This window comes from Leptolyngbya sp. UWPOB_LEPTO1 (assembly GCF_017302695.1).
In the GTDB taxonomy this organism is placed as follows: domain Bacteria; phylum Cyanobacteriota; class Cyanobacteriia; order Leptolyngbyales; family Leptolyngbyaceae; genus Leptolyngbya; species Leptolyngbya boryana.
Genome location: NZ_JAFLCJ010000012.1, coordinates 1 through 57,671, shown reverse-complemented (window position 1 = coordinate 57,671; position 57,671 = coordinate 1). Strand labels below are relative to the sequence as shown.

Here is a 57,671-nt window from a genome sequence, read left to right as displayed (position 1 = left end):
CGGTCTAAGCTCATCCAAATTGGCTGAGATGCTTATGAATACTGGGTTTGATGCTGGCGGTCTGAAAGGTTTCCTGAATGACGGCATTCCCGATCGTGCGCTTGCAAGCAGTGCCGACCTAACCAATTTCGCTCAAGATGGCATTCCAGATACAGCGATCGCCATCATTGCTGAGTACTACGCATTTGAAGCTTCCCGATGCCGGGGAATTGGAAATTCTCGGTTTTTGCGAGAACTTCAAACTTTGATCGTTTTCCTCGATCGTTCTGTAATCGAATTCTCCCAAACCCATCGACTCTGCCGCTCCAGCTTCACCAGCATCCAAGAACATTTAGAGAGATTCCGATCGTTCACCAAAAGTACTTCCTGCTTTGGATCGTAGGTCGAAATTGCTTGACCAAACTGTGCAGGAATCCTGGGCAAATCTGCGATCGCAAAATACTTAATCTCGGAGCCGTCGATCAATGTGAAGCCTTTACCGTGTTGGGCAGCGAGACGAGGGACGATCGTCAACTTGTGCAGCATATCGGCAGAGACGATCAATGCTGGCGGACGCTCTCTACCCATTGCTCTCACCTTCTCGAACCGTGAGTCTTGCAAGCGTTGAATCGCTCGGAGCCACTATTTTCAGCCCAACTCGCTCAATTGCAGCAGCAGCCCGATTCAAATCTTGATATTCCATGCTTAGCACCATGCGTTCACCCTTGATGCAGGTGTCGATCACGCGAGTGCATACCGAAATATCATCAATACTGATTTGGTCTAACGCCACTGCCTGTTCAGACTCAATTTCATCAGCGGACTGCCCCAACGATCGGCGCATTTCCTTTTCAACTTGGAGCGCTTCTAGTTTGTTGTGAATCAGTTTTGCCTTTGCCTCAGCAAGCTTTCGCAGAATCTGGAAGGATTGAAGATGCTCGATCGTCAGCTTTGACCACTGCTCAGCCAAAACATCACTGCTTTTATCGATCGTCTTGGTTTGGGTCTGTTGGCTCAACTCAGCCCGAAATTGCTTGCGCTTCTCAACCCACTTGCCGACTGTACACCATCGCTTCAAAGTGCCGTAGGGAGTGTTACTCAGTTGGGCAAGTTCAGTCAGTTTCCCAGATCCCTGAACAAACCATCGTTGGCACTCAGCTTCAGACCATTTTCGTTTTTCCATTTTTTTGGATCGATTGAGAATAAGTTACGCATCAGAAATTTCAGAAAAAGCGATCGAAGTACGCAAATCGATCGTCCTCCAAGGACTTACAAAATCTGTAAATTCTCAATGGTTGCTGACTCTCAAACTATTGCAGCAAACCAATTTAGTGCAATTGTACTGAATTTTCTTGTGAAGAACCAGCATCAGAACCCGGCACGATCGTTCATGCTGAGCCAGATCCAACCGAATCGATCGTCTCTGAGTTAACCGTCGATCCTGATGGAGTTGGGCGATGCACCATTCGAGGAGCAGCAAGAATTATTGGGGTCAACAAAGAATCTGTTCGAGACAGCCTGTTAAGCGCTGGCGGTCTAGCTCCCTCAAAGCTGGCTGTAATGCTGATGAACACTGGGTTTGACGCTGGCGGTCTGAAAGATTTCCTGAATGATGGTATTCCCGATCGTACGCTATCAATCATCATCCAGTACTATGCACTTGACACTGGACGGTATTGCACAGAGCAAGCAAAGGATGCTTACAAGGAGAATTGACGGTACTGTTTGAGGACTTGCACGAAGAAGAGAAGATGGAGGCAATCTCAAAGTTGTAGTAAGGTATTGAGCAATTGCTTCATGTGAGATTTGTCATAACACACATTATGGAGAACTTTAATGTCTGACAAGCCGCCCGTTCTACAGAAGTTTCCGAAGTTTGAAGCTTTTGATCTAGAAGGAAATGTTGCTGATGGCTATTTTTTAGCTCAGCTTATTCGAGAAAATCCCAACCATATTGTTTGCTTGTTTTTGGCTCCCTCGACAGATGAGCTAGATAAGCGAGAACCAATGATTATTGGTCAGGTCAGTGCCAGTCGACTGCATGAAATTGTAGAACACTACCCTCACTTAAAAACGAAATATTCTCACGCTGTCCTCTGCATCTGGAAACCGAGTATCTCTACTATCCATGCATTCGTTGCTCGTAGCCTGCGTTGGTGTCTTACTTCTGGACACGAAGAAGGTGGCGAAGCACTACGCACATTAAAAGAAGTCGCACCTTACACGCGAATTGTTGTTACCACACCATCTAAAATATTTGATGGTCAATTCCCACATACGGATAGTTCTATTCTTGGGTTAGTGCGGCACATTATGATCTGGGGATCGCAACAAGAGGAAGAAGATATGCCCTTCTCTGACGGTTGGTAATAGAAAGTAGAGAAATTACTGTAAGGAAGATGCGAGCAAATCCTCCTCACCTACGCAAGGTCAATTAATTGTTATGAAGGAAAGGTGAGACTGACGGAGATGCCTTGATGCTCTAGTGAGATCGCCACCTCGTAGATATGTGCTAGCACTTCACACAACCCAGAGATGTGGGTTGTGTGAGTTATTGATATAGCTGGAAGGCATCGCTGTTCAGGGCTAGATTGAGTGGTTGAAAGGCGAGCCGTGGCTTCAGTTCCGTCTTCCCATAAAAACAGTGGAGCGGACAGACCGAAATCCTTTCTCCTGGGTTTTGAGCTTTCTGCTGCCGCTGCCGCTGATTTAAGTCGTTAGACTGCTCAAGCTGCCGGTCGGGGCATACCCGAAAGGTAACCTGTGAGAGGCAGCATTGCACCAGGTGCAGATTGTGAAGAAAATGGTCAGTTCTTAAAAGTGCAAAAAACGTTTTGCTTTTAAGTTTCGCTTTTAAAATACAATTTATGAGGACTTCTCAAGCTTTAATTATGAATATTCCATAGGCATGAAAACAACCTCCATATTTTCAAAAATTAAGCATTATCCAATTTTTCTTGGACTTCCTCTTTTGGTGGGATTTCTCTTTGTATTCTGGTGGTTGCAACAAAGCAATGTCAATTCATTAAATCAGTCTATTAATGAATTACAGCAAAAGATCGAAAACATGCCTGACTCCGATCCTAAATCGTCGCTAACCAAGGACTTAGTTGGCTTAAAAAAAGATCAAGTAGTGCTTCAAAATAGGGTTTATGAAACTCTAGTTCAAGGTCTAGGTGGAGCATTCTTTTTCGTAACAGCTTACCTAACATGGCGAAACATTAAAGCAACTGAGGAGAAACAAATCGCTGAACGTTTTAGTCAAGCCGTAGGATTTCTAGGGAAACCAGAGATAGAAGTTCGCTTGGGTGGTATTTACGCTCTGGAAAGAATCTCCAGAGACTCTAAAAAAGATTATTGGCAAATTATAGAGATTTTAACTGCCTATACTCGCACAAAAGCTCCATTTCAGAATAATAATACCTGTGCAGACAGTGAAGAGATTGAAGATTATAGGCTTCCAATAGATATTGAAGCAGTTTTAACTATATTGAGGCGACGTAACCCTGACGGAAGTTGCATTGAATACAGTTATATTGACCTGAGTAAAACCAATCTGAGCCACGTCAATTTAAATGATGCTAAGTTGGACAAGGTAAATTTTAATAATGCCTGCTTAAGAAGTGCAAAACTTCATAGGGCTCGTCTTAAAGGTGCTAGATTCTGGAATGCAGATTTAACTAGGGCTGAGTTTAAGTTTGCCACTCTTAATGATGCAGAGTTTGGACGCGCTGTCCTTTATAAAGCAAATTTCTGGAACGCTAAGCTTCAGAAAGCTACATTTGTTAGTGCCAATCTTCAACGATCTGTTTTCAGTAATGCTCATCTTCAAGGGGCTAATTTAAAGCATGTGAATTTAAGACAAGCAATGATGAAAGGCGCTCAGCTTCAATCGATAAAGCTTGATGATAGAGAAGTAAAAAAGACAAACTTGGAAGATGCTGATTTGCATGAAGTAGATTTTTCAGGAGCAGATTTAACAGATGCAAATCTTTCTAGGGCAAATCTTGCTGGTTCAGTTTTTGAGAGAGCAAATTTATCAAATGTAAATTTTTCAGGGGCTATTCTTGAAAATGCAAACTTTTCAGGAGCAACTCTTACTGGAGCAAATTTATCGGAAGTAAAACTAGATCGAGTAATTAGTCTCACTAGATCGCAAATTCAACAAGCTCAGAATGTTGATATTACCTCACTACCTGATTATCTGAAATGATTAACGAAAAGCAGGCGAGAACTTTGCTAAGCGAGTGTGAAGTATGGCTCAATACTAACCTAGATAACCTTAGGGAAAGGTTGAGAAATGATCATGAAAATACAAGACCCATGCTTTGGGAATTGATTGTCTTACATGCAACTGCTTATTCCATTACCTCAAGGCATAATGAGGAAATTAGCCAGGATCAAAGCACAGCTTCTCTAATTCAACATGAACCAACTAGTGCAGCACCAGATATCTTTCTACAACCTCATAATTGTCAACCTTTTTATATCGAGATTGCCCATATTGAACCTCGAAATCAGCAACAAGAAAAAGACGTAAAACACTTTCCTGGATGGGTTAAGCGAGAGTTATCTCAAGGAGGAATTGACTATGCAAGCTCATTAAGGATTCGTCTCATTCCTGCTGATTCTGCGAAAGATATTCAAGTACCACCCCGCAATTGTTGGAAGCAACAGCTTAAGACGGATGGATGGAAAGCTTTTTTGTCTAAGCTTTCATCACAACAATTACCATCAACTTGGCTTCCTAAAGGTGCAAATGTGATTGTTGAAGCTGAAGGAGTAGAAAAGAGTCCTTTTGGATCTTCATCGTTCCCAGCGCAAAATATTCCAGAGACAGCTAAAGATAACCCAATATATGAGACTATTGGGCGTAAGGCAGAACAGGCTAAGCGAACTTGGGAGGAAAAATATGGAAGCAAAGAGCCGCTAGTTCTAGTTATTGGTGCTTCCGAAAGTCTTCATCAAATAGGAGGGAATGATACACTTTCCTCTATACAACTACAAAAAGCTGTTTACTCGGCTCTAGCAGATACCGACAAATGGGATTGGACTACAACTCTTAACTTGACGGATAATCGTTCCTGGCTTTGGGCCATGCGTCGGCAGCGTGTTAGCGGCTCTAGACTTATTTCAGCAGTAGTAATTGTCACTATTAGAAATGAATATTCTGGACTGGGGTATGGATGGCAAAAGAAAGCAAAGCGCTTCCTCATCAAGAACCCTCATCCCACTGTTCCCTTAACAGTAGAGCAGGAACGGTTTTTAGAACAAATAAACTTTAATCAAATTAAATACGGTTCTGGTTTGGAGAACTGGGAGCAATCACAGAAGGATCAAACTACTCCTCTATTAAATAGGTATCTTAGAGAATCAGAAGGACACTTTGTATTCGGTCCTAAATCAGATTCTGCCTTTAATGTCGAAATTCCATGTGAGCTTTTTGCTCGTTTCTTAGTTGGAGATATTACTGCTGACGAGGTTTGGGACAACCATCGCTTAAATATCAAAAGTGATAGACCTGCTAACCCATCTTTGGAAGAAACAATTGGTATCTACCTAAGGGCAGCAGCCAACATTGGGCAACCAATAGCCAATGTTGAGTTCATACAGGAGAATTCCCAATTGAGAGAAGAATCGCGCATTAGATTAGAGTTTGGTACATTTGCTGATTCTTTTAAAGGTGGTAAGAATTGCCTTGAAGATTCTGTAAAACCTGATACCAATGGGGCTTTTAGTGTCACTCTCTCCACGAGTCTCGTAACTTGTCTCTTAGCAGGGAAAACTACTGCTGAGGAAGCATGGAAAGGTGAAAGGCGGGAGATTGGCATCTTTTTAAGAGATGCAGTGAATAAAGGTCAAGAAATTACAGATTCCAGCTTAGTTCAAGATGTTCTTGTACCTGAGTGTGAGCCGCAAATCACCTTCAGATTTGGAGTAGCTGCGAATATCTCAATTCGTGAAGACAAAAAAAAACTGAGAGAGATTAGAAAACAGAAAAAGCAGAAGAATTCGGGCTAGCACAGATCCAGACAAGCCGTAGTCTACCCTAAAGTCGCTGCACCAAAACTCCGCAAGTTACCGGTTAGTATCAAAGACTATCTGCGTCTGGTGAGCTTGGTCGTTAGCCTGCTAGTTATCTGTTGGGACAATGCTTTAAGGCTAGTTGTGGGACAGCTATGTAAATTTAGGGTTAGCTGTTGAATGGTGCAGAGGAGTGGATGTTTTGTCCTAAGCAGGATTGAAATGTCGTGTTGTCCTTGTTACTGGTGTTAGTCGGTGTAAGGGGATTGGCTTTGCAATCTCCGAACAATCAGCAATGCCAGGTGCAAACATCAGCATTGGAGCGAACACAACATAACTGTTGCATAAAATCACGATCGTTCTCTTTTGCCTTTGCGTTTTGTCTCCGGCGCAGGCTTCACGATCCGCATGGGCATCCAGAACTTTGCACTATCATCGAATTCGATCAGGACGATCGGACAGTTTGCACTCTGCTCGACGATCGTTCCAGTTCGACCACTGGGAACACAAACACGATCGCTCATTTGATTTTTCAAAAACTCATTAGAACAATCGTACTGAATTAGGGAGAAGAACGATCGGGAAGGCTTTTTTGTTTTGGAGCGTTGTGAGGGAATTAATAGGACATCCGCATTTAGCCTTCTCCCATGCCCAATCTAAAGAGCCAGTTTACGGTCAAGCGTAAGAAATTACCTCAGATGATTTTTTGGACGATCGTTGCCTCTGTGCCGCTCAGTTTCGCGATCGCACGGTTAATCCATCTGATCAAGGTTTTGCTGAAGGATAGTGTTGTGAGGCTTTTCGTTTTCATCATCACAACAACCGCATGAAGGAGGGGGGCATTTTCCTGCTCAAAGTCTTGAATAGCCACAATCAATAAAATAAGAAGCTGACGAGTGAGCCCAAGTAGGTATCTAATTTTAGCCTCGGTTTTGGCTCGTTGAGCCAGCAAATCTTCGATGTCATCGTTCATTTTCACAGCTTGCGTTATTGTGTCGTAAGCAAGCTTAATCGCAGAGAGTTGGTTCAGCCTCTACCAAACTCAAGAAGAATGTTCAAGTTTTTATGTTGCCATTGCTACGCAAATATGGCGTATTGTCTCTAATTCCAGGGACAGTTCTTCATTGTGACGCGATGTCACGTTGAAATCATTGATCGCACTCATCCTCAAATAAAAAATCCCGCCAAAGTGACGGGATGGATACGTGAACTGACGAATAGATTACCCTCAGGATGCCCAAACGATCTGTAGGAGATCGTGCAAATGGGACAGATTTACGGATTGAAAGCGCGATCGCTGGAGTAGAAGTACAAGAGTACTAGCGATCGTGTCAACGCCGAAAACAAAGAGCTGAAGTCAAGAATAAGGCAGTTAGTGATAATTCTCGGTCATGCCTCAGCTCTGGCTGGCCGTCTCAACTTTGAGATTGACCATTCATAATAAACTCTTAGCAATCAACTGCGATAAAGCCTGCGACCGCAGAAATTTCAGTCTCAGTTTGGGCATATTAGCCCCAACCCCCTTACGAGAGAAGACGTATGCTGAGATTGCTGATTTCCCTTGGACTCTTCGGCAGTTGGTTACTATCCGCACGTCAGGTGCACGCGCAACAGATCACACCTGATGACACACTGGGGAGTGCGGTGGCACGATCAGGCAACGACTTTACCATTACCAACGGCAGTACAGCAGGTAACAATCTTTTTCACAGCTTCCGCGAATTCTCCATCCCAACAGGTGGTTCTGCTTTCTTCGATAACGCGACTTCGGTGCAAAATATCTTTAGCCGCGTCACTGGAGGAACGGTTTCTAATCTGGATGGCATCCTCCGCGCCAATGGCACCGCCAATGTCTTTCTCCTCAACCCCAATGGGATTTTGTTTGGTCCCAACGCCCAAATGAATCTTGGGGGATCCTTCACGGGAACCACGGCGAGTGTAATCAAATTTTCCGATGGCACTGAGTTTAATGCAGCCAGCCCCAACAGTGCACCCCTGTTAACTCTGAGCATGCCCATTGGACTACAATTCGGTAGCCAAGCCGCTCCCATTCAAAACCAATCTAAACTGGGTCTACAAGTTAAACCCGAACGAACCCTTAATCTGCTAGGCGGGGATGTGTTCTTTAGCGGTGGCAGCGCGATCGCACCCAGTGGATTGATCCATCTAGGGAGTGTGGCACCGACCAGCTTTGTCGGCTTAGTTGCGAACCCATTTGGCTGGTCATTGAACTACGATCAAGTCCAAAATTTCCAAAATATTCACCTCACCCAAGCTGCCAGACTGAATGTTAGCGGTGCACGAGGTGTTGGGGTCCAAATTCAAGGGCGGCAGGTTACGTTACGGGACGGATCGGCTGTAACCGCGAATATTTCTGGAACTGAGGCAGGACAAGGAATTACGGTAAAAGCCTCAGAGTCATTAGAAGTGATTGGCATGCATGCGAACGGCAAAACGCCAACAAACTTGACAACCTCAGTATTGGCGAATGCTCAGGGGCAAGGCGGTGAAATTTTAATTGAAACTCCAACCTTAAGGCTTTTAGATGCAGGGCTAATCGCGACTCGCACTTATGGTCGTGGGAATGGTGGCAACCTGAATGTGCGTGCCAATTCCGTAGAAATCAGAGGTCGAGATCTATCAGAAAGTAATAATAGTGAATTGATTACCCAAGTAGAACAAGGCGCAAAGGGACGGGGTGGCAATCTTACGTTAGAAGCTCAGTCGGTTGCCATTCTAGATGGTGCATCCATCAAATTGAGAACTCGAGGCAGCGGTCATTCAGGGGACCTGCTTATTCGCACAACCGATCTGGTCTTAGCAGGACGGGCTAAAAAAGGCAGTGGCACCGATGTATCGACCAACAGTCGAGCAGAAGCGACCGGGAATGGCGGAACCCTGACCATCGAAGCGACCCGGATTCGGTTATCCGATAGTGCTTCCATTCGAGCCAAAACGTTTGGGGCGGGTGCTGCTGGCACGATCGTGGTGCGAGCACAAGACATGACGGTGAACGATAGTCGGCTCACGACAGAATCAGATGAATTTGCCACGGGCGATGGGGGCGACATGCATCTCAATGTCGGTTCTTTGCGCTTTACGCAAGGCGGACATGCCGTTGCCTCAACCTTAAGTTCGGGGGACGCTGGCAGTATTTTTATCGCAGCGCGATCTCTGGAATTATCTGGGCAATCCCCAGAAACCACCCCTGCCTCCCTCAGATCGCCCAACAACAGCAACTTACAGGCATTCTCGGCAGCCCAAGGTCATGCTGGGCGCATCCAGATTACGACCGAGACCCTTAGAGTTACGGATGACGCAAAGATTTTGGTCAGTGGGCAGAGCAGTGGAGATGCAGGCAATCTCTCGATTCGAGCCAATATGATCACCTTAGATACAGCGGCGCAGTTTCTTGCAGAAGCTAATGCGGGTAGCCAAGGCAATATCGATCTCAATGCTCAAGTTCTCCTAATGCGCCATGGCAGCCGCATTACAGCGAGTGCTTACAAACAATCCAATGGCGGAAATATTCGGATTATTGCTCCAATTATTGTGGGTATCGAGAATAGTGACATTATCGCAAATGCTAAGCAAGGGCAAGGCGGCAACATTCAAATTACAACGCAAGAACTGATTGGGTTGCAGTATCGCAATCGCATCACTCCCGAAAATGATATTACTGCTAGCTCCGAGGTTAGCGGGTTAGAGGGCACAGTTGAAGTCAATACAGTTGGGGTTGATCCGAACTCTGGGCTGATTCAACTCCCTGCGGATATTATCGATCCGACTCAGCAAATCGCAGCAGACTGTGCCCCCAATCAAAGCAGTAGCTTCGTCATCACTGGGCGGGGTGGGGTTCCAATCAATCCGATGCAGGACACAAGGCGCGATCTCCCTTGGAATGATGTCCGCGATTTGGCTCATTTTCCAACAAGGACAGTCAACGCCAAGCGTAATGTTGAGGAAATACTTCAACCTACTGCATTGATGGAAGCAACCACTTGGTATCGCAATTCCAAAACCGGGAAGGTCGAATTAGTCGCAGCCCAACCTGCAAAGACTTCTTCAACGGCGACTTGTGCTGCAAAATATTGAATCCAGTGCGATCGCAGATGAGATCACGTTCTAAAACTAGCAACGCATTGCCCGTTTAGAATTCCCCACACTCAGCGATCGCACTCGGAGCCGTAGAGGACTTTTCCTGATTCATCTGGAGAAAATCTTAAGCATCATTCCCCATCTGCCAGCCAGATCCGCAACGGGTGATGGATAAACTTGCCGTAGATGAAGGCGAGAACCACGATAACCAGAACTGAGACTCCTACCCCTTGCACTACTTTCCAGGGGTGAACCGTCCATTGATTTTCCATTGGCGCAAATCTTGAGGGAACGGGTTTAGGGTTCCCAGACGTGGAGTTCGTCGATCTCGGACTTCTAATCTCTAGTCAAGTGTGTGTTAGAACCGCACTATAAGACTTCCAGCTATTAAAATCAGCGCGATCGTGCTCCTGCAGCTTTCAACTTCGCCATGCGATCTTTAACCCTCTTGAGGTGATCGTTTCCCAAGCTTTTCATTATCAAATAAGACCCCTCGATAGGCGCAAGTGTTTACGAGGGGTTAATTCGTGGAATAAAGAATGAGGAGGCTCCGAGGAGTTCTTGTTGTGACGGATAACTCTTAGGGCTAGGCTTTCCTCCCTCTTAAGGTAATGTGTCGGCAAACACGATCTCGATACAAATCGACCTGTGTTGGAGAGTAGCCTTCAAGAAACATGTTGTGCCCGTTGCTGAAAATTGCAGCGGGTTTTCTCATTGGAGGAGAGTAAAGGACTTTAGATAATTAGGAGAGCAAGCTATGAAGAAATATATTTGTACAGTTTGCAGCTACGCTTTCTCTGGGTCTTGAGGGAATCTTACAAGGAAAATAAAATCCCATTCTGATCGACCTCATGTGCTCTTTTTCCACCTCTTCTAGTGACACCTCAATCGACTTAAATCTGGCAATCTCTCAACCTGTCTTCACAGAGATTAACCCCCAAACGGCAATCACCCAATTGAGTCAGTGGGCACTCTCCACTCCAGCATTAGACTCGCTGTTTGAGCAAGTTGCCCAGTTAATTGCAAAGACTTTAAAAGTTTCCTACAGTGCGATTTGGCGAGTGCTTTCGGATCAACAATCGTTCAGGCGTGTAGCTTGCAGCCTGAATTTCATCTCAGGAGAGCCGGCAGCAGAAATAGCGGAGTTCCATCTCCCCACGCACTCTCCGCTCTTACAAGAGGGTGCATTCCTCATCCACGCCACTCAAAGTAGTACAGTTCGGGATCTGCCTTTTCCATCTCCACCAGATAGCCAGGGTGGAATTGTGTTGGGAATTCAGGGGCGGCATCAATTGCTAGGAGCGATTGAGGTGTATTCTGATGAACCTCGTCAATTTTCTGAAGACGAAGTGCATTTTCTCCAAGCCGTCGCCAGTATTCTCGGCTCCGCGATCGAGCGAAACGCTTCCGAAGCACTGATTGCGACCCAAAGTCAGGTATTGGAGTTAATTGCCGATGGAGCCGAACTCAAGGAAATTTTCAATCGATTGTGTGAATTATTGGAACAAGAATTACCCAGTGCTTATTGTTCCATTTTGGTTGTTGATCCCCAAGAAAACCGTCTGAGATCTGGGGCTGCTCCAACCCTCCCACCTGAGTATGCTCAAGGCGTGGACGGATTGATGATTGGTGCATGTTCCGGTTCTTGTGGAACGGCTGCGTATCGAGGGGAATCTGTCTTTGTGAACGACATCGCCACAGATCCACTCTGGGCAAATTTTCGGGATTTTGCCCTGGGTCATGGCATTCGGGCCTGCTGGTCATCGCCTTTCTTATCGACTGAAGGGCAAGTCTTGGGCACCTTTGCCCTGTCTCATCAGGTTGCCTGCCAACCGACCCCCTATCACCAAGAAGTTCTGAAAACTGCGGTCAACCTTGCCAGCATTGCTACGGAATCTTCGCGCCGAGCGGCAGCACTTAAAACCGCTAACTTGGAGTTAGAGCATCGGGTAAACGTCCGTACGGCTGAATTGAGTTCAACTCTACAACGACTCCAGCAAACTCAGGCTCAACTCATTCAAGCAGAAAAAATGTCTGGATTGGGGCAAATGGTTGCTGGGGTTGCCCATGAAATTAATAATCCTGCAACCTTTATTTCGGGCAATCTTCCCCATGCTCAGTATCATTTTGAAGACCTCTTGAATCTCCTCAAAGCGTATCAGTCCGATTTTCCCGAACCTAGAGAGGCGGTGGCTGCCCAACTAGAGACGATCGAACTCGAATTTCTGATGGAAGATTTGCCACAAGTTCTGAAAGGAATGGAATCAGGTTGCGATCGCATCATCAATATTGTTCAAGGACTCCGCAACTTTTCTCGGTTGGATGAGGCAGAACTCAAACCTGTCAACCTGCATGAAGGCATTGAGAATACGCTGATGATCCTCAATCATCGTTTAGCATCTGCAGGACAACATCCTGAGATTCAAATCCTGAAACAATACAGCGATCTGCCCTTAGTCACCTGCCATGCCAATCAACTCAATCAGGTGTTTATGCACCTCTTGAGTAACGCGATCGATGCACTATCCTCTCAAGCTTTACAAGCAACTCCTGACTTCTCCCCTTGGATTCGCATCACCACAGAAAGGGTAGGAACCGATCGGGTTCAGATCAAAATTGCAGATAACGGGACTGGTATTCCTCCCGAGATTCAAACTCGTATTTTTGACCCCTTCTACACCACGAAGCCCGTGGGACAGGGAACAGGCTTAGGGCTTGCGATTAGCTACCAAATCGTGACGGAAAAGCACCAGGGCAAACTCTACTGCCACTCAACCCCTGGTCAGGGCGCTGAATTTGTCATTGAGCTACCGATTCGCCAGGACGGTGTGAGTAAATGAGCAGGTAGAACGTCGGTTCGCGCTCGCCCGACAGTCCTGGATCGAATGGCAGTGGAATGATTTTGCACAACCCATTCGTGTGAAACGTGCTGTAGATTCAGGACTCAACCACTCATCAATCCCGCTACTCTGCCCAAAATCCCCAAGCCACTAGCTCCAACATTAACGCCAGAATCAGCCACGCCTCGCTAGACACTGGCACGATCGCGGCTGATCCATGCCGCGATCGTCCTCGGAGTCATTAGGGCAAACTCTCGCAGGCTTGCCCGTCTTTATCTCCATCAAGACGAAACGGATCGCCGGGAAACGCATTTAACACTCGTTGAGCCTCAGCCTGAGTCCTGAAATCGCTGCAATCGCAATCACTCTTCGTACAAGCTGGGAAACTGTTCTGAGTCGGCTGAGAAACTGTTCTCGGTTTCGGTTGTGGGGTTACCCGTTGCACTCCGCGCCGGAAGTCCCACGGCATGACCGGATTAGATTGATTCCAAAACGCCAGACGTTTCAGTTGGGCATCGGCTTCAGCCGTCAAGTATTGTTTAGCGTTGCACCCGTTCAAGTATTGCCTGTACGCAACGGCTTGTCCCTCTTGCACCATGCTGAGATTAATCGAGCGATCGCCCACAAAAACTTCGGCAACTTTCCGATTGTATTTGTCCGTTGCGATCGTTCTCAGTTGAACCGCTTTTCCCACAGGTAAGAGTTGCTTCAGTCTTGCCGCTGCTCTCTCTCCATAGGGTTTCTGCGCCATTTCCGCCGCATCAATGCAGGCTAACCGGACAGTCACAACCTTATTGCCTTCTTTGACTCGGATTGTGTCCCCATCTCCAACAGATGCAACCGTGGCGGAAGTCCGTTGTTGAGCGATCGCTGAAGGTGCAAACAGCCAAAGGACGATCGCAGATGAGAGCAGTAATTTCTTCATGGGTTAAAAGCAGCGCATTGCCCGTTTAGAATTCCCCACACTCAGCGATCGTAATTCTTTTGACAAGAATCCTTAAAGATTAGAGAAATTTGCGTAATCTCCACTAAAACTCCCTAGTTAGTTGCGCTTAAGATTGAAAGATTGGGTGCTGCCAGTCAAACAATGATCAAGTGGAGAGCAGTATGGGGCAGTTATTCAATCGCATCGGTCGTGTGGTTCGATCTGAGTTGAACGCCACCAGCAACCAAGATCATTGCCAAGAGAATTACCTGAATGAAGGAACTGCCCTATTCGCTGGTGGCGCTGTTACAGGCGCTTCGATTGGCAAGATTGGAATATTAGCTGGTGGGACAGGATATAGCCTAGGTGCAATTCCACTCGCTGCCCTTGGTGCGTTAACCGGTGCTGCTCTTTACGAAGCATTGCGATCTCTTCTGGAAGACGACGGTTCTTCTGCCAGTTCTGCGGTGATCGGAGCAACGGCAGGGGCTGCAACTTCAGCAGCGCTTGGAGGAGTTGGCGTAGCTGTCGGCGGGAGTGCGATTGGAGTTGGGCTGGCTTCAATGGCAGCAGGCGGAGCCGTAGTTGGGCTGGGCTTAGCGGGATTAAACCGTCTACTTCAGCACGGTGTCGATCCGGAAAAGCTCTTGGATCTCGCGATCTACCAGATGGAAATAGACGCGCAGAACGCACGTCAAGCACTCATTAATCTCATTGCCAGCCGCAAGCGACTTCAACAGCAGTACGAACAGGTACAAGCGGAAGTGGATAAATGGGAACGGCGAACACAACTTGCTCTCCAAAAGGGAGATGAATATCTGGCAAAGGAAGCATTGAACCGTAAGAAGATACACTCTGGAACTCTCAGCAGTCTTAAAACTCACCTCGATCAAACACCGCCAGTTGAAAACTTTAAGCAGAATTTAACGCTGCTAGAAGCCAAAATCACTGAAGCACAAATGATGAGAACCCAACTAAAGGCGCAGATCGCGACTGCTAAGGTAAATGTGCAACCGCAAGGCACTGCAATGGCAGCATTTGAACGGATGGAAAACAAAGTGCTGCAACTGGAAGCTAGATCTCAGACAGCGGAATTAGCAGATGCGGAGTTAGAAAGCCAATTCAGAACCTTGGTATCGTTCGATGTGGATGGGGAACTCGAAGCAATGAAACAGGAAATGCTGGCACTTTCGCACAGCCTAAACTCTAAAGAGGTTTCCCTCAAACAGAAGCAGACGACGGCTTCTCCAAATGATGCTGAGATCGATGCGGAACTGGAAGATCTCAGAAAACTGCTTGATCAGCTTTAATGCTGAAGATCCGAGGAATTGAGTTTGAGCTGAAAAGTAGGCGGTAGAGAGTCTCGATTGATAATGCTTATTCAAGTTATGGCTTAAGATTCACTTCCCACACTCGGAGCCGTAGAGGACTTTCCCTGATCCATCTGGAGAAAATCTGACGCACCATTCCCCATCCGCCAGCCAGATCCGCAACGGGTGATGGATAAATTTGCCGTAGATGAAGGCAAGAACCACGATAAGTAGGAATGAGATCCCCACCCCTTGAACTACTTTCCAGGGTCGGGCTGTCCATTGGTTTTCCATTGGCGCAAATCTTGAGGGAACGGGCTTAGGGTTCCCCTGCTGTGCCTGAAGATTTCCGCAACGCTTCCCGATGCCTCCGACGAAGCGACTTCACAAGTTTACGAAAATCCTCGGTTAACTCAGGTTCCTCCCAGTATTCAGGAATCAGCTTTAATTGAAAATTCACCCATTCATACGAGGCTGCGTCTTTGCTATAGTTTCTAGCGGCGTAGAGAGCGGTGGAGATCGCGTTTCTAATCATGGGGTTGAGTTCCTGCATTTGTGCATCGCTCAGATATTTGCAATGAAAGTCTTCCATCTCGTTGCGGACAGCCATCGCAATCAGCATCGCTAGGTTTTTTGTGCTTTTTAGTAATCGAGGGCGCTTTTTTGTCATCGCTGAGTATCTACTGAGATTGATCTCATATTAATCATGAGCGCTTCTCAAGCGAAAAAGCCCATCAGATCGCTGATCGCATCGCTCTGCCCAAAATCTCTAAGTCACTAGCCCAAGCATTACCGCCAGAATCAGCCATGCCGCGATCGTCGTTGGCGCAGGTGTTGGCTCAAAATTCATCACTAAATCCCCGTTCTCTCTGATTTCCTCCACTGCTGCTGGGGGAGGGGGTTAGGATTCTCAGTTTGGATTTGTCGATCGCGCTTCGTTAAGAGTATGTGTTAGAACCGCGCTATAAGACTTCTGGCTATTAAAAACAGTTTCTAGCATGAACAAAAAGTGGCGGTATTTGTCTTGGTGTTCATAGGTTTCAATGGGTATCAATTCCCCTTTAAGGCTGTGAACACGCTCAAATATCGCGCTTCTCCTTATTTAGTTGTGTTTCGGTTTTAGGGCTGGTTTAGGGCTGAGTCCTATAGCCAAACTCTGAAACCAATCGGGATGACAGGATTTGAACCTGCGGCATCCTGCTCCCAAAGCAGGCGCGCTACCAAGCTGCGCTACATCCCGTAACAGACTCGAACTAGTATAGCGTAATCCTCGCGCAATAAATCTGTTTTTCTCAATGAATTTTGAATTTCGGAGCGCGATCGTTAGAGATCGCGCTCTAGTTCTCTATTCGCTTGTCTTGACGCGCTTGCTGGTGCCAGTCGATTTCTTAGCTGCAGCAGCTTTTGTCGTGGTTTTCTTAGTCGTGGTTTTGGTTGCGCGCTTCGCGGTTGTTTTCTTCGCGGTCGTCGTTTCTGATTTCTTCTTCGATCGCGTTGTCTTTTTCGTTCCTGCTTTCGCGGCTAATGCCTCAACGGCAACATCCATCGTGATCTCTTCGACAGTCTGACCTTCCGGTAGAGAAGCATTCACCTTACCGTGCTTGAGATACGGGCCATAGGGGCCTTCATAGATATTGACTGGCTCTCCATCATTCGGATGTGCCCCCAACTCCCGAAGCGGTTTTGCTGCTGCCCGCTTACCGCGAACGGCTTTGGGTTCGGCAAATAGCTCTAAAGCCCGTTCCAGCGTAATCGTTACCACATCATCTGGGGCTTTAATCGATCGATAATCCTTCTTCGGCTTACCGTCTTCGTCTTTGCCCAAGTCATGCACGATATACGGTCCAAACCGTCCCAGTGACGCTTGAATTTTGCGACCCGTTTCGGGATGAACTCCCAGAGTCCGGGGCAACGTTAACAAGCCCAACGCCATTTCCATCGTCACTTCTTCAGGCTTGACCTTCGGAGGAACCGAAACATTCTTCGGTTTCGGATTCTCTTCAGTCTTGTCGCCAAGCTGAATGTAATGCCCGTAAGGTCCCAATTTGACGTAGATCGGTTCTCCCGTTTCAGGATGCGATCCCAGCTTGTTCGGTCCTTTCAGCAGAGTCTCGACCTGAGCAGGATGGAGATCAGCAGGCGGGAGATCTCTGGGCAAATTGACATTGCCATTCTCAGACTCGATATAGGCTCCGGTTCGGCTGATCCGAATTTTGGTTCCGAGATCGTCTAGATGAATCGTGCGGGCTTCCTTGGGATCGATATTGCTATCGCGCTCTTTGACTTGAGTCTCTAACCCTTGATCCCCAGAGTAGAACTGAGTCAAATACGGCAGCCAATCGACTTCCCCAGCGGCAATATCGTCTAAGGTTTGCTCCATTTTGGAAGTGAACCGCAAATCGACAATATCGGGGAAATGCCTTTCCAATAAATCGACCACCGCAAAAGCCGTGAAGGTCGGAACAAGCGTATTGCCAACCAGATGCGCGTACCCTTTGCGCTCATCGGTGATCGTGCCAATAATGCTGGCATAGGTCGAAGGACGACCGATTCCCTCACTTTCTAGAGTTTTCACCAGCGATGCTTCAGTGAATCTTGCAGGAGGTTGGGTTTCATGTCCGATCGCTTCTAGATTCCGGCAGTTCGGATGATCTCCAGCTCGCATCGGTGGCAAGATGATTTCTTGGTTCTCGATCGCGGCATTCGGATCGTCTGATCCTTCAACATAGGCGCGGAAGAAGCCCGGAAAATCAATGCGTTTGCCGCTAGCTCGGAAACCCGCATCTTCGACTTGAATTTGCGCTGTAACTTGAGTTTGCCGCGCATCTGCCATTTGAGTGGCAACGGTACGTTTCCAGATCAAATCGTAGAGTTTCAACTCTCGATCTTTTAATCCGGTCTGTTTCGGCGTGCGGAACGTGCTGCCTGCCGGACGAATCGCTTCGTGCGCTTCCTGTGCGCCTTTGCTCTTGGTCGTGTATTGGCGAGGAGAGGGGCTGAGATACTCTGCCCCATACATTTCTTCAACACAACTGCGGGTAGCCGCGATCGCTTGTTGGGACAAGTGCACCGAGTCCGTCCGCATATAGGTGATATACCCTTGCTCATACAGACTTTGAGCCGTTCGCATCGTGTCGCGAGCAGACAGCCCTAATTTACGGTTCGATTCCTGTTGCAGGGTTGAAGTTGTAAAAGGTGGGGAAGGCTTGCGAGTGACCGGACGTTCTTCGAGATCCGAAACAGTCCAGGTTTTCCCATCTAAGCGAGCTTGTAATGCTCTCGCTTCCTCTTCACTTAACAGCACAACGTTTCGACCTGCGGCAACTTGCCCGGTTGATTCGTCAAAATCTGCACCAGTTGCAAGTTTTCGACCTGCTAAGGTCACGAGTTTTGCTTCAAATTCTTGCCGGGAATCAGCTTCGATCGCGAGCAGTGCTTTGAGATCCCAATACGCGCCTTTTCTGAACGCACGACGTTGCCGCTCTCGATTCACCAGCAGACGCACAGCAACAGACTGAACCCGTCCTGCCGAAAGTCCATAGGCGATCTTTTTCCACAAGAGCGGCGACAGTGTGTAACCGACTAAGCGATCGAGAATTCGTCTGGTTTCTTGCGCCCGCACGAGTCTTACGTCAATATCGCGGCAGTTCTCGATCGCGCTGTGAATCGCTTCTTCTGTAATTTCATGAAACACCATTCGCTTCACGGGCACTTTCGGCTTGAGCAACTGAAGTAAGTGCCAGCTAATACTTTCACCCTCGCGGTCTTCGTCAGTCGCCAGCAATAACTCGTCCGCTTCTTTCAAAGCGTCCTTTAAAGTCTTCACAACCTTTGATTTATCTTTTGGCACCAGATAAATTGGCTCAAACCCTGCCTCAACATCGACACCGAGTTCTCTAACACGCTTGTCCTTAATGGAATCAGGCACGTCGCTGGTCGATTGGGGCAAATCGCGGACATGACCCATTGATGCCTCAACGCGGAAATCACGAGGCAAATAATTGCGGATGGTGCGAGCTTTCGTCGGGGATTCGACAATAACAAGAGTTGGCATGAGTCTGTCTAACTAGAAATCGCGGGTCAACAAGGATTCGCACTGAGTGTCTGTATTGCTATCAATATCACTCAATTTGCTCGATCGGGAATACGGAAAACCAACCTGAGGGGTCGTGCAGGCTGTAAAGCTCAAGATTTGAGTTACAGACGCGACATCGTGGCAACCAGCCTGCTTCTAACTTATAACCATACCCAACTGCACAAATTGATTCACTATATAAATAATCAAGATTCAGAAGACTGGCTAAAGTTCGGGGAGCAAACACCTAAGTTTTAGACTGTAGACTATTCGTTCGCAATCGTCCATCTTTTCTGATGGATTAAGTCTTTCTTCAGAGGGTTGCACGATCAATATAGACCAAAGTTGATAGATGGATCTCGTGATCCCAATTGCGGCTTTGGGCAAAGAACTCGGATTTGACGAAAACCAAGTTGCATCCCACGTTAAAATCCCTAACAGGTGAAGTATTCGTTTGCTTCAAATAAAAGTGCGACTAGCATAAATTTTTGTTAATTCCTGCTCATACGGACTCCGTGCTATGGATTTTGCTTCTCTTGCGGCTCAACTGAATGCCGGAACGATCCTGCCAGAACTGATTGTGATCGTAACGTTACTCACTGTGATGGTGGGTGATCTCATTGTGGGACGACAAAATTCCGCAAAATGGACACCTTATGTCGCGGTGGGTGGCTTATTGACGGCGACAGGTGCGCTGTTTACCCTCTGGGATAGTCCGAACCCGATCGGATTTATTGGCGAATTTAATAGCGATGCCCTCAGTATCGTGTTTCGGGGAATTGTCGCACTTTCGGCGGCAGTGACGATTCTGATGTCCGTTCGCTATGTCGAGCAGTCTGGAACGGCTCTGGCAGAGTTTATTACAATTCTGCTGACCGCAACGGTGGGCGGTATGTTTCTGGCTGGGTCGGATGAATTTGTGGCAGTTTATGTTTCGTTGGAAACGCTCAGTATCGCGTCTTATTTGCTGACGGGGTATACAAAGCGCGATCCGCGATCGAATGAAGCTGCGCTGAAATATTTATTAATTGGTGCGTCGAGTTCGGCGATTTTCCTATACGGCGCGTCGCTGCTGTATGGATTGTCCGGCGGCGAAACAAAATTATCGACGATCGCGGAAAAGATTTCACTCGCTGGATTGGATAACTCGATTGGGTTAGTGATTGCGTTGGTATTTGCGATCGCGGGGATCGCATTCAAAATTGCGGCAGTTCCATTCCACCAATGGACGCCTGACGTATATGAAGGATCGCCCACGCCCGTTGTTGCTTTTCTATCGGTTGGATCGAAGGCGGCTGGATTTGCGTTGGCGATTCGGTTATTAGTCACTGCATTCCCTCAAGTGACCGAGCAGTGGCATTTGGTGATGACGACGCTCGCGATTCTGAGTATGGTGCTTGGAAACGTCGTTGCCTTGGCACAGACGAGTATGAAACGACTGTTAGCATATTCGTCGATCGGTCAAGCTGGATTTGTGATGATCGGGTTAGTGATCGGCTCGGATGCCGGATACGCCAGCATGATCTTCTACTTGATGATTTATCTGTTCATGAACTTGGGTGCGTTTACTTGCATCATTCTGTTCTCGCTCCGCACGGGCACAGACCAGATCAGTGAGTACTCGGGCTTGTATCAGAAAGATCCGCTCTTGACCTTGGCGTTGAGCATCTGTCTGCTGTCGCTCGGTGGGATTCCACCCTTAGCTGGCTTCTTTGGGAAGTTGTACTTGTTCTGGGCAGGTTGGCAGGCCGGAGCTTATCCGCTGGTGATTTTGGGCTTGGTCACCAGTGTCATCTCGATTTACTACTACATTCGAGTGGTGAAGATGATGGTCGTCAAAGAGCCACAAGAAATGTCAGAAGCGGTGAAGAATTATCCGCCGATCGCGTGGAATCTGCCTGGATTGCGTCCGTTGCAGGTTGGCTTGATTCTGACTTTGGTGGCAACGTCGATCGCTGGAATTCTCTCGAATCCGCTGTTTACGTTGGCAAATGATTCAGTTACCAAAACACCAATGTTGCAGCAGGCGTTGACCAAAACACGCCCGATCGCGCAGGGAGTCGAGCAGAAAACCGCTGAATTGCCGCAACCGGAAATTCACAGTTAGACCGACTTGTGATTTAACGCGGTTCGCCTGATCGACACACTGATCAGGCGATTTTTTATGACTGCTTTGAATCTCGGCTTCACTCGCTTTTAAATCTGACAATAAAAATTGTCCAATTCGGTTCAGACTTTAGTTCGATCTTGCCTTGCAACGATTCAACTAAGCATCTCACTAATGCCAGCCCTAAGCCTGACCCGCCCTGTTTCCAAGGATCAGCATTGGGAACCCGATAAAATCGCTCGAAGATTTTATCGATCGCTTCATCAGGAATCTCAATGCCAGAATTCTCGACTCGAAATTCAATCCAGGGTGCAATCCACTCCGCGCTGACAACAATCTGTTCATTTGGAGGTGTGTATTTGCAGGCGTTATTGATCAATTCAACGAGAACTCTTTCTACAGCAGCTCGATCGCAATTCAATATCGGAAGACTAGGATCAATAATCACATTGAACTCTTGCTGTCGGGTTTCTGTGCGCCGATAAAACGGCTCTAGCAGCGTCGGTAGCCAGGTTTGAAGTTCGATCGATGTGGATTGCAAGGGCTGCTGCCCAGACTCGATTCGCTGCAAATCTAATAAACCATTGACTAAATCTGATTCTCGATTACATTCGTTTTCTAAAATTTGCAGATAATGCTCTTTCTGGGTTTCAGTGCTCGCGATCTTGAGCAATTGAATTGCCATTTTCATATTCGTGAGCGGGGTGCGCAACTCGTGAGAGACTGTGCTCAAAAATTCATCTTTCAGTTCACTGAGTTGATTGAGTTCTTGAATTTGATCGCCCAGATTGAGTTCGATCGCTTTGCGAATGGTGATGTCTTCTAGCGAGACTAAAACACCATCGGTCTGCACACTCAGCGGTTCAACTTGTAAACGAAACCACTTTTGCTGATAAAACTTTTCGACGAAAACAGTATGTGGCTGCTCTAAAACTTGCTGCCACTGCTCCAAACACAGCCATTCTGGAACCAAAATCGCTTCGAGTGCTTGATCAATCTCGACATGGAGCAGCGAAGTCGCGATCTCATTACAAAACCAAACTTGCCCCCTTAAATCGGCTGCAATTAGCCCGATCGCTAAACTATGTGTGATTGCCTGTTGAGTCAATTGTGCTTGTCCCAGTTGGTCGGCTAGCGTCGTGAGTTGAGTAATCTCACGAATAGAAGTCGCTTCGGGAACGGGACGAGTCACAACTGTCGTCTGATAGCGTTGCTGAAGTTGATCAACTTGCTGTCTGAGAGCAGCATTCATGCGCGATCGCTCGATCAAGGCAGTCGCAATGGTACTACTGACCACTAACCCAATCGGTAGCGCAACGGGCAGTAAGTAATTCGCTTGCAGTGCGGTGACACTGCCCCCAATCCAACCCGCGATCGCAAAACCTGCGATCGCCACCTGTATGCCAGTTCGGTAAAAGCTTAAGAGAATGCTAAATCCAACTCCGCCGATCGCAAAAATTAAGAGCGTAATCACCGGATGACGCATCGAGTATACCGGATTGCCTTGCAGAACGTTATCGATCAACGTTGCTTGCAAATGGACTCCACTAGCAAGCGGATAGCGATTGAACGGAGTGGGAACCGCATCCATTCCAGTCGCCGTCATTCCCACGATCACGATTTTGTCTCGGAAAGCTGAATCTGGGACATCGCCTTGGACGACGCTTGCGAAGGAATATTGTTGGATCTGATCAGCGCGTCCTACCCAATTGAGCCAAATCGGGTGACTGAGATCAGGCATCGCGATCGCGGCTTGCATCATCGAATACGACATGACTGTCGCAATCCCAAATGCTAAAGTCCCGTTGATTTGGGGTTGGATGGCTCGGGTCATGCCATCCGTATCTGCCCAGATGCGAATATGACCACTTGCGACGGCTGCATCTCTCAGTTCTGGAATCGGCAAGAGCGGCTGTCCAGATTCATCTTCGGCTTGAGCGAGTACGACTCGCTTCGATTTCAGCATCGCTTGGGCAAAGGCGGCATCATCTGGACTCGACTCTGAAAATAAAAGATCGAACGCGATGATACTCGCATCAGCTTGAGTGAGACGATCGAGCAAATCAGCATAACGGCTTCTTTTCCAAGGAAATTGTCCGAATTGTTTGATGCTTGGCTCATCAATTTTGATTAAAACTAAGCGATCGTCCCATTTTCGTTCTCCTCGCAATTGAAATAGCGTCGAATATCCAATCTGTTCGAGGGGGCTGAGTAGACCGAAATGAAACAAGCTTGCCATCAGAATGGTGGCGATCGCACCTGGAAGAAAACGCCATCTCACCTCATCGGAGCGCCAGTTCATAGGATTGAGTTTTTCCCAATGGAGTAGTCACCGTTACATTGATCCGCAAAAATGAGCGCGCAAAAACTTCAGCGGTCGTAAACTGTCCATTGCGATCGGTCGATTGGGGCTGTCCATCAACGGTGACGACATTGACCGGATCAACTTGACCAACCAGTTGAACCTTACGAAGTCCTCGATCGATCGTTTTCACAAAGTTCGCTTTCAAACTCGGATCATCGCGAAGCGGAACTGCCGTAGAAGGAGGCTCTCCTGGAATCGTGAAATTCTGAAAGCCAGCAGGAACAGAGACTTCTGAGCCTTGTGCTGAAGTCATCACCGCGCCTTCAAGTGTTGCAACCCCAGTCTTGCCGTCGGGCTGTACAACTACGCCAAAGTCTGTTCCTCGAACCCCACTGATACCTGCAGGAGTCCGAATTTCTACTTCGGAGTTGGGACTAGTAAATCGCCGCAACTTGAGGCGAACTTGTCCCCGAGTCACATCTAAATGGGTAATGCGTCCATCATCCGCAGTTCTGTCCATGCGCCGAACTCTCAAATTTGTGTTCTCTAGCATATTAAGCACACCCACTCCCGTATCGAATAGGAGCGAAGCTGCTGATCGAGTGCCGGTCGTAACCCCATCGCCAACGGTTTCTAAGCGATCGCCTACTCTTGCCGCCCTAGTTGCAGACGCACGATTGTAGTTAACGGTTCCTGAAATTTGCTGAATGGCTAACCATCGCTCAACCCGCACATTCACAGGTTGGGCAGTAGCGATGGTTGGAATTAAGAGAGTGGAGAGAATGCAAGGAAAAAGGATGAATTTCATGAAAAAGATTCTTGCATATTTTGTAAATGTCGCCTAGTTTAGTTCAGTTAAAATTACATCTGAAAAGCTTTAGATATGAAATTATTCTTACGCTTGGGAATTGGAGCGAGTGTCATAGCACTATTTTCAATGTTCCGAGTAGAGGCTGCGACTTCACGCTCGATCGATCAAGAAGTAAATTGCGAAGTCGCGATCGTCGGTGGAGGACTAGCGGGAGTGGCAGCGAGCTACGAAGCGTTGAAAGCGGGACGAACAGTCTGCATGACCGAAATTACCGACTGGATCGGCGGACAAGTCTCGTCACAGGGAACGTCAGCTTTAGATGAGAAACCGACTCAGCGATCGCGATTACTTTTTCCACGCGGTTACGCTGAATTTCGCAAGCGCATTTTGGCGGAAAACCAAGGCAAAAATCCAGGTGCCTGTTGGGTGAGCTTGGTGTGCTTTATGCCCAAAGAAGGCGATGAAATTCTACGATCGCTGCTAAAAGAAGCAGAAAAAGAAGGCAAAGGAAAACTCTACTTTTTCCCAAATACCGTTGCAAAATCTCTGAGTATCGAAGGCTCTGAAATTCGATCGATTCGTGCGATTCAACACAGTCCTGCTCCGAATGCTCCGCCTCTCAATACCTATCCTCTGTCTCAAACAATTCTCGATAGCTATACCGAACAAAATTCGCAACTGTTTCAGAAAAAAATCATTCGCTTCGTTCCACCAAAATCGGGTCGCTGGTACGTACTAGATGCGACCGAGACGGGAGAGCTAGTTGCCCTGACGGATGTTCCTTATCGGTTAGGACTGGATGCGCGATCGTATCGCAATCCTTCGTCATCGAGCGAAACGGATTATGCCTACTGCCCCCAGGGCTATACTTACACCTTTGCAATGGAAGCGACGGCAACTCCTCAATCTGTGACGCCTCCTGATTTCTACCCTCGCTATGCCCAGTCTTATAGCTTTAACGATCAGCGCTATGCGGAAGCTCCTGAGCTAGTTTTTACTTATCGTCGAATTCGGAGTGTCGATCCAAAAGCGGGAAGTCGCGTGGTCAATCCGGGTGATATTTCCATGCAGAATTGGAACTGGGGCAATGACTATGCGCCTGGAACGAGTTTAGATAACTATTTGCTGTCGCGTGAGCAATTGCAATCGACTGGACAGCTTGCAGACTGGATGGGCGGGTTTCGGGTCAGTGGATTGCAGGGTGGTGAAGAACAAGCGATCGGCTTTTTTCACTGGTTCCATTCCGGCACAACGGATGCGAAACAACCGATTAAGAAGCCTGTCCCGAATCTGCGTTACTTGACGGGATTGGATTCGCCGATGGGAACTGTGCATGGATTGTCAAAGTATCCTTACATGCGAGAAGCGCGTCGAATTGTTGGACGACCGACTTATGGCTATCCGAATGGTTTTCTCATGGATGAAGTGACGGTATCGCGCAAGGATTTCAGCGATCGCTTTTACACTGAAAATCTTGATCCTGAAACATTTCGGAATTTGTCAGTTTCGATCGCTGGACGACGGGCGATTGCAGTGATTCGAGGACAGATTGATCCGCAAACGGTGAAATCAAGAGGTCGATCGCACATCTATCCTGACAGCGTTGGGATTGGACATTATCCGCTCGATTTTCATCCCTGTATGGTTGAATCCCCACCCGAAAAGCCTGGAAATCAGGAGCGTCCGGGAGAGCGACAAGGTGCAGGTGAAACGTTTCCATTTCAGATTCCACTCCGAGCGATGATTCCCCAGAAGATCGATAATTTGATTGTGGCTGGGAAAAGCATTGCGATGAGTCATATCGCGGCATCGGCGTATCGAGTGCATTCGATCGAATGGTCTGCGGGTGCGGCAGCGGGAACGACGGCCACATTCTCACTCGAAACGGGAATTGCTCCGTATCAATTGGTGGAGAATCTGCCCAATCCAAGTCCGAACTTGGAGAAATTGCAAAAGCGACTGAATGAGAATAACAATCCGACTGCTTTTCCGGGTACGACAATTCTGAATACCAATTGGCAGAACTGGAAGTAGGGAGGTTGAAAATGTGCGATCGCACTGAGAGATTCAGCGATCGTGCATTTTCACAAATCCTTCAACTCGGAAAGCCGATCGATAAAATTCACTTGCATTTCAGCGATCGAACTCCGAATAATTTCTCTGCTATAGTTCAGGAATACCGTCGCATTCTGGACAGGCTCATGGTACATCCTGCATTCATTGAGATTACCGACGAAGAACTGATGCAAATGAGTTCCAAAAATCCTGAACTGCGATTCGAGCGGAATGCAGACGGGAGTGTGGTGACAATGCCTCCAATGGGCGGACTTTCAGGAAATCGAGAAGCAAAAGCTGGTGCGTATCTTTTAGTTTATGTTGAGCGAAATGATTTAGGTGAAGTTTTTGGGCCGACGACTGGCTTTCGCTTATCAAACACTGCGGTAAGATCTCCCGATGCTGCGTTTGTTGCAAAAGATCGATTGCCCCAAAATTGGCGACAACAAGAAGATCAATTTATTGCTGTCGCACCTGATTTTGTGATTGAGATTCGATCGATAAGCGATTCACTCACAGAATTAAAAGCAAAAATGCAGGAATATATCGAAAACGGCGTGCGCTTAGGTTGGCTGATCGATTGTAAAAACAAAACGGCTTTTGTCTATCGTGCAGATGGTTCGGTGACACAATACCCCGAATCAGCAACCTTGAGTGGAGAAGATGTCGTCCCAGGATTTACTTTGGCATTTCAGGTTTTTCTGTAAAACGTCGATCGCTTTATCGATCGCAGAATTAAGACAACGTTGAAAAGGTTCTCTTTACTCTACTCATGGTTGCCACTTCATCGACTTCTCAACCCAGACCCGCAAAAGTCATTCATCATCTGACCTGGAAGCAGTTTGAGGAACTCGATCGCTCTCTCGAAGATATTGCTGGTATCAAATTGATTTATCTGGATGGAACTGTTGAGGTTATGCCTGTTAGTGAAGAACACGAAGACTTTAAGGTGCTGTTTCGACGACTGTTAGAAACTTACTTTGAAGTCTTTGGGATTCGCTTTTATGGTCGGGGCAGCGCGACGATGGGCACAGAAGCGATCAAAGCCAGAAATGAGCCAGATGAAGCTTATAACTTGGAATATAAGAAGCCCCAACCTGATTTAGTGGTTGAAATCACCGTAACAAGTGGAGGTGTGAATAAGCTAGAAGTTTATCGTCGATTGGGAGTCTCGGAAGTTTGGTTTTGGGAAGATGGAACGCTTGAAATCTATCACCTTCGCGATCGTTATGAAAAAATAACGCAGAGCCAACTTTTGCCAGATTTCCCGATTGAGCTTTTCTGCCGCTACATGACTTACTATGACCAGTATGATGCTGTTCGGGAATTTCGAGCGGCACTGAAGCGCTAAAAAACTTCGTCTGACTCCAACCATTTTGGATCGCTGATTGCTCGATCGAACTCTGCCTTACTGCCAAATCCAAGTGCTTCTGCTCGTGCAAAATTTGCAAGCTCCTCTTCATCCGTATCAGCAGGCTCCCAAATCGCGTCGATCATCCATTCCAGCCAGCTAGCAGGAGGTTTCCACTGGCGAAAGTATTCAATCTTCTCAGCTTCAGAGTAATCTTTTTCTTCCCACCAGTCTGACCACACCTCGATATGTGCTTCTCCACCGCCCATTCGCCAACAGAGGCTATACGGATGCTCGTTGAAGACAACCCAAGGAGGCGGAACGGTTCCGTACTCTGATTCAAGCTTGCGGATTGCTTCTAATTGCCATGCTTCCATAAACTTCTGAACCCGATTTTTACAAATTTGGATGAGAATAGATTGTAGATGCCGTTGGTCTAATTTGCTTTGAGTCAAGCCTCTCCTAAATCGCGTCCGAATCCTCAAGAAACCCACCTCAATCGAGCGCGGGCAAGTTTGCGTCAGGCGCTCACGAATTATTCCCAGTTTTTACGATCGACCAAAAATCCCGCTCTCCAAACCGCGCTCAAGGCTGAACTTGAGACAATTTCGACGAATTTAAGTAAGCTTGATCGCTTTGTGCTGAGAATTGCTGTGTTTGGCTTAGTCAGTCGCGGTAAATCGGCGATTTTGAACGCGCTGATTGGCGAGAAAATTTTTGAAACGGGTCCGTTGAATGGAGTCACGCAACAGCCGAGGCTGGTCACCTGGTCGCCAAGCGGCGGATTTGTGGCGGAAGATCAAGCGATCGTGCCGGAGTCTTCCAGCAAGATTCAGATTGAATTGATTGATACGCCAGGATTAGATGAGATTGATGGACAGGCGCGAGCCGACATGGCGCAGACAGTGGCTCGGCAGGCGGATTTAATTTTATTTGTAATTTCTGGCGATATCACTCGGACAGAATACAAGGCGCTTTGTGATTTGCGGCAGGCTCAAAAGCCATTGATTTTAGTATTTAACAAAGTCGATCTGTATCCGGATCAATCACGAGAAGAGATCTATCGAAATTTGCAAAATTTAGGCATTCGCAGCAATAGTAGCGATCGCTTAGAGCATCTGTTGACTTCTGATGAAATTGTCATGGTTGCGGCTGAACCTGCGCCGTTACAAATGCGGGTGGAATATCCAGACGGTCGGGTCAGCTACGAGTGGGAATCGCCCCCGCCGCAGATTGAAGAATTAAAAGCCAAGATTTTAACGATTCTGAATCGAGAAGGTCGATCGCTGTTAGCTTTGAATGCTTTGACTCAGGCGAGAACCGCTGAAACTGAGATTGCAACGAAAGTCATGGAGTTGCGAGACGTGGAAGCGGAGGCTTTGATTTGGAAGTTTACGCGCTATAAAGCGATCGCGATTGCGTTGAACCCGATCGCATTTCTTGATCTGATCGGTGGAGTGGCATCCGATCTGGCTATGATTCAAGCGTTGGCGAATTTGTATGGATTGCCGATGACGCGCCATGAAGCAGGGAAACTGCTAAACACGATTTGGGTGAGTTCAGGAAGTTTGCTGCTCGGTGAAATTGGTAGTGGAATTTTACTAGGAATGGGAAAAAGTGCAGCGGCTTTGGCAACTGGAGTCGATGGCAGTGCTGGCTTTTCGGCTTTGGCGGGAACTGCGATCGTGCAGGCTGGCATTGCTGGATATGGCTCGTATTCTGTGGGACGAGCGGCGCAGATTTATTTAGAAAATGGCTGTACTTGGGGAGCGCAGGGAGCAAATACTGTGATTCGAGAAATTCTCGATCAGGTAGATGCGAAGACGATTATTTATCGATTGCGTCAGGAATTGCTTTAGCTCGAACACTGAGGCGAATAGGTTAAGAATTGGCTGTTGTGATTTGAGAAATTCTGAATCAATCGGCTTTGTTGGATGAATAGCCAAAGCAACAAAAGTCGATCGCTTCTAAGCGCATTTCAAGGCTGAATCTGGAATTCATTCGCGGTTGATTCTACGATCGTAGTCCCATCTTCCTTCAGTGCTTGCACTTTCCACTGTAACCGCTGCTGTATTTTCTCCTTCAACCAAGGTGGAGCAGTATAGCTCATTTGATTTGCTCCTAGCAGAGCAGAGAGTACCACAACCTCACCCTGTCTAACCTCTAGCTTGTAACTATATGCTCCATCCACTCCCTGCCATTTAAATTGAATTGATTGTTGAACCGATAGTCTCGCTCCATCGTTTGGCTGTACTAAGTTCAATGGGCGCTTATCGTTGGTTACGAAGTAGCGGAGCACTGGCAGGGGAAATCCAGCAACTCCGCCAGAATTTACAACTCCAATCCCCGTATCTGAATTGCCTTCACGATCGTCTGTCGCCTCAATTCTCAGCAAAATGAAATGCAGCCCGGTGGAACCTTTGGGTAAGGTATTTGGACTAGGCCCTGGGATAAACACTCGTCCTGTGGGTGGAACAAACACATCAAAGCGCTGAAGGGTCGTATAGCGACGTTGCAAGGGACGTTCTTCGATCGGCAGCGTTGCTTCGGTAAGCCGATCTCGCTCACTCGGCAGAGGATCACCTGGTAGCACAACTTCCCAGCGTCCTTTTAGTCGTCCAGTGCCGTTGTAGGAGATTTCAGCCCCAAATCGGGGCAAAGTTTCTCCAGTCGCGATCGCTGGCACTGGCTGACCATCTTCAAATGCTAAGCGCACCTCAGTTAGCGCGAGCGGAACCCGTGCCCCGCCTCCTGCAAGTCGGCAAGTGACAGCAACAAATTCATCCGGAGCGCCCGTCCTGCTCACAAACCGTCGGACATAGAAAAACTGCGACGAATTCCCTCGAATCGCGTCTTGATAGGCTCGTCGAGCGACCGAAGGCGGAATGGTCATGATATCGGTATAGTTGTTCGATCCGCTGAGTCGGGAGCGATTACTACGGGCTGGAAGCTGACCGAAGATTGTCCCAGGCACACAAGATTGATCGGCATTAATCGCACCGCACCACAGCCCTTCCGCCGGAGTTTGATTGTTTAGCCCCACAAACGTGAGAAACACCGTGGTTGCTCCGAAGGTACGAACATTCACCCCTTTCGGGCTGACAATCACGGCTTCGGCAGTGGGCATCCTCATCAACAATCCAAAGATAGCTGAACCCATGAATATGCTCAATAATTTCAGTTTTAGTTTCATTACCTCTCCACTGATTCCATTGTTAAAAACTAAAATTTAAGCCTGCACTGACCGTCTGAATCGTGGCATTCGTATCCACATTGAATAGAGGGTCATGTGCGATCGTAGATTGTGTCCCATAACGGATAAATGCACTTGCTGGAATCTCTCGACCCAAGCTATGCATCTGAAATTGCCAAGTGAGTAAGGCTTCCAAATTCGTGGCGCGTGTGATTTTTTGATTCAGCGAATCTGTCTCATCGGTACGGTTGTAATTGAATGCGAGCGTTAAATTCGGAAACATCACCCAACTGATACTAAGCGTTGGGCTACTCGTAAAGCGAGTAATGCCTTGCTCAAAGCTTTTTGCGCTTGTGAAATTGTAGCCCAAGGCAAGATTCAATCGTGGATTCACTTGCCAAGCGATCGAGACTTGGTGATTCATCGTGCTAAAGTCTGCCAACTCTCGCGTAGGTTGGCGATTGTCTTGAAAAGTATTCGAGTATTGATAGCTAAGGCTGAAATTGTCGATCGACCAAGCTGTCCCAAATTTATGGCTTGTGGTGAGTTGATCAGGAATTTCTGAGGGATCAAACCCAGATAGAGCCTCAACTGGCTGATTTGCTCCAAACTGATGAGTGCGTTGAAAGCTGTAAGTTAAGGTTGGTAATAACTTATTGCTGCTGTTTAAGATCGTTTGTAAGGGCGCATTGATAGTTAGAGAACGGTTTTGAGTTTTGGTTTTTAGAATAGTCGCGATATTTGCTAGATTGTCTTCGGACTGATCGGTTTGAAATTGAATGGTGGCTCCTGCGATCGCAGCATTGACCCCGAAGCGAGTTCGGAGTTGATCAACCGTCACACTTGCTCCGACTGTGCCAAACTGTGGATCAAGCCGCTCATGCCGAAAGTTAAATGACAAATCTAGGGTGCGAGTGGCATCCAGTTTGACATTTTTGAGCAAATCATAGCTTGTCTCAACAAACCAAGCACTGCGGGTCACAGGCTGCACTCTCGCCACAGTTAGATTATCAACCAATTGTGGATCAGCCGTCGGATTTGTAAAGCGACTGCGGACATAGCCTGCATCAAGTTTCAACCGACCAGAGGGATCTGTGCCAAACAACCGCACCCCGAATCCTTGGCTTTTTTCTGCATCGACTACTTCACCAACATTAAAGTTCTCAATCGGTTGACGAGACCCCCGCATAAAGGTCGTTTCTAATCGAACTCCGCCTGCGGGATTATCGAGCAGTTGCATACCGAGCGTTGCGGCTGTCAGGGTATTGTTTTGGTGCTCTATGCCTAAGAAATTGTCAAAGCCCACTACACTCGTGGTGCTGATATGAGCGATCGACAAATTGACCCGCTTACTGATTTGAATCTTACTGCTTAAGCCACGCGAGCAGAGATTGTCTAAGAGAAAGGGATGATTTCCATAACATTGATGTCCAACAGAAACCTGTGCATTTCCCACTTTCACATCGAGCAAGTAATCACTCAAATCGATTTGGGGTGCAGCTTCTTTTAAGGTGTTAAAGCGCAATGCCTCTTGCAGATTGGTGCTACCTGCGAGATTAAAGTTCGCTTGAACATTAAAGTTATCTCTCTGATACTGAGCGGCGAATCCACCTGTCAACGCCAAATCAGCAAAAGTTGGACGCTCCGATCTGCCTGCATCCGGCGTGCGGGCTTCAGCGACTTGAGATTTGAAGTTGACGTTCAGCTTCGGAGTGAATTTGAGATCTTCGGCGCGGGTAGTAGTAGGCTTTGGAGTCTCAGATGTGGGTTGTTCTGGAGTTTTTGGTGTTTCAGGCGATGAATTGGCGGGGCGGGATGGATCGGAATTCGGTGTTACAGGTTGCGGGGTAGAAGATGATTGATTCGACGATTGAGGCGTTTGTGCTGTGGTTGGATCTACTTTGAGTACAAAAGTCTCTAAAACGATCCACTGTTCTGCACTCTTAACCATATAGACAGTGAGAGTGTGCTCACCAGGTGTGAGGGGCAATAATCGCGATCGATAAACCAGCTCATTGCCCGTAATGGCAACTTGAGATGTGACATCAACTTGATTTAGAAAAACGGACAGTGTACCTTCGTTTGTTGTAGGAAGATGAGCTAGCTTGAGCCGTATTTCTTCAGTTGAACGGACTGTAAGTACAGTTGGCTTGCTAGAAAATTGTTCAGGTTTGAGTGGTTGGGAAAGTCGTTTCAGGGGAGATGAAGGTTGAGGAGAGGCTTGTGAGTTCATCTGTGTTATTAAGTTGGGCACGGATTGAACTTCTGAGTTTGCAAAACAGGCTGGAATTCCCCAACTCAACCACACCAAAAATCCGATGCTCCCATTGATGAGCCATCGCATAGTTCACCTCTAAGGTGTTGATTGGGTTGTACTGAAAGATTGTCCGAGTCGATCAAGCGAATTGTTGTTCGTTGCCCTTTGCGCCTAATCGACCTAGGAATGATTGAAATAAAAACGCGCGGTCAATGTGCATGATTGTGTTTCCTGCGTTGTGTAACGTGTGTCAAGCATTTAAGCTTGTGATGAGTTACACGATGGAAAGTCAGAACATATGCAAGGAGACTGATTTTTTTTTGAAAAAACCGAAAGTTTGTCAGGATCGCATCCGCATGATCGAGATTGCCAAACCTGATAGCTATCGAGTTGAATCGTAATCTCGGCTTCCTTCACCCCCGAAATAGTCGCTTTTGCTATTCATGCACCAACGCCGAATCAATCTATAAAATTGGCGCAAACAGTCGTGCAATCCGTGCAACCAACTTCAGCCATAGGGATTGTTGCTGATAATCCGAAGGGGTGACTAAATAACAAAGCTGTAAATCATCCTGCAACATTGCTTCAACTGCTTCCACAAATGCCTGATGAATTACAAATAACGTCACTTCAAAATTCAATTGAAACGATCGATTATCTAAATTCACAGTTCCGACTCCCGCGATCGCATCATCAATCAAAATTACTTTTTGATGCATAAATCCAGGCTGATAGCGGTAAATTCTCACGCCAGCCGTCTGCATTTCCATATAGTAAGAAAATGCACAAAAGTAGACCATGTAATGATCAGGACGATTAGGCAGTAAGATTCGCACATCGACTCCCCGAATGGCTGCAAGTTTGAGAGCCGTCGCGATCGAATCATCCGGCACAAAGTAAGGACTTGCAATCCAGAGCCGTTGCTTTGCTTGATTAATGGCATTGACAAAAAACAACGTACAAGCCGGAACCTGATCAGCCGGTCCTGTGGGCAAAACCAATGCCACTTGATCAAATTCTGGTTTTGGATCAACATTCCACTGAACTTGCGGAAGCTTGCGAGTTGCCCAAAACCAATCGCCTAAGAAGCTGCCTTGTAAGCATTTCACAGAGGTTCCTTGCACTCTCACATGCGTATCTCGCCAAGGACTCAGCGGCGGTTTATATCCTAAATATTCATCTGCAATATTCAGTCCACCCACAAACCCGATCGCACCATCCACAATCAAAATTTTGCGATGATTTCTAAAGTTGATTTGCCAGCGATTTCCGCGTCCTTTCGTACTCTTAAATGTATTAACTCGAACGCCTGCTTGCCGCAGCGATCGCAGATACGATCGTGCTAATCCTCGCGTGCCAATTCCGTCATAAAGCAAGTAAACTCGCACACCTTGCATTGATTTATGAATCAACGCTTTACAGAATTCATTCCCAATCTGATCATCGTCTAAGGTATAAGTTTGAATCAGGATATAGTCTGTTGCATTTTGTATTGCCGTTAGCATTGCTGTAAATGTTTCTTTCCCATTCACCAGCAATTCAGCAAAATTCCCCGTTGTAAATGGAATGGTGGTTAATGAGTCTGCTAGCTCTTGCAAAGGAGAAAACTCTGGAGGTAATTCTGCTTTGCATTCTAGAATTTCTTGATAGGCTTCTTTCGCCTGAGCATTATGCTCAATGTATGCCGCTTGCAACGCCTCTGCATAACCATAAAACCGATTCCGTCCCAAAATCCAATACAACGGAATCGCAAGCCACGGAATCGTCAGCAGTGAGATGCTCCAAGCGACTGCCCCGCGCGACGATCGTACATTCATCACCGCATGAGCCGCATTCACAATTCCCAATAGGTGTACGACGATCGTGAGAATGCTAAAAATCTGAACCGAACTGCCAACGCCCAGCATAGATTTTGGTTTACAAATGGAACTCGACCAGCATCGGCTTATGATCAGACGACTGAATCTGATCGAGCACCCGCGCCTGTAAATAATTCTGATGCAGCCCTCGGTAGAAAATGTGATCTAACGGAGGAGACATCAAAAATCGTTTGATGTTTTGTGTATCTGCTTCTGAAAATTTCGCTCGTGATAGCCCTAGCCTGCGCGTCATCTTATCTAATAATTGCCAGCGCGATCGATTCCATGTATTAAAATCGCCTGAAAAGATGATCGCTCCATCGTGAGCTGCGATCGCAGTTTCTAATTCAACTAATTGCGTTTTGAATTTATCTAGCTCAACAAAATTAATTAAGTGCGAATTGATCGTCAGTAGGGTTCCTTGTGCAAAAGGGTGCTCAGTCACTAAGGACACTTTAGGCGTATTAGAAACGGGTTCAGCATGTTCTGTGAGTACTGCCTTACGAGTCACACAAGAAGCACGAGAAGCTGTCAAAACGCCTGCATAGATGTTTCGATACGTATCAATAAAATTCGGTGCAAAGCTCCAGCCGAGTTCAGCGAGTTCAAAATGCTTGAGTTCGGTGCAAAGCTGAACTTCTTGAAGAAAAATCAGATCCGGCTGATAGCGATCGACGATCCAATCAAAATCTTTTTGCCAACTGCGATCGTGATTATTTTTCGCAATATTCCAATTCAACACCCGAATGGCTTTCTCATTGAGCGGAGAGGGCTGGTGCGGTCGATGCAGAATCGTTTCGTCCGTCGGAATAAATCGGTAAGGCGGAAGTAGCGTTTTGAAGGGAGTTGTAAATATTTCAGAACCTAACTTCGCCATGATTTGATTCCAGATGCAACCATTTGAACCCTATCTTAAGATACTTTTCAAACGATCGTGGTTTTCTGCATCACTAGACCTCCAAGCTTACGGGAAACTCGGAGGTCTAGACGATTTGGCTAGCACGCCTTACCGTACCATCACTTGCACATTGGCATTTTGTAATCCAGGACGCTTCACCTGATTCAACGTTTGCTGCACTGCGTACTTCTGATTCACTGAAGTCATCAATTCTGCAAGGTTATGCTTTCTGGCGACACCCCAGAGATCTGCCACAATGCTAAACGTTCCATCTTCATTATGAATCCAACCGATATCGTAGCTGCCATCCAAGACTGCAACGATGTCTGCATGAACACGCTGACATCCCATGCCTCGGACTTCTGCATTTGTTTCAACTGTGAAACCCAAATCGCGCAAAGAAGACTTGAGCAATTCTGCATCCGTAATCTTGCTGCGGAGTGTACTAAAGTGCGACATAGCTATATACCTTGCTTTAAATGAGTAATTGCATCTACGGTAGCAAGCACCCTTAGCTGCGACCGTCTATCCAAAGGCTGCATTTCTCATCTTAGGTCAGGCTTTCCGTAGAAAATGAGTAGTTAAATTGAGTTATGTAACAATTTCAATTACAGTTTCCATAAGATTCAAAGCGCATTTTGGAGAAAAAAATGACTGTTGCCCCTTCTCAGCGATCGCTCATTTCAACGATTCTGCAATCTGACCTCAGCCCAAATCCAATCTTCCAAGCAGCTTGGCTTGTAGTTCGCGTTGTGGTTGGGTCATTAATGATTCACAACGGGTTTAGTAAATTAGCCGATGTGCCAGGCTTTATTGAACATGTGATTAATGTGATTGGATTACCGTTTCCAACCTTTTTTACTTACTTAGCGGCTTATACCGAAATCGTCGCTTCTATTTTCTTAATCGCTGGGTTGCTGACTCGATTCAGCGCATTGTCTCTACTCTTCACCATGCTGATCGCGGTTTACTTTCACCTGAAGGATAGCGGGTTTCAGATTCCCCCGTTAGAAACGGCTTCGGTTTATTCGCTTTGCTATCTGGCTCTAGCAGCAGGGGGAGGTGGAAATCTCTCGATCGACCATTTCTTAGTAAAAATCTTTAACAAGCAGTAATACTGTAAAAAATCACAAAATAATGGTCTAGATCATATGATCTAGACCATTGCTTTCGTAGTCAAAACTTTATTCCTCTTCTGTTTCTTGCTCAACGCATTCTGGTTGATCGGTTTCGTTTTGTGCAGCAATCTCTTCGAGTGCTTTCTGAATCCACAATCTTGATAAATCAACCAAGCTAATGCTGTCTGGCACAGTGGTCATTTTGTTAATCCTCCTTATCTATCTAAGAGCGTAGCGAACCACGCCTGAAGTTTCATCAAAAGACTGATTTATTGAAATATTTGTTTACAATTCACAATTCTTTGCAAGCTGCCCGCGCTGCCGTGAGTGGTAGCGCGGGCAATTTAAGGCTAATTTAAGGCGCGTTCGGTCAATTTCGTGAGCACCTGGTTCGATCGCTCAACAAAGGCTTTCATCCCATCGGCATCAAAGCCTTTCTGCGCCATCAGGGCTAAGTCATACACATGATGACAAATCATATCGGCAAGCTCAGCCGACGGAGAAGCAGCAGATCCGGTAACAATTGCGCCTTGACTCAAATTCATTAAGTTTTGAATCATTGGATGCGCTGTATTGACGAGCAGAATATGCTCTTCTGGAAACTGCATTGCTTGTTGCTGCAAGAGTGCATTCATTTCTTGCATTCTGCGCAGTTGTTCGGGCAGTAAGACGATCGCCGGAGGTGCCGCATTATCGCCTTTGAGTGCCTCGGTGCGAATCGTCAATTTTGGCTTGCCTAATGCCTTGAGGAAGAGGTCTTTGATCTGTTCTCCCCGTGTCTGATTGGTATTGGGGTCAACGATGTCTTCTGCTTTGTCTTTGTCGATCAGTGTGTCATCGAGTTCGGCATCGACTCGTGAGAACTTGATATGGGAGTACTCTCGTTCTAAGAAGCTGACAAAGTGGCTGTCGATGAATGAATCCATGAACAACACTTCTAAACCTTGGCTCGTATGCAACTGCACATACGTTGCTTGAGTCACTTCATCGGTGCAGTAGAAGACTCGATTCTCATGACGCTCTTTGTTGCGTTCCAGGTATTCTTGCAAGGTGGTGTAAGTCTTGCCGTCGATCGTATTACTTGCCTCTTGCCAGACATCGCCTTCTGAAGTTTCGACTTCAACTTTCGGCTTGCTCAAATCCGCAGTCGTGCGATAGATCAAAATGTCTTCGACTTGCTTTTTGAACTTGTCATCGTTCAGCGAGCCGAATTTTACGAAGGTTCCGAGGTCTTGCCAGCTTCGGATATAAGCTTCTCGATCGTCTCGGTAGAGTTCTTTTAAGCGATCGCCGACTTTCTTCGCGATGTAATCTGCAATCCGGCGGACGGTGCGATCGCTTTGCAAAAAGCTCCGCGAAACGTTCAATGGAATATCAACGCTATCGATCACCCCTTGCAGTGGGAGTAAGAATCGTGGGACAACTTCTTCGCAGTTGTCGCTGACGAAAACTTGATTGCAGAAGAGTTTGATCTGCCCCTTGCTGACATCAACATCGGGCTTGAGTTTAGGGAAGTAAAGAATGCCATTGACGACAAAGGGATAATCCGTATTCAAATGCACCCACAACAGCGGCTCATCTTGGAACGGATAGAGGTAGCGATAAAACTCTAGATAATCTTCCTTGGTGAGATTGCTAGGTGACTCTTTCCAAGGTGCTTTTTGGCGGTTAATTTGCTCTGGCGCAGTTGCTTCCTGTCCTTCAGATGCTAGGGTTTCTAGCTTAATCGGGAAGGGCAAGAAATCGCAGTACGTCTTGATCAGTTGGCGAATTCTGTAAGGCTCTAAATATTCTAGTTCTTCTTCTTGGAGGTGAAGTTTTACCGTTGTCCCACGAGTCGATCGCTCAGATGCCGACAATTTGAACTCAGTCGAACCATCACAGATCCAATTGACCGCTTGTGACCCTTCTTTGTAAGACAGGGTATCAATTTCAACCTGCTTCGCCACCATGAAGGACGAATAGAATCCCAATCCAAAGTGACCAATGATTTGCTGATCGCTGCTTGCCTGATACTTTTGCACAAACTCTTCTGCGCTAGAGAATGCGACTTGGTTGATATATTTTTTAATCTCGTCAGCCGTCATCCCAATTCCGGTATCCGAGATGGCGAGGGTTTTGTTTGCTTTGTCGATCGTAATGACAATTTCCGACTCGCCTAGTTCGCCTGAAAACTCACCAGAGCGAGACACCATGCTCAGTTTTTGCAGTGCATCGACCGCGTTTGAAACCAGTTCACGCAAGAAGATCTCATGGTCTGAATACAGCCATTTTTTGATAATCGGGAAAATATTCTCAGTATGAATTGAGATATTCCCCTGCTCTAGGATGGTGGTCATAGGCTTAAGGAGAAATTCTGTTTATAGGCAACGCATTTATTGTGCGTGATGATTGTGCCCTGCGTCTCTATTTTGCTAAGTGCGGGTTTCCCCACCTGCGGAAAGTGGGGAGTGGGGAGGTGGGGGATGATCTAGGTCGGAACCTTCACCGTCACATACAACGCTGGACGCATCGGTAATCCCAATGACTCCCACAACACCACAGGCTCGATCGCTGGAATCGCATCCACCTCGATCGATAAGGCTTGATAGTCTTCTAGTTCTGGGGATAAAAATTTTGGCTCAAGCTGTCGATGTTTTTTGAGCGAAGATAAAGCTTCTGATAATAATGGCTGGTCACCCCAAGCAGGCGTATCCCAAGCGCTGATGACGAAAGCTAAAGCGACTTCTGGAAGCGTCGGCTTTTTCTCAGCGCAGCAATAGTTGTAGCAGTAGATATTGAGAGCCGCCTTGCCCATCAACGACTGAGACGGTGGATTAAAATCAACCCGTTCAACTTCATTCAGAGAAGTCTCGATCGCCAGCACATTTGCTAGCGCTTTAGAAATGGCAGGAATCATTATCTTATGTAGCGATTAAAGGGGACAGTTTATGACGATCACAGAGAAGAGATCGTTAGCCGTAAGTCGAACTGAGTCAATAGAAACGATGAAAACCGAGATGTAGCGGGTAAAAGATGGCAATTAGCACCGTATAGAGTACCGATGCGAAATTAGGTCTTTACAAAATAGGTGTTAAATAAATTGCCTCCCTCCGGGAAATTACTGAGATATTTATTAGAATCCGTGGGAATTTTGAGGACTTTTCGGACTCTGGGTTATACAAAAGTATGGTTCTTTATCAATGTGCTTAACTTGTAACCGATCGTATTGGATTACAAGCAAAAAGCACGCACTTTTTAAGATATTTTGTCGTGTTTCCCTAACTTCGGATTCTTGTGGTGTTATGCAAGCTGTCCATTCATTTAAGCGGTTTCCCTCTGCGATCGTATCCCATACGGTCGAGCCTTCCACAGTTGCTGAGAATCCAATTCAAGCGTTTTGTCGGTTGCAAATTGAGCAGATTTTGTCTCAATTTCCAGATCTCGGCATTCGTTTAGTTTTTCATTCTCCAGAACATTCAAAACGTCAGTGTTTGCTTTATGGTCGCGAATTTTGGTCAGTGTTAGATACGGAGGCTCAAGCATTTTTGGCATCCGAAACTTGGTGGATCAAAAATTCGATCGGGCGATTGATTAAAGTTTTTACAAAATCAAAACCTCGATTCTATGCTTGCCCGATTAGTCCCACCAAACCGGAATACCTGTTGCTTGGAACCCCCAAACTTCTTACGGCAAAGCAGAAAAGATTGATAGAAAACTGCGCAAATCTGTTGAGCCATCATCTCTCAATGGTGCGCGAACTTTATACACAACGCCAGTCGTACCAACAGTTAGAGCAAAAAAACAACCACATTGAGCATCAGGTAAAAAGTCCGATCGCGCTAGTTCAAATTTATACTGAGATGCTACTGACGACTGTTTCTGAACAGCACTCCAGATCGCATCTCGAATCAATTCAGGCATCGATTCAGGATATCAGCCGTCATCTGAAGCAATTGACCGTCAAACAGAAACCGCTGCGAATTGCGGAACACAATTTGAGTGAACTGATCACGGAAAGTCTCAAACAGTTGCAGCCTTGGCTGACTGAGAAGGACATTACTGTGAACTATTCGCGATCGCTGATGCTGATCGATGTCGATGCCTGGCAATTTAAGCAGGTGTTGGATAACTTGATTTCCAATGCGATTCATTTCAGCCCTATCTCTAGTCAGATTGATTGCCACTGGGAAGTGACCGACCAGGAAATCGTGATCGAAATCTCCGATCACGGTGTGGGTTTGTCTGAGAGTGATGTCGAAAATCTCTGTACTCCGTTTTATTCTCGTCGTCCGGGTGGAACAGGATTAGGACTTTCGATCGCTCAAAAGATCATTCACGCGCATAATGGTCGCCTATGGGCAGGCAATTTACCAGAAGGCGGCGCGAAGTTTTCGGTGGCGCTGCCTCGATATAGCCCCAAATTATCGATCGTGCCTGCGATCTAACGGTTCCATTTTTACGAGTTCACTATGTCCACTCCTGCCACTATTCAGCAAACCTCTGTTCTGCTTGTCGATGATGATGCTCGGTTCCGTCAGGGTCTACAAACCTTGCTTCAGTTCTATAACACGACGAATGATCAACGATTTACAGTAGTGGGTGAAGCAGCTTCTTCACAGCAAGCGGTGCAACTGGCAATGGAGCAGCACCCTATGCTCATTCTGCTGGATATGGAGCTAGCAACCGGAGATGGGATTGCGACCTTGATGGAGTTAGCAAAGCTAGATCTACGATCGCGCATTCTCGTTTTGTCTGGTCATCAAGAGGATGAATGGGTGTTTCGAGCAATGCGGGCTGGCGCAAATGGCTATGTCGTGAAGGATGATCTGGCGACGCAGTTATTTCAAGCGATCGAGACGGTTTTGAGTGATCAGATTTATTTGTCTCCAGAATTGGCAACGCGATTTTTTCAGACGTTCCGGTTTTACAACGGGCAAGCTTCAGAAGCGAAGGTAAAGTTACACTTGACGGAGCGCGAGCAAGAGGTGTTGCACTGGTTGGTGCAAGGCGCTTCTAATGAGGAGATTGCAGCCCATTTATATATTTCAGTCGCGACAGTGAAGGCGCATTTGACGGCGATTTTCAACAAACTAGGTGTGACAAGTCGAACGCAGGCAATTATTAAAGCGTTAAAGATGGGACTAGTCGGTTATTCTTGATGCTGCCTACGAAGCGAGTTAATCTTTGGGAATTGATAAAGTAGGCAACGATGGGCGAGACGATCGCTCTGGTAAGGCTCGCATTGGCGCTCGTCGAGAAGATTCAGTCGAAACTTTCATCGGTGCAGGGCGATGCGACAAATGCCACCATCGCAAGGCTAACGCGATCGTCACCGTGCTCAATCCGAAAATCACCAATGAAGTGCTTTGATCAATCCCACCGATCGCGACATTCATTGCACCCGCAGTCAGAATAAATCCTGTGATCGGCTCTTTACGATAAACCGTTCTCAAAATGCGAAACCATAAAGCATTCATCATAGTCATTTCATATTCAGGATTTTGAAACGTGACCTCCGAGTCCTGGGGAAACTGAGAGGTCATACCTTTTCTCTAGCTTAGCTAACCGCAACGGATTCAGACAGCGAGATCTGAGTCACGATCGTGTTACATCCTAGCCATTGCTGTGCCAATTGCATGAATGGTTTCGGATCACCGCTGACATAAAACCGCGTCGGCATCGGAGAACGCTGATTTCGCAGTCCCAAGATCTCCAATTCCTGAGCCGCTGCTTTCGCCACATGCACTGCCGGGTCAACAAACTGCACCGAAGCAGGCACGATCGATTTCAACACAGGTGCTAAATGCGGATAATGCGTACAGCCATAAATCAGCGTGTCAATTTCTTGGTCGAGTAACGGTTGTAAATAGTTTTGAGCCACTTTGTAGGTGTAAGGATCGTCGATGCGTCCTTGCTCGATTAAGGGCACAAATTCAGGACAGCCGACCTGCCAAACTTCAGCCGTGGGATCGACTTCGAGAATCGCTTGTCGATACGCATCGCTCGCAGCCGTTGCTGGCGTTGAAATGACTCCGATGCGTCTGCCTTGTCGGACGGCGGCACTTGCACCCGGTAAAATCACGCCCAAAATCGGTAAGTTGGGATATTCCTGACGTACCGTTTCGATCGCTAAAGCCGAACTCGTATTACACGCCATGATCACCATTTTGGCGCGGTGAGCCACCATCCAATCGAGAATTTCGCGCACGAATTGAATAATCTCAGACTGCGATCGCGTTCCGTAGGGCAATCGCGCTGTATCGCCAAAATACAAAAGTGATTCATTCGGTAATTGACGGTACATTTCGCGTAGCACGGTCAAACCGCCGACCCCGCTATCGAAAAGCCCGATCGGATCAGAGCCATTCGGGAGATCTCGCAGAAATCCCCCAAAATTCGATACTTCCATGTTCATGCTGAATCCTCACACCAATGTAAAACGCCCAAATCAGAAAAAATTCCTGCTTGAATTGTAAATGTGTACTTCGATTCCTGAACCGTCCTTTTCGGACGTTTCTACAATCAAAATCCAAAATCTAAAATTCAAAATCCTCTATCTGACTGTTAACTTTTTTCTAAGTCTAGGCGGTCTTGCTCAGAGGCTCAAGATCGACTTCAGAGAAGAAATCATGAATTCTATTTGCAGAAATACTTGAGAGGAAAGCGCGATCGCTTCTGTCGGGAGGTCAGATTGTTGAGCAGGGTTGCCAATGTTGTCGGGCTGCATTCCGGGGAAGTACGGATAATTCTGCGTCAGAGGGTTAGAATCTGAGGAAGTTTCGTAGAGTGTGGATGGGTTATGAGTACTGCCTCTAAGCTTGAACTGATGCTGAGTTTTCAAGATGCGGAGAGTCCTGAGAAGCAGGAGAAATTGACACAGACGCTCTGGCAGCAGATGAGACAGATTGACGGAGTGAAGGTCGATCGCGTCAGTGATGACAATCCGCCGGAGGGCAGTAAGGCGTTTGGGTCGTTTTTGTTGGGGTTGCTGAGGGCGACGGTGACGTTGGAGGGGTTGAAGTCGCTGTTTGGGTTTTTGGGCGATCGCTTGGGGAATAAGCCGATCAAGATTAAGGCGAAGTTTGCGGATGGGCGTGAGGTTGAACTCGAAGCGAGTAGTCGTGAGGAGTTGGCGCTGGCGGAAGAAACGTTGAAGCGGTTGGCTCAAACTTTGTAGGACGATGGCAAAGATAGCATTGCTGATTGGCGTGAGCGAGTACGCTGAGGGGTTGAAGTCGTTGCCTGCGGCGGTGAAGGATGTAGCGGCGATGCGATCGATATTGAGCGATCCAGAGATTGGTGGGTTCGATCGTGTTGTGCCGCTTGAGAATCCAGATTTACAGACGATGCAGGAGGAGATTGCTACGCTCTTTAGCGAGTGTGGTGAGGAAGATCTATTGCTGCTGTATTTTTCGGGGCATGGGATCACGGATGAGTTTGGCAAGTTTTATTTCAGCAATCGGAGTTCGAGAAAGTTAGCGGATGGCAGGCTGAATAAGGGTACGGCGGTTCCTGCGAGTTTTGTGCATGACCAGATGGAGAATTGCGAGTCGCGGCGGATGGTCGTGATTTTGGATTGCTGTAATAGTGGGGCGTTTGGGGCGAATGTTGCGCGGGATGAGGGGACGATCAACTTTTCTCGGCAGTTGGGTGGAGAGGGGCGGATTGTGCTGACTTCTTCTTCGGCGATCGAGTATTCGTTTGAGCGGTCTGGGGAGGAGTTGGCGATTTATACGCGCTATCTGGTGGAGGGGTTGCGGACGGGGGCGGCGGATCTCGATGAGGATGGGTTGATTTCGGCGAATGAGTTGCATGAGTTTGTTAGGACGAAGCTAAAGCGGGCGATGCCTTCAATGCACCCGGAGCGGTATGTGGTGCGGGATGGGGAGAAGATTGTTTTGGCGCGGGCATTCGTTGATGTTGCTCAGAAGTATCGCAAATTGGTAGAGCAGTATTGCGCGGAAGGTGAGATTCGTCCGGCGGGGCGGAGAATGCTCGATCGAAGAGCGCAAGGTTTTGGACTGGATGCGGCGGTGGCGAGGCAGATTGAGGATGAAGTGCTTCAGCCGTATCGAGAACATCGGGCGAATTTGGCAGAGTATGAAGAGGTTTTGCGCGAATGTAGGTTTCCGTTAGATAAACGAGATCGACGAGAGCTACAAGAGCTTCAGCAGGAATTAGGTCTGACGGATGAGAGTGTTTTAGAGATTGAGCGGCGGATTGTTCCTGATGCAAAGGATGTAGAGGTTCCAGTTTCTGTAGAGCCTAAACCAACAATCAAAGAGCCTTCAAAGCCTTCGCTTCCGGTTTTTAGTTTTGAAGTGATTACGGTCAACGATCGAGGAAAAGAAATAGATCGTCGTCAAAGTCAAGCAAGTTACCGTCGAGAAGAACTCGCGCAAGGTGTCTTTCTCGATATGGTTTGGATTCCAGGTGGAACCTTTTGGATGGGTGCGGCAGAGGGAGAGTTAGAAGCAAGAGATAGTGAGAAGCCGCAACATCAAGTCACGATCAAGCCTTTTTTCATGGGTAAGTATGCAGTGACTCAGGCGCAATGGAAAGAGATCGCTCACCTGCCAAAAATCAATCGCGATCTCAAGCCAGAACCATCGAGTTTCAGAGGTCAAGAGCGACCTGTTGAACGAGTGTCTTGGGAGGATGCGATTGAGTTTTGCGATCGATTATCTCGAAAAACTGGACAGCAATATCGATTGCCGAGTGAAGCTGAATGGGAATATGCGTGTCGGGCTAGAACAACGACACCGTTTCATTTTGGAGAAACGATTACGCCTGCTCTAGCAAACTATAACGGCAATTACACTTATGCGAATGTGCCGGAAGGAATTTACCGAGCACAAACAACGAATGTAGGCAGTTTTCCCCCGAATGCTTTTGGACTTTTTGATATGCACGGTAATGTTTGGGAGTGGTGCGCTGATCCTTGGCGTGACAGCTATACGGATGCACCCACTGACAGGCTCGTTTGGGAAATGGAAAGAGATCGAGAGAACAACCGCCGAGTCTTGCGTGGCGGTTCCTGGTACTACAGTCCGCGGGCTTGTCGTTCTGCCTCTCGCGACGACGATCCGCCCGTCTACTGCAGCTTCACTAACGGTTTTCGTATTGTTTGTTCTGCTCCAATGGCTCTGTAGCCCCTTACCCTCATGCCTTTTGCCCTTGTTTCTTTTATCTCCTTTTCGCGCTCTGCTTGATCAAATCTTCTGAGCATTTTGGGAAAGCGATCAACGGATTTACGATTGTGATTCATCGATCGTCGTCTGCGATTCATTAGATGACGATCGCGATTGTTCGATCGTCAATGACGATTCATCGAGCGACGTTTACGAGAGATCGAACATCGTGAGTGGATCACTGTAATATCATTCGCGATTCATCGAGCGACGTTCGCGAGGATTTGAACATCAAGCGTGAATGTTCGATCGTCATTGAAGATGTATTGATCATCGTTTGCGAGGATTTGAGTATCAAGCGTGAATGTTCGATCGATGTTGGAGATGTATCGAACACCGTTGGAGATGTATCGATCTACGTGACCCATAAAATTTTCTTTGACGTATGCAATAATTTATAGAGCGCTTGTACTCATCTCATCACATTTCCGTTTCCAATGACGCGACAGCCCTTCGACGAATTTTCCAAACAACTCTTTGAAGCGCTCCTCACACCTTATGGACGAGTCACCATCGATCGCACCGTTCCCGGAGAAGCTCGTCGCATCGACATCTACTTTGAGCCAGACGACTCAGTTCAACTCGACCCCAACGAACTGGGTCAACTCGCCCAATTAAGCACAAGCAAATCCCTATTTGAGCCATTTCGCAATCCTCCAACCGCAACCGATATCCGTAGCTGTGTTTCAAAACTCTATTTCCTTCATGCCGAACTCGATCGCGCCGCCGAACACACCCTCCCAGATTCAGAACAACCGCAATTATGGATTCTGGCATCTTCTGTTTCTGATCGAGTTCTAAACGACTTTGGCGGCAAACTTCAGGAAGAAGACGGGATTTATCTTTTCGATCGAGGTTGGCGAACAGGCTTAATCAACATTGCTGAATTACGCTCAACTGAAGAAACTTTATGGCTCAGGCTACTCGGCAAAGGCACAACTCAAGAACAAGCGATCGAAGAGCTACTCATGCTGCCAGAAAACACCCCAAAGCGTTCCACAGCCCTTGATCTATTAGCCCGCTGGAACCTTAGTATAAAAGTAACTGAAACTCTTGACGCAGAGGAGAAGCGATTTCTAATGGCACTCTCAAAAGCATATTTAGAATGGGAACGTCAAACGCTCGCGACCGGAAGAAGACAGGGAATTGAGCAAGGAATTGAGCAAGGAATTGAGCGCGGGAAAGCTGAACTGATCTTGATGCAACTGCGATCGCGCTTCTCTCTGCCCGAACCCCTCGAACTTCAAATCCAGCAACTCCCGATCGCACAACTTGACCAACTCGCGATCGCACTGTTGAATCTCAGTACGATCGCAGAATTAGAGCAATGGTTGGCAGAACCCCGCTGATTCTCAAAACTAACTGCGTCTACCCAAGTACTCAAGAATCCCACGTGCAATCGATTCTGCCATCCGTTGCCGGAATGTCGTATCTGACAACCTGCGCGCATCATCTCGCCCTGTGACAAACCCAAGTTCGAGTAAGACTGAGGGCATTGAGGTGCGCCGCAGTACATAAAATCGAGCGCTGCGAACTCGGCGATCGGGCGCGCCAGTGCCCGCCAAGATATTGCGATGAATCGTCTGGGCGAGTTCCAATCCACTTTGGAAATAGTAGGTTTCGACTCCATTGATATCGGGACGGCTCATGCTGATTGCATTCGCGTGAATGCTGACAAAAATTGTGGCTCTAGCGCGTTCAGCAATATCGACACGGGGCTGCAAATCGAGATCAATATCTGCATTGCGCGTCATCACAACCTGAACATTACTACGTTCTAAGATGTCTCGCACGCGGCGGCTGACATCGAGAACGATTTCTTTCTCTTGAATTCCACCAATTCCGACTGCTCCAGGATCGGGTCCACCATGTCCGGGATCGAGGATAACGACTTGACGACCGCTTGGGATCGGGCGGGGAACTGGGGGGGGAGTGGGACGTGGGGTGACGGGTTGTGGGGTGATAGGGGGTGGGGTGACGGGGAATAAGCCCGATCGAGTAAATGGAACCGTCAATTGTTGTGGGCTAGACTGCACGATCGCGCCAATTTGGTTGCCAGACGCAGGAATGATCAAGACTGCAACGTCATTGCCTTCTTGCCGAACTTGGGCACGAAGTAGGGGACTGTTGGCAGGGAGTTGAATCGTTCTAAGATCCGTACGGGCAGAGCGAATCAGGATACGATAAGCTCCTGAAGGGCGATCCCATCCGGCGCTGTAGTTGAGAGCCTGATTGCCTCGGATCACGAGTTGACGGTTGGCATCTAGTTCTACGGATTGGACGATCGCGGTTTGCGAAACGGGCTGTCCAGGACTCGCTCCGATCGTTTGGGGCAGAATTATCAAGCCCCCGGAAGGACTGACACTCGCCTGCCAATTTGGGCTTTGTTCAGAGAGTGTCAAAGTCACACGAACCACATCTGGCGAGAACTGGGTAATTTGAGCGCGAGAAACGCCATTCAAATTGACGGGCAAATCACGCGGGGAAAGATTTGGAGAAATCGTTGCGCCGTAAAAATCGAAAATCATTTGGCGGCGATCTCCGGATCTCAAGGAACGAATCTCCGGTGCACCTCCGGTCGATCGCAGAAAGAACCCATCTCCAGTCGCTTGCAGACTTTGTAGAAACGCGCGCGCATTAGTCGCAGGAGGAGTCGAGGAAATCGGCGGCGGGGTAACGGGTGAAGGCGTAACGGGTGAAGGATTAATCACGCCTGAAATTTGGGGATTCGGCAACTGCACCGACCATTGATTGGCGGCTCTCGGTTGGAACTGCACCTGATTAGGGTCGATCGTGTATCCGGGCGCATATTCAACGACCATGCGAGTCGTACCAGGAGCAAATTGCCCCACTCGAATCGCGCGAATCGCACCGTTATAGGATTCTGTGACTTGGGGGCGACCGAACGTGACACCGGGCATATCAATCACAAGACGAGTCGGATTGCTCAACAATTGCGCGGTGGGCTGCACGCCGTCATCGGTGAAAAATTCTAATTGAGTTTGAGTCGGACTTAACCGCCAAGACTGTAATCGGGCAGCCTGAGCCGGGAAAGTCAATAGTAAAAAATAAAAAGAGCAAAGCAAAAAGAAAGCTTGAACGCAAGATGTTTTCTGAGATTTGCTTGCGCGAGATGCCTTAATTTTTGTACTCATCGTGTGAAGACCGCGTTCCAACTTTTCTCTCCTTTGATGCGTGGTGTTGCACTCATTTCGTCAGCAACTTTTATCATTTGACCGTCAAAATTCGGCGGCAAAATGTTAAAGATTTCGCCTACAAATTCAATGATTCTGAATCTATTTTCAGTCCTCGCTCACCCACGATCGATGAATCCTTGCTCGGCTGAATCCTTGAATTCATGCCAGTATTCACCTCAGAAATCTAACCTTTATACACCAAATATCTTGAATCAGAATCAACGATACTGGATCGACTGACCTAATATCCTCAAACTCGTTCCTAGAATCTGGAAACTCTGTTCAATTGATTTGAGAAATCGGTTTGTTCTCTTCGATGAAGCTCGACGCAAAAAAACTCGATCGAGTTTCTGAATGGTTCGATCGAGTTTCTGGGAAATAGCGGTTGCATAAATTCAAAAGAGGTGAAACAACGGCATCTCTAACTCAACAGGGTGGAGTTAGGCTAGAGCATTCTAGTACAGATGCCGGGATCACAGCATATTTTTTTGCTCATATATCGTCTGGCGCACTGAGAACTGGAGCCGACTCTTCTCGTTGGAAAACCAGCCGCAGTAAAGGCGGTGCGACGAATGTGGTTAAGATCACCATGACGATAATCGCAGCTTGTAAGGCATCGGAGAGAATGCCTGTATTTGCCCCAAATGACGCAAACACGAGTCCAACTTCGCCTCGTGGAATCATCCCGACTCCGATCGCGAGTCGATTTAATCCAGGCTGACCAAACACCGTAAATCCAGTCACGACTTTTCCTAAAATCGCCACAACAATTAGAAATCCGGACATGATCAAGCCTTCATGATTCGCTGGATCGAACGGGTTGAGGACGCTGACATCGGTTCTTGCTCCGACAACGACGAAGAAAACCGGGACAAGCATATCTGCGATCGGCTTAATCTGAGCTTCGAGTTCTTCACGTTTTTCGGTTTCCGCCAAAATTAATCCGGCAGCAAACGCCCCTAAAATCGCTTCTAACTGAATCACAACTGCAATATCCGACAGAATGAATGCCACAATCAAAGCACTGACGAGTAATTGACCCCGGGTTTTCAATTCATTGACCAGCGTGACAAAAAACGGGCTAACTAATCGTCCTAACCACAAACTGCCAATCAAGAAAATTGCCGCACTAATAATCAAATAAATGACGCTCGAAACCTGCACTTCGCCTGTTTTTGCCAAACCTGCGACGACTGCGAGCACAATAATTCCGAGAACATCATCGAGCACTGCTGCGCCGATAATAATCTGTCCTTCTTTCGAGCTAATGCGCTGAATTTCGGACAAGACTCGTGCGGTAATGCCGATACTGGTCGCTGTCAAAGCAGCTCCTGCAAAAATCGCAGGAATCGCAGGCACGTGAAAGAGGAGCATTAAGCCTGCGGTTCCCAATCCAAATGGCACAGCCACCCCCACGCAGGCGACCACCGCAGCTTGATAACCGACTCGAATTAATTCTTTGAGGTCAGATTCTAGTCCGATCTCAAACAGCAGAATCACGACTCCGATTTCTGCCAAGACTGAGATCACTTCACTCTGCGATTCAAATACGCTATTGAGTGCTTCGGGGCTGAGGTTGGCAGTCATTTGCAGGGCTTGCATGATCAGCGATCGACTGGCATCAAAATCGGCACTGGGAAACACTAACAAATGCAGTGCCGAAACTCCAACCACAACCCCTGCAACCAATTCGCCTAACACAGAGGGCAAATCAAGGCGGGCACAAATTTCTCCGCCGATTTTACTTGCGAAATAGACAACGACTAGGCTTAACAGAACGCCTGCGAGAACAAGAGACCCGCTTTCTGCGCTGGCTTCTGCAATGAGCGGATGAGAAAAGACGAGTGAGGAAAGGGAATTGATCATAATCCGACCGATCGAAAATCCCTTTCACTGTACTTGGTCTCAGGGATTTCTTCAGCCAACGAGCTTACCGAATCGATCGTAAATGAAAAGGACTTGTTACAATCCTTTATAATGTTAGAAAATCACTCTCTAAAACCAATATGGAACCAGCATTCGCGCTGAATATCTCGCTCTGTGTAGCGATCGTTGGACTGACCGGATACGCGATTTACACTGCTTTTGGGCCGCCTTCGGTTGATTTGGATGACCCGTTTGAAGATCATGAAGACTAAAAATTAGAGGGTGTCGAAGGATGCCCTCTTTTTGTGAGATTTATAATGAGGGAGCGAAAAGATTTAGTCGCGCACTGTTTCCAAGGAATCGCTCATCATGCGGATTACGATCGATCTTCCTCAAGATTTGCAAGTTCACCTCGCTGAACAAGCTCAACAACTTAATTTGTCGGTTGAAACGCTCATTCTTCAATCCCTTCAAGAGCGGTTTCAAGCTCCTGATCCAGATGAAACTCCAACGGAGACGGTGATTGAGGGAATTCATCAGGGGTTATATGAAGCGCTAACGGGGCAGACGATTCCGCTGTCGCAGATGTGGGATGGAATTGATGCCGACTGATTTGCCTTTTGTTCGGATTGAACTTGCTCCCCGCTTCAAACGAGACTTACGCGCTCTTGCTAAATCGTATCGTCACGTTCGATCTGATCTTCAACCGCTGATTGATCAACTTCAGGCAGGCGAGCTTCCTGGCGATCGTATTTCTGGAGTCAAATACACGGTTTTCAAAGTTCGTTTAAAGAATCGTGATGTTCAGAAAGGAAAGAGCGGCGGCTACCGAGTAATTTACTATCTCAAAGCAGGTGACTTGATCATTCTGGTTACGATTTACTCCAAATCAGACCTTACCGATGTTGGTGCTGAAGTGGTTGAAGACGCGATCGCAAAGTACGAGAAAGAACTCCAGTCTGATTCTTCCGATTTGGAGGAGCGCTAGACATAGTTACCCCTTCTTTTCAATTCGATAAGACCGAATTTGCCAGGGTTCGATTTTCGTGGAAGTGTTGATCGGTCTTTCGAGTAAATCAACGGCTTCAATGATCTCGAAGTCGCCTTTTAAGTTGAGTTCTGCAGGTTCTCCGTGGCATTCGTAGCAGCGCAGAATGTACTCGTCTGGATTGTCCTCGGATTGCTTCAGGCTAGAGAGGATAAGATTGTCTGCTCCTAGATCGAGGAATGAATGAACGGGGGGAAGTGTGCCGTTTTCGGGGATTTTTTCCAGCACGATCGCTTGCATTGGATTGCAAAATTCTGCGGCTTTGCGAACGGTTTGAGCTTCTTTCCAGTTTCCAGCGTGCGGATAGATTGCATAGCTAAATGTATGGTGTCCTAAGTCAGCTTCTGGATCAGGGAATTCTGAGCCGCGTAGTAATGTGAGTCTAATCTGATTGGATGTGCAATCGTATCCATGTTTGGATTCGCTGAGAATGCTAATTCCATAATTTTCGTCGCTCAAATCTGCCCAACCGAGGGCAGAGACTTCCCATTTTGCTTTTTCGGCTTCGGTTTGGGGAATTGTAGTGCGCTCGATCGCGCCTCCTGCAATTTCATAAGTTGCAAAATTCGCTTCAATGTTAAGCGGAAATGCTGTTTTCACAAGAACATGCCGCTCTTGCCAATTGATAGTGTTCAGAACATTTAAGATAGGCGCATTTTGTTCAAGGCTATAGGTTTGGACGAAGGTTGACTGCCCAATTCGACGACGTACAGAAATATAAGATTGAAAAGAATGTTGAGGGTTAAATGTAGAACCTAGAGGTGGATGCACTAGACCCAGTTTGATATCTAGCAGTTCTGGACTTGGTAAGGCATAGTTGGAGTAATTTGGATCAATATTCCAAGCATCCCAATACTGACCTTCATCCCGAAATACTTGGATCTGAGTACCAGAAGCGCCCAGAATCTCGCGCTGATCTTGTTTATCAAAAATACTTTTTAAATTACCAGTTTCCAGATCAATAGAAACCTTTAAAAAATCATTTTCAAGTGTTGATGTTTCTGGGAATTTAGGTAAGAGAAGCTCTTCAGTTTCAATTGGAATAAGCCAAAAGCATTTATATCCTATCGCTGGAATATCTTCAGCGTAGAAATCAATCAAATCGCTCTTTAACTTTTGATTTGAATTGTAGTAGTAACATTGCTTTTCGATCTGATTACCTTCTAAATCAGTGATTCGCCATTGTAGAGAATTATTATGTAAAAGCTCGATATCATTTGGAATCCAAGTATAAACTAGTTGGCTTTGTTGCCAATTCAGTGGATTAAAGACCACAACTAACTTGGCATTCGGATGTGGTAAAGATGGAACTCGAATGTGCGCTCCGATTGACTGCTTTGCTCTCATGCTGAATCCCGTAGCCGAAAAACATGCGTCTTTCCAAACTTTATTCGCGTCCCGAAAGACTTGCTGAATTGAAGTTCCTGGCAGAATATCGTGAAATTGATTAAATAAAACTTGCTTCCAAGCCTCTTCTATTTCTAACTCTGAATTAAAATTTTGTTCTGCAATCCCTAGCTGTGATGTCCAAATGTCTGCTTCTCGTAATACTGCTTCACCCCACCGATTGAAACTTTTCTGATCGCCATGCGTTGTATAGCAACCTCGATGAAATTCTAGATAAAGCTCGTCATTCCAAGTGTCTTTCGGAGCTTCTAAGCTTTCTAAGTATTTCAATGCGGTAGTAAATTCTAGCTTTGGAAAAAAGGGCGATCGCTTCCACCGCTCTGCAATTTCCAACATGTCGCGTGTTGGGCCTCCGCCATGATCGCCCACACCAAATAACCACAGCGCATGAGGTTGACCCGTTTTCTTCACCCAATCCCAAGCAAACTGTGCCATTTTGATCGGATCAATTCCTTCCCCGATCGGCGAAGACATCAAACTCTTTACTTGGCTACCATCCGGTGCTTGCCAGTTAAACCATTCGTAGGGAAATTGCGTTGTATCATTCCAGCGCAGCTTTTGCGTCACAAAGTAATCAATGCCTGCTAGCTTCAAAAACTGCGGCGTTTGCCAATTGAAGCCAAAGGTATCCGGTAGCCATGCGACTCGGCAGATTGCACCAAACTTCTCTTGACAGTAGCGTTGACCATACAAGAGATGACGCGCGATCGATTCTGCATTGATCAGATTCATCTCTGGCTCAACCCACATGCCGCCGACAATTTCCCAGGTTCCAGCTTTTACCTGTGCTTGAATCTGAGCAAATAGCTCCGGTCGATTCTGTTCAACCCATTCAAATAAAGCTGGAGTCGTATGGCAAAACGTCAGCTCAGGAAAGTCTTTCTGCAAATTGAGTACCGAAACAAAGGTACGTTCTGCGGCTCTCCATGTTTCTTCCACATTCCAAAGCCAAGCCATATCTAAATGAGCATGACCGAGAAGGTAAATCGTATGTTGTTTGATTTGGGTACTAAATGGTAAAAGTGAATTTCTTAGTACTGCTAGAGATTGATGAAACTGCGATCGGTTACTAACCTGCCAATCCAATTCAAATTCAAGCTTGTCTAACTCAAACGCTTCAACATAGCTCTGAATTACTTCCAATTCATCCGCGACAAAGCCCGGATCGATCTCGTCGTAATTCGACTCGTAAATTAGACGCGATCGCATCAATCCGCCAATGTCATGTCCCGGACTGACCAATCGAATCGCAACTGCAATCTTCTCGCCTGGAACTGTGGCAGAACTCAACACAATCCGACAAGAATGATCAAATAAATCCCCTTCCTGAACCTTCTGCCCGTTCACAAAGACTTCAGCCAGTTCCGCCCACCAGGTTAATGCCAACCGCAGCGTTAACCCTTCTAAGGGATAGCCTGCTAAGTCTTCCGGCACGCTAAACTCTTGATAGAACCAGCGAACCTTTCGCCCCTTCTCCCACACTAAATAGCGTTTCTCATTCAGCTCAAGTTTTGTAAAAGATTGTGTCGATAAATCTGCGATCGTACAATCCGTTTCGCAGACGAGCCAATGCTCGATCGCATCTGCTTGAACTAAATTTCTCAAACGCTCAATAAAAGAAGTGACAAATTCAACCATACCGATATGATATTGGGGTGGAAAATCGCGATTGTTACGATCGTCCTCAGTTTATGACCTCTCAACGCTATCAAAGCCAATTGTTTAACTTTGTCACGCAAAAGACTCAGAAATTTGCGGACAAGACGAGTACCTTATTGCGGCACGCCAAACTTGCTGCAATTTGGGGCACTCAAATTTTGCTGTATCCGGTCTACGCCCTCTTCCAGGGCACACGCTACGTTGGGCAGCAAATCGGGCAACGGGTAGAAAAAACAGTATTACGCTTGAAGATGAGTCGAGAGGAAATCGCGATCGACCCCGATAACAACCTCAGCGATGCGCCGATTCAAAATGTTCTGGTCGCTGTCAAACGCGCCTTAGTCAGCGGCGGCAATCTTCCCGTTCTCAAAGAACGGCATCCACTCGTCGTAATTGGACGATTCTTGTTCCGTCGCGACGAAGAAGCCCTAATTGTCTCGAATCCGTATCAAATTACCGCGATCGCTTGTACCGTTGATACCCAAAAAATCGTTTTGATTCTTGAAGATAATGTCATCTTCGACATTCTCACTCCAGAACAACAGCGTCAGATCGGACAGCGCATCCGGCTCGAACTCGCCCGCTACTGGCAATGGCGACGGAAGCTATATCTCAAATCTGCTCCCTTATCCTTGCCCGAAGATCGAGAAACTTTACTAGCTCCGATTCGAGTCTTCCGGCAATTAATGGCTTGGGTGCAGACTAGCCCAGTTGCGATCGCTGCCAACCTGTTCAACGAATCAGAACTCGTCGAAGTGGCAGAACTCACCTGGTTTGTTCCGAATGTTCCACTGTCGGCTTGGAATCCCACCGGACTGATTCCCACGCCTCCGAGCCGCAAAGCAGTGACCACTTGGTTTGCTCAAGCTCCGAACTTAGCTGATTTAGAAGCGTTAATCTGGGCAGCCATTCACTATTTCTTTGGCAACAAGCCTCGCTTGGCGACAGCAAATGGTGCTTTGTCAGACACAGTGGACTCCTCACCTTGGTTAAGCTTTACCGATGTCTTTGGTGGGGCGTTGCCGAATCAAGCTGTCAGCGAAATTCAGATCTTAGAAGGCTCGGCTGCCTTTAATGGAGTGTTGATGCCGAATCAAGCTCCATCGTTTACAGAATCGCTCTTCGAGCATGTTCAGCGCCATCTGAGAAGATTTTCTGGAAAAATCATTCTGCGATCGAAACCCAAACAGCGCGCTGCAAGCTTAAGCCGCATCGAAACCCGAATCACCCAAGTGTCGATCGAGTCCGCACAGCCGCTCGATTTTGGCACACCCACCGAACTGGCAACGACTCAAAAAGCATCTGTACCTGCGGTAAGACGGGTCGAACGGACTCAAGTAGAGACAGCATTTGATTGGATTGAAACCCCGGCGACTGAGGTCGAATACATCCTGAGCCGTTGGCAAAAAATTCTCAAATGGCTGGACAATTTGGTGCTTTGGATCGAGGAAAGAATCATTGCCTTCTGGCATTGGCTCCGCGAGCGCAATTAACAACGATCCCGTCCTCCTGTAAGATAAAGGGACTAATTTCAAACCCCGCCCAACCAGTTTGGAGTCATTCATATGATCACACTCAAAATCGTTGTCTATATCACGGTCTTCTTCTTTATCGGTCTGTTCGTCTTTGGATTTCTCTCGAACGACCCCTCGCGCAACCCCAACCGCCGTGATTTAGAATAATCCATTCTCGATTTTGAGAATGAAGAGGGCAGACATCTGCCCTTTTTTTTTCAGTCAATGCCGCAAGAGCGATGCGCGATCGACATTACTATCGATCAACCTCTAAAACCTACAAGGCTCTAACCGAACTCGTGGAATCAATTTGCTGAAATTCCCGTCAATCCGTTAAAGTGCCAATGCTGCCGTCTGCCTTCTGTTCCGAGTCGTATTTCTAAGACTATGCCCTATCTGGTTCAACCTCCTGCGATTGTTCAACCTGCCCCTGCCCCTACGCAGAAGCCCAACCTAGCGATCGAGCTTGCTCAAACCGCTCCGCCAGAGAAGCTTCCCGTTGAGTCAAAAAAAGCAGAAGACCTAACTGGAACTCAATCCATTTCAGCGATCGAACCCGATTGGCAATTTGCAACCTCAACCCCCCTCTCCCAAACCCCCCC

General features: G+C 47.1%; 50 protein-coding genes and 1 tRNA gene. 24 read left to right on the top strand and 27 right to left on the bottom strand.

Annotation, left to right across the window (positions count from 1 at the left end):
- Positions 1-237: 237 nt before the first annotated feature.
- Together J0L70_RS18260 and J0L70_RS18255 are read right to left on the bottom strand one after the other, a co-directional pair.
- Positions 238-567 carry a hypothetical protein gene (locus tag J0L70_RS18260; RefSeq protein ID WP_287455459.1) on the bottom strand — a complete coding sequence of 110 codons (330 nt, stop codon included), beginning with the start codon at positions 565-567 and terminating at the stop codon, positions 238-240.
- A complete protein-coding gene (locus tag J0L70_RS18255) occupies positions 560-1,162 on the bottom strand; it encodes a hypothetical protein (RefSeq protein ID WP_287455458.1) in 603 nt (200 codons plus the stop codon). Before J0L70_RS18255 ends, J0L70_RS18260 begins: the two co-directional genes overlap by 8 nt.
- A 377-nt stretch (positions 1,163-1,539) precedes the next feature.
- Between J0L70_RS18255 and J0L70_RS18250 the strand changes: the two genes are divergently transcribed.
- The 4 genes from J0L70_RS18250 to J0L70_RS18235 all read left to right on the top strand — a co-directional run bounded on the left by J0L70_RS18250 (position 1,540) and on the right by J0L70_RS18235 (position 6,000).
- Entirely contained in the window at positions 1,540-1,695 is a 156-nt protein-coding gene (locus J0L70_RS18250; RefSeq protein ID WP_287455457.1) for a hypothetical protein, read from the top strand.
- Positions 1,696-1,815: 120 nt separating this feature from the next.
- Positions 1,816-2,349 carry a hypothetical protein gene (locus J0L70_RS18245; RefSeq protein ID WP_287455456.1) on the top strand — a complete coding sequence of 178 codons (534 nt, stop codon included), beginning with the start codon at positions 1,816-1,818 and terminating at the stop codon, positions 2,347-2,349.
- 538 nt (positions 2,350-2,887) lie between these two features.
- Positions 2,888-4,192 (top strand): pentapeptide repeat-containing protein, encoded by a 1,305-nt coding sequence (locus tag J0L70_RS18240; RefSeq protein WP_287455455.1) that lies wholly within the window; start codon positions 2,888-2,890, stop codon positions 4,190-4,192.
- Positions 4,189-6,000: a hypothetical protein gene (locus J0L70_RS18235; protein WP_287455454.1), complete on the top strand. Its 1,812-nt coding sequence runs from the start codon at positions 4,189-4,191 to the stop codon at positions 5,998-6,000. Before J0L70_RS18240 ends, J0L70_RS18235 begins: the two co-directional genes overlap by 4 nt.
- 353 nt (positions 6,001-6,353) lie before the next feature.
- Here J0L70_RS18235 and J0L70_RS18230 read toward each other — a convergent pair whose 3' ends face one another.
- Entirely contained in the window at positions 6,354-6,527 is a 174-nt protein-coding gene (locus J0L70_RS18230; protein WP_287455453.1) for a hypothetical protein, read from the bottom strand.
- Positions 6,528-6,697: 170 nt separating this feature from the next.
- A complete protein-coding gene (locus tag J0L70_RS18225; protein WP_287455452.1) occupies positions 6,698-6,976 on the bottom strand; it encodes a hypothetical protein in 279 nt (92 codons plus the stop codon).
- 566 nt (positions 6,977-7,542) lie between these two features.
- On the opposite strand from J0L70_RS18225, the gene J0L70_RS18220 reads away from it, so the two are divergent.
- The gene (locus J0L70_RS18220; RefSeq protein ID WP_287455451.1) at positions 7,543-10,098 is read left to right on the top strand and encodes a beta strand repeat-containing protein; all 2,556 of its coding nucleotides are present in this window, start codon (positions 7,543-7,545) and stop codon (positions 10,096-10,098) included.
- A gap of 134 nt (positions 10,099-10,232) precedes the next feature.
- Here the strand turns inward: J0L70_RS18220 and J0L70_RS18215 are convergent, their stop codons facing one another.
- Complete coding sequence (locus tag J0L70_RS18215; protein WP_287455450.1) at positions 10,233-10,373, bottom strand: hypothetical protein; 141 nt, start codon at positions 10,371-10,373, stop codon at positions 10,233-10,235.
- A 579-nt stretch (positions 10,374-10,952) separates the two neighbouring features.
- Here J0L70_RS18215 and J0L70_RS18210 point away from each other — a divergent pair.
- Positions 10,953-12,941 carry a GAF domain-containing protein gene (locus tag J0L70_RS18210; RefSeq protein WP_287455449.1) on the top strand — a complete coding sequence of 663 codons (1,989 nt, stop codon included), beginning with the start codon at positions 10,953-10,955 and terminating at the stop codon, positions 12,939-12,941.
- A gap of 241 nt (positions 12,942-13,182) precedes the next feature.
- On the opposite strand, the gene J0L70_RS18205 is transcribed toward J0L70_RS18210, so the two are convergent.
- Positions 13,183-13,866 (bottom strand): thermonuclease family protein, encoded by a 684-nt coding sequence (locus J0L70_RS18205; protein WP_287455448.1) that lies wholly within the window; start codon positions 13,864-13,866, stop codon positions 13,183-13,185.
- A gap of 182 nt (positions 13,867-14,048) precedes the next feature.
- Here J0L70_RS18205 and J0L70_RS18200 point away from each other — a divergent pair, with 182 nt between their 5' ends.
- On the top strand, positions 14,049-15,176 hold the full coding sequence (locus J0L70_RS18200) for a PspA/IM30 family protein (protein ID WP_287455447.1): 1,128 nt from the start codon (positions 14,049-14,051) through the stop codon (positions 15,174-15,176).
- 90 nt (positions 15,177-15,266) lie between these two features.
- On the opposite strand, the gene J0L70_RS18195 is transcribed toward J0L70_RS18200, so the two are convergent.
- The 4 genes from J0L70_RS18195 to topA all read right to left on the bottom strand — a co-directional run bounded on the left by J0L70_RS18195 (position 15,267) and on the right by topA (position 19,230).
- Complete coding sequence (locus J0L70_RS18195) at positions 15,267-15,470, bottom strand: hypothetical protein (RefSeq protein ID WP_287455446.1); 204 nt, start codon at positions 15,468-15,470, stop codon at positions 15,267-15,269.
- Between the two features lie 25 nt (positions 15,471-15,495).
- The gene (locus J0L70_RS18190) at positions 15,496-15,798 is read right to left on the bottom strand and encodes a hypothetical protein (RefSeq protein ID WP_287455445.1); all 303 of its coding nucleotides are present in this window, start codon (positions 15,796-15,798) and stop codon (positions 15,496-15,498) included.
- A gap of 544 nt (positions 15,799-16,342) precedes the next feature.
- A tRNA-Pro gene (locus J0L70_RS18185) sits at positions 16,343-16,416 on the bottom strand.
- 105 nt (positions 16,417-16,521) lie between these two features.
- On the bottom strand, positions 16,522-19,230 hold the full coding sequence (gene topA / locus J0L70_RS18180) for a type I DNA topoisomerase (protein ID WP_287455444.1): 2,709 nt from the start codon (positions 19,228-19,230) through the stop codon (positions 16,522-16,524).
- A gap of 541 nt (positions 19,231-19,771) precedes the next feature.
- Between topA and J0L70_RS18175 the strand changes: the two genes are divergently transcribed.
- The gene (locus tag J0L70_RS18175; protein WP_017288220.1) at positions 19,772-21,358 is read left to right on the top strand and encodes an NAD(P)H-quinone oxidoreductase subunit N; all 1,587 of its coding nucleotides are present in this window, start codon (positions 19,772-19,774) and stop codon (positions 21,356-21,358) included.
- Between the two features lie 79 nt (positions 21,359-21,437).
- On the opposite strand, the gene J0L70_RS18170 is transcribed toward J0L70_RS18175, so the two are convergent.
- Complete coding sequence (locus J0L70_RS18170; RefSeq protein ID WP_287455443.1) at positions 21,438-23,660, bottom strand: CHASE2 domain-containing protein; 2,223 nt, start codon at positions 23,658-23,660, stop codon at positions 21,438-21,440.
- Positions 23,641-24,471, bottom strand: coding sequence for a FecR family protein (locus J0L70_RS18165; RefSeq protein ID WP_287455442.1), 831 nt, complete (start codon positions 24,469-24,471; stop codon positions 23,641-23,643). Before J0L70_RS18165 ends, J0L70_RS18170 begins: the two co-directional genes overlap by 20 nt.
- Before the next feature lie 75 nt (positions 24,472-24,546).
- Here J0L70_RS18165 and J0L70_RS18160 point away from each other — a divergent pair, with 75 nt between their 5' ends.
- From J0L70_RS18160 to J0L70_RS18150, 3 genes are all read left to right on the top strand, one after another.
- Positions 24,547-26,508 (top strand): FAD-dependent oxidoreductase, encoded by a 1,962-nt coding sequence (locus J0L70_RS18160; protein ID WP_287455441.1) that lies wholly within the window; start codon positions 24,547-24,549, stop codon positions 26,506-26,508.
- Between the two features lie 11 nt (positions 26,509-26,519).
- Positions 26,520-27,236 (top strand): Uma2 family endonuclease, encoded by a 717-nt coding sequence (locus tag J0L70_RS18155; protein WP_287455440.1) that lies wholly within the window; start codon positions 26,520-26,522, stop codon positions 27,234-27,236.
- Between the two features lie 65 nt (positions 27,237-27,301).
- Complete coding sequence (locus J0L70_RS18150) at positions 27,302-27,880, top strand: Uma2 family endonuclease (RefSeq protein WP_017288225.1); 579 nt, start codon at positions 27,302-27,304, stop codon at positions 27,878-27,880.
- On the opposite strand, the gene J0L70_RS18145 is transcribed toward J0L70_RS18150, so the two are convergent.
- Complete coding sequence (locus J0L70_RS18145; RefSeq protein ID WP_287455439.1) at positions 27,877-28,257, bottom strand: hypothetical protein; 381 nt, start codon at positions 28,255-28,257, stop codon at positions 27,877-27,879. The genes J0L70_RS18150 and J0L70_RS18145 overlap by 4 nt on opposite strands.
- A 69-nt stretch (positions 28,258-28,326) precedes the next feature.
- On the opposite strand from J0L70_RS18145, the gene J0L70_RS18140 reads away from it, so the two are divergent.
- The gene (locus tag J0L70_RS18140; protein ID WP_287455438.1) at positions 28,327-29,739 is read left to right on the top strand and encodes a GTP-binding protein; all 1,413 of its coding nucleotides are present in this window, start codon (positions 28,327-28,329) and stop codon (positions 29,737-29,739) included.
- Positions 29,740-29,858: 119 nt separating this feature from the next.
- Here the strand turns inward: J0L70_RS18140 and J0L70_RS18135 are convergent, their stop codons facing one another.
- The 5 genes from J0L70_RS18135 to J0L70_RS18115 all read right to left on the bottom strand — a co-directional run bounded on the left by J0L70_RS18135 (position 29,859) and on the right by J0L70_RS18115 (position 36,546).
- Positions 29,859-31,040 (bottom strand): hypothetical protein, encoded by a 1,182-nt coding sequence (locus J0L70_RS18135; protein WP_287455437.1) that lies wholly within the window; start codon positions 31,038-31,040, stop codon positions 29,859-29,861.
- A gap of 55 nt (positions 31,041-31,095) precedes the next feature.
- Positions 31,096-33,417 (bottom strand): hypothetical protein, encoded by a 2,322-nt coding sequence (locus J0L70_RS18130; protein ID WP_287455436.1) that lies wholly within the window; start codon positions 33,415-33,417, stop codon positions 31,096-31,098.
- Positions 33,418-33,794: 377 nt separating this feature from the next.
- Positions 33,795-35,237 (bottom strand): cardiolipin synthase, encoded by a 1,443-nt coding sequence (gene cls, locus J0L70_RS18125; RefSeq protein ID WP_268184667.1) that lies wholly within the window; start codon positions 35,235-35,237, stop codon positions 33,795-33,797.
- Between the two features lie 10 nt (positions 35,238-35,247).
- Positions 35,248-36,066 (bottom strand): endonuclease/exonuclease/phosphatase family protein, encoded by an 819-nt coding sequence (locus J0L70_RS18120; protein WP_287455435.1) that lies wholly within the window; start codon positions 36,064-36,066, stop codon positions 35,248-35,250.
- A 129-nt stretch (positions 36,067-36,195) separates the two neighbouring features.
- Positions 36,196-36,546 (bottom strand): DUF1257 domain-containing protein, encoded by a 351-nt coding sequence (locus tag J0L70_RS18115; protein ID WP_017288233.1) that lies wholly within the window; start codon positions 36,544-36,546, stop codon positions 36,196-36,198.
- 191 nt (positions 36,547-36,737) lie between these two features.
- On the opposite strand from J0L70_RS18115, the gene J0L70_RS18110 reads away from it, so the two are divergent.
- Positions 36,738-37,202 carry a DoxX family protein gene (locus J0L70_RS18110; RefSeq protein ID WP_017288234.1) on the top strand — a complete coding sequence of 155 codons (465 nt, stop codon included), beginning with the start codon at positions 36,738-36,740 and terminating at the stop codon, positions 37,200-37,202.
- 69 nt (positions 37,203-37,271) lie between these two features.
- Here the strand turns inward: J0L70_RS18110 and J0L70_RS18105 are convergent, their stop codons facing one another.
- The 3 genes from J0L70_RS18105 to J0L70_RS18095 all read right to left on the bottom strand — a co-directional run bounded on the left by J0L70_RS18105 (position 37,272) and on the right by J0L70_RS18095 (position 40,104).
- Positions 37,272-37,406, bottom strand: a complete 135-nt coding sequence (locus J0L70_RS18105; protein WP_017288235.1) for a hypothetical protein — start codon at positions 37,404-37,406, stop codon at positions 37,272-37,274.
- 149 nt (positions 37,407-37,555) lie between these two features.
- Positions 37,556-39,544, bottom strand: a complete 1,989-nt coding sequence (htpG, locus tag J0L70_RS18100; protein ID WP_190652878.1) for a molecular chaperone HtpG — start codon at positions 39,542-39,544, stop codon at positions 37,556-37,558.
- 131 nt (positions 39,545-39,675) lie between these two features.
- Positions 39,676-40,104, bottom strand: coding sequence for a Pvc16 family protein (locus tag J0L70_RS18095; protein WP_268184668.1), 429 nt, complete (start codon positions 40,102-40,104; stop codon positions 39,676-39,678).
- A gap of 385 nt (positions 40,105-40,489) precedes the next feature.
- Between J0L70_RS18095 and J0L70_RS18090 the strand changes: the two genes are divergently transcribed.
- Both J0L70_RS18090 and J0L70_RS18085 read left to right on the top strand, forming a co-directional pair.
- Complete coding sequence (locus tag J0L70_RS18090) at positions 40,490-41,632, top strand: sensor histidine kinase (protein WP_017288238.1); 1,143 nt, start codon at positions 40,490-40,492, stop codon at positions 41,630-41,632.
- A 24-nt stretch (positions 41,633-41,656) separates the two neighbouring features.
- A complete protein-coding gene (locus J0L70_RS18085) occupies positions 41,657-42,346 on the top strand; it encodes a LuxR C-terminal-related transcriptional regulator (protein WP_017288239.1) in 690 nt (229 codons plus the stop codon).
- An 18-nt stretch (positions 42,347-42,364) separates the two neighbouring features.
- Here the strand turns inward: J0L70_RS18085 and J0L70_RS18080 are convergent, their stop codons facing one another.
- Both J0L70_RS18080 and murI read right to left on the bottom strand, forming a co-directional pair.
- A complete protein-coding gene (locus J0L70_RS18080) occupies positions 42,365-42,730 on the bottom strand; it encodes a hypothetical protein (RefSeq protein WP_017288240.1) in 366 nt (121 codons plus the stop codon).
- A gap of 14 nt (positions 42,731-42,744) precedes the next feature.
- A complete protein-coding gene (gene murI, locus J0L70_RS18075) occupies positions 42,745-43,602 on the bottom strand; it encodes a glutamate racemase (protein ID WP_353736646.1) in 858 nt (285 codons plus the stop codon).
- A 384-nt stretch (positions 43,603-43,986) separates the two neighbouring features.
- Here murI and J0L70_RS18070 point away from each other — a divergent pair, with 384 nt between their 5' ends.
- Together J0L70_RS18070 and J0L70_RS18065 are read left to right on the top strand one after the other, a co-directional pair.
- Positions 43,987-44,364, top strand: a complete 378-nt coding sequence (locus J0L70_RS18070; protein ID WP_190652881.1) for a hypothetical protein — start codon at positions 43,987-43,989, stop codon at positions 44,362-44,364.
- A 4-nt stretch (positions 44,365-44,368) separates the two neighbouring features.
- Entirely contained in the window at positions 44,369-46,339 is a 1,971-nt protein-coding gene (locus J0L70_RS18065; protein WP_287455434.1) for a caspase, EACC1-associated type, read from the top strand.
- Positions 46,340-46,578: 239 nt separating this feature from the next.
- On the opposite strand, the gene J0L70_RS18060 is transcribed toward J0L70_RS18065, so the two are convergent.
- Positions 46,579-46,746 carry a hypothetical protein gene (locus J0L70_RS18060; protein WP_287455433.1) on the bottom strand — a complete coding sequence of 56 codons (168 nt, stop codon included), beginning with the start codon at positions 46,744-46,746 and terminating at the stop codon, positions 46,579-46,581.
- Positions 46,747-46,815: 69 nt separating this feature from the next.
- On the opposite strand from J0L70_RS18060, the gene J0L70_RS18055 reads away from it, so the two are divergent.
- Positions 46,816-47,727, top strand: a complete 912-nt coding sequence (locus J0L70_RS18055) for a DUF4351 domain-containing protein (protein WP_287455432.1) — start codon at positions 46,816-46,818, stop codon at positions 47,725-47,727.
- A gap of 9 nt (positions 47,728-47,736) precedes the next feature.
- Here the strand turns inward: J0L70_RS18055 and J0L70_RS18050 are convergent, their stop codons facing one another.
- Together J0L70_RS18050 and J0L70_RS18045 are read right to left on the bottom strand one after the other, a co-directional pair.
- Positions 47,737-49,437, bottom strand: coding sequence for an N-acetylmuramoyl-L-alanine amidase (locus J0L70_RS18050; RefSeq protein ID WP_287455431.1), 1,701 nt, complete (start codon positions 49,435-49,437; stop codon positions 47,737-47,739).
- 630 nt (positions 49,438-50,067) lie between these two features.
- Positions 50,068-51,441 (bottom strand): cation:proton antiporter, encoded by a 1,374-nt coding sequence (locus tag J0L70_RS18045; protein ID WP_017288249.1) that lies wholly within the window; start codon positions 51,439-51,441, stop codon positions 50,068-50,070.
- A 140-nt stretch (positions 51,442-51,581) separates the two neighbouring features.
- Between J0L70_RS18045 and psbN the strand changes: the two genes are divergently transcribed.
- The 3 genes from psbN (at position 51,582) to J0L70_RS18030 (ending at position 52,429) form a co-directional block, all read left to right on the top strand.
- The gene (gene psbN / locus J0L70_RS18040; RefSeq protein ID WP_017288250.1) at positions 51,582-51,713 is read left to right on the top strand and encodes a photosystem II reaction center protein PsbN; all 132 of its coding nucleotides are present in this window, start codon (positions 51,582-51,584) and stop codon (positions 51,711-51,713) included.
- A 97-nt stretch (positions 51,714-51,810) separates the two neighbouring features.
- Positions 51,811-52,053: a type II toxin-antitoxin system RelN family antitoxin gene (locus J0L70_RS18035; protein ID WP_017288251.1), complete on the top strand. Its 243-nt coding sequence runs from the start codon at positions 51,811-51,813 to the stop codon at positions 52,051-52,053.
- Positions 52,034-52,429 carry a type II toxin-antitoxin system RelE family toxin gene (locus J0L70_RS18030; RefSeq protein ID WP_353736645.1) on the top strand — a complete coding sequence of 132 codons (396 nt, stop codon included), beginning with the start codon at positions 52,034-52,036 and terminating at the stop codon, positions 52,427-52,429. The genes J0L70_RS18035 and J0L70_RS18030 overlap by 20 nt, the downstream gene beginning before the upstream one ends.
- A gap of 6 nt (positions 52,430-52,435) precedes the next feature.
- On the opposite strand, the gene J0L70_RS18025 is transcribed toward J0L70_RS18030, so the two are convergent.
- The gene (locus J0L70_RS18025) at positions 52,436-55,534 is read right to left on the bottom strand and encodes an alpha-mannosidase (protein ID WP_287455430.1); all 3,099 of its coding nucleotides are present in this window, start codon (positions 55,532-55,534) and stop codon (positions 52,436-52,438) included.
- 17 nt (positions 55,535-55,551) lie between these two features.
- Here J0L70_RS18025 and J0L70_RS18020 point away from each other — a divergent pair, with 17 nt between their 5' ends.
- From J0L70_RS18020 to J0L70_RS18010, 3 genes are all read left to right on the top strand, one after another.
- Positions 55,552-57,048 (top strand): hypothetical protein, encoded by a 1,497-nt coding sequence (locus tag J0L70_RS18020; RefSeq protein WP_017288254.1) that lies wholly within the window; start codon positions 55,552-55,554, stop codon positions 57,046-57,048.
- Between the two features lie 72 nt (positions 57,049-57,120).
- A complete protein-coding gene (locus tag J0L70_RS18015) occupies positions 57,121-57,237 on the top strand; it encodes a photosystem II reaction center protein I (protein WP_071596159.1) in 117 nt (38 codons plus the stop codon).
- Positions 57,238-57,456: 219 nt separating this feature from the next.
- On the top strand, positions 57,457-57,671 hold a 215-nt coding region (locus tag J0L70_RS18010), incomplete at its 3' end, for a hypothetical protein (protein ID WP_287455429.1).

Excerpts from the sequence above, each read along its gene's own strand:
- J0L70_RS18260 (WP_287455459.1), bottom strand. The coding sequence starts at position 567 with ATGGGTAGAGAGCGTCCGCCAGCATTGATCGTCTCTGCCGATATGCTG.
- J0L70_RS18255 (WP_287455458.1), bottom strand. The coding sequence starts at position 1,162 with ATGGAAAAACGAAAATGGTCTGAAGCTGAGTGCCAACGATGGTTTGTT.
- J0L70_RS18250 (WP_287455457.1), top strand. The coding sequence starts at position 1,540 with ATGCTGATGAACACTGGGTTTGACGCTGGCGGTCTGAAAGATTTCCTG.
- J0L70_RS18245 (WP_287455456.1), top strand. The coding sequence starts at position 1,816 with ATGTCTGACAAGCCGCCCGTTCTACAGAAGTTTCCGAAGTTTGAAGCT.
- J0L70_RS18240 (WP_287455455.1), top strand. The coding sequence starts at position 2,888 with ATGAAAACAACCTCCATATTTTCAAAAATTAAGCATTATCCAATTTTT.
- J0L70_RS18235 (WP_287455454.1), top strand. The coding sequence starts at position 4,189 with ATGATTAACGAAAAGCAGGCGAGAACTTTGCTAAGCGAGTGTGAAGTA.
- J0L70_RS18230 (WP_287455453.1), bottom strand. The coding sequence starts at position 6,527 with ATGAGCGATCGTGTTTGTGTTCCCAGTGGTCGAACTGGAACGATCGTC.
- J0L70_RS18225 (WP_287455452.1), bottom strand. The coding sequence starts at position 6,976 with ATGAACGATGACATCGAAGATTTGCTGGCTCAACGAGCCAAAACCGAG.
- J0L70_RS18220 (WP_287455451.1), top strand. The coding sequence starts at position 7,543 with ATGCTGAGATTGCTGATTTCCCTTGGACTCTTCGGCAGTTGGTTACTA.
- J0L70_RS18215 (WP_287455450.1), bottom strand. The coding sequence starts at position 10,373 with ATGGAAAATCAATGGACGGTTCACCCCTGGAAAGTAGTGCAAGGGGTA.
- J0L70_RS18210 (WP_287455449.1), top strand. The coding sequence starts at position 10,953 with ATGTGCTCTTTTTCCACCTCTTCTAGTGACACCTCAATCGACTTAAAT.
- J0L70_RS18205 (WP_287455448.1), bottom strand. The coding sequence starts at position 13,866 with ATGAAGAAATTACTGCTCTCATCTGCGATCGTCCTTTGGCTGTTTGCA.
- J0L70_RS18200 (WP_287455447.1), top strand. The coding sequence starts at position 14,049 with ATGGGGCAGTTATTCAATCGCATCGGTCGTGTGGTTCGATCTGAGTTG.
- J0L70_RS18195 (WP_287455446.1), bottom strand. The coding sequence starts at position 15,470 with ATGGAAAACCAATGGACAGCCCGACCCTGGAAAGTAGTTCAAGGGGTG.
- J0L70_RS18190 (WP_287455445.1), bottom strand. The coding sequence starts at position 15,798 with ATGCTGATTGCGATGGCTGTCCGCAACGAGATGGAAGACTTTCATTGC.
- topA (WP_287455444.1), bottom strand. The coding sequence starts at position 19,230 with ATGCCAACTCTTGTTATTGTCGAATCCCCGACGAAAGCTCGCACCATC.
- J0L70_RS18175 (WP_017288220.1), top strand. The coding sequence starts at position 19,772 with ATGGATTTTGCTTCTCTTGCGGCTCAACTGAATGCCGGAACGATCCTG.
- J0L70_RS18170 (WP_287455443.1), bottom strand. The coding sequence starts at position 23,660 with ATGAACTGGCGCTCCGATGAGGTGAGATGGCGTTTTCTTCCAGGTGCG.
- J0L70_RS18165 (WP_287455442.1), bottom strand. The coding sequence starts at position 24,471 with ATGAAATTCATCCTTTTTCCTTGCATTCTCTCCACTCTCTTAATTCCA.
- J0L70_RS18160 (WP_287455441.1), top strand. The coding sequence starts at position 24,547 with ATGAAATTATTCTTACGCTTGGGAATTGGAGCGAGTGTCATAGCACTA.
- J0L70_RS18155 (WP_287455440.1), top strand. The coding sequence starts at position 26,520 with ATGTGCGATCGCACTGAGAGATTCAGCGATCGTGCATTTTCACAAATC.
- J0L70_RS18150 (WP_017288225.1), top strand. The coding sequence starts at position 27,302 with ATGGTTGCCACTTCATCGACTTCTCAACCCAGACCCGCAAAAGTCATT.
- J0L70_RS18145 (WP_287455439.1), bottom strand. The coding sequence starts at position 28,257 with ATGGAAGCATGGCAATTAGAAGCAATCCGCAAGCTTGAATCAGAGTAC.
- J0L70_RS18135 (WP_287455437.1), bottom strand. The coding sequence starts at position 31,040 with ATGGGTTCAGCTATCTTTGGATTGTTGATGAGGATGCCCACTGCCGAA.
- J0L70_RS18130 (WP_287455436.1), bottom strand. The coding sequence starts at position 33,417 with ATGCGATGGCTCATCAATGGGAGCATCGGATTTTTGGTGTGGTTGAGT.
- cls (WP_268184667.1), bottom strand. The coding sequence starts at position 35,237 with ATGCTGGGCGTTGGCAGTTCGGTTCAGATTTTTAGCATTCTCACGATC.
- J0L70_RS18120 (WP_287455435.1), bottom strand. The coding sequence starts at position 36,066 with ATGGCGAAGTTAGGTTCTGAAATATTTACAACTCCCTTCAAAACGCTA.
- J0L70_RS18115 (WP_017288233.1), bottom strand. The coding sequence starts at position 36,546 with ATGTCGCACTTTAGTACACTCCGCAGCAAGATTACGGATGCAGAATTG.
- J0L70_RS18110 (WP_017288234.1), top strand. The coding sequence starts at position 36,738 with ATGACTGTTGCCCCTTCTCAGCGATCGCTCATTTCAACGATTCTGCAA.
- J0L70_RS18105 (WP_017288235.1), bottom strand. The coding sequence starts at position 37,406 with ATGACCACTGTGCCAGACAGCATTAGCTTGGTTGATTTATCAAGATTG.
- htpG (WP_190652878.1), bottom strand. The coding sequence starts at position 39,544 with ATGACCACCATCCTAGAGCAGGGGAATATCTCAATTCATACTGAGAAT.
- J0L70_RS18095 (WP_268184668.1), bottom strand. The coding sequence starts at position 40,104 with ATGATTCCTGCCATTTCTAAAGCGCTAGCAAATGTGCTGGCGATCGAG.
- J0L70_RS18090 (WP_017288238.1), top strand. The coding sequence starts at position 40,490 with ATGCAAGCTGTCCATTCATTTAAGCGGTTTCCCTCTGCGATCGTATCC.
- J0L70_RS18085 (WP_017288239.1), top strand. The coding sequence starts at position 41,657 with ATGTCCACTCCTGCCACTATTCAGCAAACCTCTGTTCTGCTTGTCGAT.
- J0L70_RS18080 (WP_017288240.1), bottom strand. The coding sequence starts at position 42,730 with ATGACCTCTCAGTTTCCCCAGGACTCGGAGGTCACGTTTCAAAATCCT.
- murI (WP_353736646.1), bottom strand. The coding sequence starts at position 43,602 with ATGAACATGGAAGTATCGAATTTTGGGGGATTTCTGCGAGATCTCCCG.
- J0L70_RS18070 (WP_190652881.1), top strand. The coding sequence starts at position 43,987 with ATGAGTACTGCCTCTAAGCTTGAACTGATGCTGAGTTTTCAAGATGCG.
- J0L70_RS18065 (WP_287455434.1), top strand. The coding sequence starts at position 44,369 with ATGGCAAAGATAGCATTGCTGATTGGCGTGAGCGAGTACGCTGAGGGG.
- J0L70_RS18060 (WP_287455433.1), bottom strand. The coding sequence starts at position 46,746 with ATGGGTCACGTAGATCGATACATCTCCAACGGTGTTCGATACATCTCC.
- J0L70_RS18055 (WP_287455432.1), top strand. The coding sequence starts at position 46,816 with ATGACGCGACAGCCCTTCGACGAATTTTCCAAACAACTCTTTGAAGCG.
- J0L70_RS18045 (WP_017288249.1), bottom strand. The coding sequence starts at position 51,441 with ATGATCAATTCCCTTTCCTCACTCGTCTTTTCTCATCCGCTCATTGCA.
- psbN (WP_017288250.1), top strand. The coding sequence starts at position 51,582 with ATGGAACCAGCATTCGCGCTGAATATCTCGCTCTGTGTAGCGATCGTT.
- J0L70_RS18035 (WP_017288251.1), top strand. The coding sequence starts at position 51,811 with ATGCGGATTACGATCGATCTTCCTCAAGATTTGCAAGTTCACCTCGCT.
- J0L70_RS18030 (WP_353736645.1), top strand. The coding sequence starts at position 52,034 with ATGGAATTGATGCCGACTGATTTGCCTTTTGTTCGGATTGAACTTGCT.
- J0L70_RS18025 (WP_287455430.1), bottom strand. The coding sequence starts at position 55,534 with ATGGTTGAATTTGTCACTTCTTTTATTGAGCGTTTGAGAAATTTAGTT.
- J0L70_RS18015 (WP_071596159.1), top strand. The coding sequence starts at position 57,121 with ATGATCACACTCAAAATCGTTGTCTATATCACGGTCTTCTTCTTTATC.